Source organism: Pseudomonas syringae (assembly GCF_002157375.1).
GTDB classification, from domain to species: Bacteria; Pseudomonadota; Gammaproteobacteria; order Pseudomonadales; family Pseudomonadaceae; genus Aquipseudomonas; species Aquipseudomonas syringae_T.
In genome coordinates this window covers 57,672-115,342 of record NZ_MTSA01000001.1, presented here as the reverse complement: position 1 = coordinate 115,342, position 57,671 = coordinate 57,672, and the positions used below count along the sequence as shown (strand labels likewise).

At 58.5% G+C, this 57,671-nt stretch carries 41 protein-coding genes (2 of these 41 cut by a window edge); 26 read left to right on the top strand and 15 right to left on the bottom strand.

Annotation, left to right across the window (positions count from 1 at the left end; translation table 11 throughout):
• The 7 genes from BW686_RS00460 to BW686_RS00430 form a co-directional block, all read left to right on the top strand.
• Positions 1 to 729: the 3' portion of a sigma-54-dependent transcriptional regulator gene (locus BW686_RS00460; protein ID WP_084913719.1), read on the top strand. The gene continues 606 nt to the left of window position 1, outside the view; the window shows 729 of its 1,335 coding nt (coding positions 607-1,335); the start codon falls outside the window, past its left edge; the stop codon is at positions 727 to 729.
• 225 nt (positions 730 to 954) lie between these two features.
• On the top strand, positions 955 to 3,336 hold the full coding sequence (locus BW686_RS00455; protein WP_084913718.1) for a PAS domain-containing protein: 2,382 nt from the start codon (positions 955 to 957) through the stop codon (positions 3,334 to 3,336).
• A gap of 130 nt (positions 3,337 to 3,466) precedes the next feature.
• Positions 3,467 to 5,161, top strand: a complete 1,695-nt coding sequence (locus BW686_RS00450; protein ID WP_084913717.1) for a molecular chaperone HscC — start codon at positions 3,467 to 3,469, stop codon at positions 5,159 to 5,161.
• A complete protein-coding gene (locus BW686_RS00445; protein ID WP_084913716.1) occupies positions 5,158 to 6,717 on the top strand; it encodes a J domain-containing protein in 1,560 nt (519 codons plus the stop codon). Before BW686_RS00450 ends, BW686_RS00445 begins: the two co-directional genes overlap by 4 nt.
• Before the next feature lie 216 nt (positions 6,718 to 6,933).
• Positions 6,934 to 8,259: an MFS transporter gene (locus tag BW686_RS00440; RefSeq protein WP_084913715.1), complete on the top strand. Its 1,326-nt coding sequence runs from the start codon at positions 6,934 to 6,936 to the stop codon at positions 8,257 to 8,259.
• Between the two features lie 435 nt (positions 8,260 to 8,694).
• Positions 8,695 to 9,012, top strand: a complete 318-nt coding sequence (locus tag BW686_RS00435; protein WP_084913714.1) for a hypothetical protein — start codon at positions 8,695 to 8,697, stop codon at positions 9,010 to 9,012.
• A gap of 148 nt (positions 9,013 to 9,160) precedes the next feature.
• Complete coding sequence (locus tag BW686_RS00430; RefSeq protein ID WP_084913713.1) at positions 9,161 to 9,784, top strand: flavin reductase family protein; 624 nt, start codon at positions 9,161 to 9,163, stop codon at positions 9,782 to 9,784.
• On the opposite strand, the gene BW686_RS00425 is transcribed toward BW686_RS00430, so the two are convergent.
• Positions 9,785 to 10,024, bottom strand: a complete 240-nt coding sequence (locus BW686_RS00425; protein ID WP_084913712.1) for a hypothetical protein — start codon at positions 10,022 to 10,024, stop codon at positions 9,785 to 9,787.
• A 150-nt stretch (positions 10,025 to 10,174) separates the two neighbouring features.
• Here BW686_RS00425 and BW686_RS26735 point away from each other — a divergent pair, with 150 nt between their 5' ends.
• Positions 10,175 to 10,345: a hypothetical protein gene (locus BW686_RS26735; protein WP_179149125.1), complete on the top strand. Its 171-nt coding sequence runs from the start codon at positions 10,175 to 10,177 to the stop codon at positions 10,343 to 10,345.
• A 127-nt stretch (positions 10,346 to 10,472) separates the two neighbouring features.
• On the top strand, positions 10,473 to 11,969 hold the full coding sequence (locus tag BW686_RS00420; RefSeq protein WP_084913711.1) for an MDR family MFS transporter: 1,497 nt from the start codon (positions 10,473 to 10,475) through the stop codon (positions 11,967 to 11,969).
• Between the two features lie 14 nt (positions 11,970 to 11,983).
• Here BW686_RS00420 and BW686_RS00415 read toward each other — a convergent pair whose 3' ends face one another.
• Together BW686_RS00415 and BW686_RS00410 are read right to left on the bottom strand one after the other, a co-directional pair.
• Positions 11,984 to 13,117, bottom strand: a complete 1,134-nt coding sequence (locus BW686_RS00415; RefSeq protein WP_084913961.1) for a DUF3396 domain-containing protein — start codon at positions 13,115 to 13,117, stop codon at positions 11,984 to 11,986.
• 430 nt (positions 13,118 to 13,547) lie between these two features.
• Positions 13,548 to 14,195, bottom strand: a complete 648-nt coding sequence (locus BW686_RS00410) for a TetR family transcriptional regulator (RefSeq protein ID WP_084913710.1) — start codon at positions 14,193 to 14,195, stop codon at positions 13,548 to 13,550.
• A 255-nt stretch (positions 14,196 to 14,450) separates the two neighbouring features.
• Between BW686_RS00410 and BW686_RS00405 the strand changes: the two genes are divergently transcribed.
• The 3 genes from BW686_RS00405 to BW686_RS00395 are packed head-to-tail and all read left to right on the top strand — an operon-like array spanning position 14,451 to position 20,206.
• On the top strand, positions 14,451 to 15,611 hold the full coding sequence (locus tag BW686_RS00405) for an efflux RND transporter periplasmic adaptor subunit (RefSeq protein WP_084913709.1): 1,161 nt from the start codon (positions 14,451 to 14,453) through the stop codon (positions 15,609 to 15,611).
• Between the two features lie 3 nt (positions 15,612 to 15,614).
• Entirely contained in the window at positions 15,615 to 18,749 is a 3,135-nt protein-coding gene (locus BW686_RS00400) for an efflux RND transporter permease subunit (protein WP_084913708.1), read from the top strand.
• The gene (locus BW686_RS00395) at positions 18,746 to 20,206 is read left to right on the top strand and encodes an AdeC/AdeK/OprM family multidrug efflux complex outer membrane factor (protein ID WP_084913707.1); all 1,461 of its coding nucleotides are present in this window, start codon (positions 18,746 to 18,748) and stop codon (positions 20,204 to 20,206) included. The genes BW686_RS00400 and BW686_RS00395 overlap by 4 nt, the downstream gene beginning before the upstream one ends.
• 63 nt (positions 20,207 to 20,269) lie before the next feature.
• Here BW686_RS00395 and BW686_RS00390 read toward each other — a convergent pair whose 3' ends face one another.
• From BW686_RS00390 to pcaR, 5 genes are all read right to left on the bottom strand, one after another.
• Positions 20,270 to 21,571 carry an MFS family transporter gene (locus BW686_RS00390; protein WP_084913706.1) on the bottom strand — a complete coding sequence of 434 codons (1,302 nt, stop codon included), beginning with the start codon at positions 21,569 to 21,571 and terminating at the stop codon, positions 20,270 to 20,272.
• A 146-nt stretch (positions 21,572 to 21,717) separates the two neighbouring features.
• A complete protein-coding gene (gene pcaF, locus BW686_RS00385) occupies positions 21,718 to 22,917 on the bottom strand; it encodes a 3-oxoadipyl-CoA thiolase (protein ID WP_084913705.1) in 1,200 nt (399 codons plus the stop codon).
• Positions 22,917 to 23,699 carry a CoA-transferase subunit beta gene (locus BW686_RS00380; RefSeq protein WP_179149136.1) on the bottom strand — a complete coding sequence of 261 codons (783 nt, stop codon included), beginning with the start codon at positions 23,697 to 23,699 and terminating at the stop codon, positions 22,917 to 22,919. The genes pcaF and BW686_RS00380 overlap by 1 nt, the downstream gene beginning before the upstream one ends.
• Positions 23,696 to 24,553 carry a CoA transferase subunit A gene (locus tag BW686_RS00375; RefSeq protein ID WP_084913703.1) on the bottom strand — a complete coding sequence of 286 codons (858 nt, stop codon included), beginning with the start codon at positions 24,551 to 24,553 and terminating at the stop codon, positions 23,696 to 23,698. Before BW686_RS00375 ends, BW686_RS00380 begins: the two co-directional genes overlap by 4 nt.
• Before the next feature lie 159 nt (positions 24,554 to 24,712).
• Positions 24,713 to 25,555 (bottom strand): pca regulon transcriptional regulator PcaR, encoded by an 843-nt coding sequence (gene pcaR, locus BW686_RS00370; RefSeq protein ID WP_084913702.1) that lies wholly within the window; start codon positions 25,553 to 25,555, stop codon positions 24,713 to 24,715.
• Between the two features lie 841 nt (positions 25,556 to 26,396).
• On the opposite strand from pcaR, the gene BW686_RS00365 reads away from it, so the two are divergent.
• Positions 26,397 to 26,594: a hypothetical protein gene (locus BW686_RS00365; protein ID WP_002554967.1), complete on the top strand. Its 198-nt coding sequence runs from the start codon at positions 26,397 to 26,399 to the stop codon at positions 26,592 to 26,594.
• Positions 26,595 to 26,798: 204 nt separating this feature from the next.
• Positions 26,799 to 28,271, top strand: a complete 1,473-nt coding sequence (locus BW686_RS00360) for an inorganic phosphate transporter (RefSeq protein ID WP_084913701.1) — start codon at positions 26,799 to 26,801, stop codon at positions 28,269 to 28,271.
• A gap of 50 nt (positions 28,272 to 28,321) precedes the next feature.
• On the opposite strand, the gene BW686_RS00355 is transcribed toward BW686_RS00360, so the two are convergent.
• Together BW686_RS00355 and purU are read right to left on the bottom strand one after the other, a co-directional pair.
• On the bottom strand, positions 28,322 to 28,537 hold the full coding sequence (locus BW686_RS00355) for a hypothetical protein (RefSeq protein ID WP_084913700.1): 216 nt from the start codon (positions 28,535 to 28,537) through the stop codon (positions 28,322 to 28,324).
• Positions 28,538 to 28,612: 75 nt separating this feature from the next.
• Entirely contained in the window at positions 28,613 to 29,464 is an 852-nt protein-coding gene (gene purU, locus BW686_RS00350; protein WP_084913699.1) for a formyltetrahydrofolate deformylase, read from the bottom strand.
• Between the two features lie 358 nt (positions 29,465 to 29,822).
• Between purU and mvaT the strand changes: the two genes are divergently transcribed.
• On the top strand, positions 29,823 to 30,203 hold the full coding sequence (gene mvaT, locus BW686_RS00345) for a histone-like nucleoid-structuring protein MvaT (protein WP_002554971.1): 381 nt from the start codon (positions 29,823 to 29,825) through the stop codon (positions 30,201 to 30,203).
• Positions 30,204 to 30,272: 69 nt separating this feature from the next.
• Here the strand turns inward: mvaT and sbcB are convergent, their stop codons facing one another.
• A complete protein-coding gene (gene sbcB, locus BW686_RS00340) occupies positions 30,273 to 31,703 on the bottom strand; it encodes an exodeoxyribonuclease I (protein ID WP_084913698.1) in 1,431 nt (476 codons plus the stop codon).
• 222 nt (positions 31,704 to 31,925) lie between these two features.
• On the opposite strand from sbcB, the gene BW686_RS00330 reads away from it, so the two are divergent.
• From BW686_RS00330 to BW686_RS00305, 6 genes are read left to right on the top strand one after another with little or no spacing between them, the layout of a single operon-like run.
• The gene (locus BW686_RS00330; RefSeq protein ID WP_179149124.1) at positions 31,926 to 32,609 is read left to right on the top strand and encodes an RDD family protein; all 684 of its coding nucleotides are present in this window, start codon (positions 31,926 to 31,928) and stop codon (positions 32,607 to 32,609) included.
• On the top strand, positions 32,606 to 33,586 hold the full coding sequence (locus BW686_RS00325; RefSeq protein ID WP_084913696.1) for a stage II sporulation protein M: 981 nt from the start codon (positions 32,606 to 32,608) through the stop codon (positions 33,584 to 33,586). Before BW686_RS00330 ends, BW686_RS00325 begins: the two co-directional genes overlap by 4 nt.
• On the top strand, positions 33,573 to 35,162 hold the full coding sequence (locus BW686_RS00320) for a DUF4129 domain-containing protein (RefSeq protein WP_084913695.1): 1,590 nt from the start codon (positions 33,573 to 33,575) through the stop codon (positions 35,160 to 35,162). The genes BW686_RS00325 and BW686_RS00320 overlap by 14 nt, the downstream gene beginning before the upstream one ends.
• Complete coding sequence (locus BW686_RS00315) at positions 35,159 to 36,379, top strand: DUF4350 domain-containing protein (protein ID WP_084913694.1); 1,221 nt, start codon at positions 35,159 to 35,161, stop codon at positions 36,377 to 36,379. The genes BW686_RS00320 and BW686_RS00315 overlap by 4 nt, the downstream gene beginning before the upstream one ends.
• Complete coding sequence (locus BW686_RS00310) at positions 36,376 to 37,434, top strand: AAA family ATPase (protein ID WP_084913693.1); 1,059 nt, start codon at positions 36,376 to 36,378, stop codon at positions 37,432 to 37,434. Before BW686_RS00315 ends, BW686_RS00310 begins: the two co-directional genes overlap by 4 nt.
• Complete coding sequence (locus BW686_RS00305) at positions 37,431 to 38,774, top strand: DUF58 domain-containing protein (protein ID WP_084913692.1); 1,344 nt, start codon at positions 37,431 to 37,433, stop codon at positions 38,772 to 38,774. Before BW686_RS00310 ends, BW686_RS00305 begins: the two co-directional genes overlap by 4 nt.
• 27 nt (positions 38,775 to 38,801) lie before the next feature.
• Here BW686_RS00305 and BW686_RS00300 read toward each other — a convergent pair whose 3' ends face one another.
• Together BW686_RS00300 and BW686_RS00295 are read right to left on the bottom strand one after the other, a co-directional pair.
• Positions 38,802 to 39,161 (bottom strand): PilZ domain-containing protein, encoded by a 360-nt coding sequence (locus BW686_RS00300; protein ID WP_084913691.1) that lies wholly within the window; start codon positions 39,159 to 39,161, stop codon positions 38,802 to 38,804.
• Between the two features lie 182 nt (positions 39,162 to 39,343).
• Positions 39,344 to 39,739 carry a tetratricopeptide repeat protein gene (locus BW686_RS00295; protein ID WP_084913690.1) on the bottom strand — a complete coding sequence of 132 codons (396 nt, stop codon included), beginning with the start codon at positions 39,737 to 39,739 and terminating at the stop codon, positions 39,344 to 39,346.
• A gap of 176 nt (positions 39,740 to 39,915) precedes the next feature.
• Here BW686_RS00295 and pyk point away from each other — a divergent pair, with 176 nt between their 5' ends.
• Positions 39,916 to 41,367 (top strand): pyruvate kinase, encoded by a 1,452-nt coding sequence (pyk, locus tag BW686_RS00290; RefSeq protein ID WP_084913688.1) that lies wholly within the window; start codon positions 39,916 to 39,918, stop codon positions 41,365 to 41,367.
• 108 nt (positions 41,368 to 41,475) lie between these two features.
• On the opposite strand, the gene BW686_RS00285 is transcribed toward pyk, so the two are convergent.
• Positions 41,476 to 42,414: an iron-sulfur-binding ferredoxin reductase gene (locus BW686_RS00285; RefSeq protein WP_084913686.1), complete on the bottom strand. Its 939-nt coding sequence runs from the start codon at positions 42,412 to 42,414 to the stop codon at positions 41,476 to 41,478.
• Positions 42,415 to 42,592: 178 nt separating this feature from the next.
• Between BW686_RS00285 and BW686_RS00280 the strand changes: the two genes are divergently transcribed.
• Positions 42,593 to 44,116, top strand: a complete 1,524-nt coding sequence (locus BW686_RS00280; RefSeq protein ID WP_084913684.1) for a fumarate hydratase — start codon at positions 42,593 to 42,595, stop codon at positions 44,114 to 44,116.
• A 193-nt stretch (positions 44,117 to 44,309) separates the two neighbouring features.
• On the opposite strand, the gene BW686_RS00275 is transcribed toward BW686_RS00280, so the two are convergent.
• A complete protein-coding gene (locus tag BW686_RS00275; RefSeq protein ID WP_084913681.1) occupies positions 44,310 to 47,126 on the bottom strand; it encodes an RHS repeat domain-containing protein in 2,817 nt (938 codons plus the stop codon).
• A 261-nt stretch (positions 47,127 to 47,387) separates the two neighbouring features.
• Between BW686_RS00275 and BW686_RS00270 the strand changes: the two genes are divergently transcribed.
• The 3 genes in view from BW686_RS00270 to BW686_RS00260 are tightly spaced (at most 40 nt apart) and all read left to right on the top strand, a layout consistent with a single transcriptional unit that may run on beyond the window.
• Positions 47,388 to 50,354 (top strand): Tc toxin subunit A, encoded by a 2,967-nt coding sequence (locus tag BW686_RS00270; RefSeq protein ID WP_084913679.1) that lies wholly within the window; start codon positions 47,388 to 47,390, stop codon positions 50,352 to 50,354.
• Between the two features lie 40 nt (positions 50,355 to 50,394).
• Positions 50,395 to 55,242, top strand: coding sequence for a Tc toxin subunit A-related protein (locus BW686_RS00265; RefSeq protein ID WP_084913678.1), 4,848 nt, complete (start codon positions 50,395 to 50,397; stop codon positions 55,240 to 55,242).
• Positions 55,243 to 55,260: 18 nt separating this feature from the next.
• Positions 55,261 to 57,671 carry the 5' portion of a SpvB/TcaC N-terminal domain-containing protein gene (locus BW686_RS00260; protein WP_084913676.1) on the top strand. The gene runs 1,933 nt beyond the window's last position, so only the first 2,411 of its 4,344 coding nucleotides appear in the window; it begins with the start codon at positions 55,261 to 55,263; its stop codon lies beyond the right edge, outside the window.

The window sequence follows — 57,671 nt, the reverse complement described above, 5'->3', positions numbered from 1 at the left end:
GCCATTCCGGAACACCTGTTCGAAGCCGAGCTGTTCGGGCACGAAAGCGGCGCCTTCACCGGCGCACAGGGCAAGCGCATTGGCCGCCTCGAATACGCCGATGGCGGCACGGTGTTTCTCGATGAAATCGAAAGCATGCCGATGGCCCAGCAGGTCAAGCTGCTGCGCGTGCTGCAGGACAAACGACTCGAACGGCTGGGTTCGAATCAGAGCATCGAGGTCGACCTGCGGATCATCGCGGCCACCAAACCGGATCTACTTGAGGAAGCGCGTGCCGGACGCTTTCGTGAAGACCTGGCCTATCGCCTGAACGTCGCCGAACTGCGCCTGCCGCCGCTGCGTGACCGGCGTGAAGATATTCCGCAGCTGTTCAGCCACTTCACCCGAACCGCCGCCGAGCGTTTGGGGCGGGAGGCACCGGCCCTGGATGCCGAGCGACTCAGCCAATTGCTCAGTCACGACTGGCCGGGCAATGTACGCGAGCTGGCCAACGCCGCCGAGCGCCAGACGCTCGGCCTGGAGTTGAGCCCGCCGGAGTCCGCCGGTCAGTCGCCGGGGCAGTCCCTGGCGGCGCGTCAGGAAGCGTTTGAGGCGCAGTGCCTGCGTGCGTCGCTGGCCCGCCACAAGGGTGATATCAAGGCGGTGCTCCACGAATTGCAACTGCCGCGCCGTACGCTGAACGAGAAGATGCAACGGCATGCCTTGGTGCGGGAAATGTTTCTGGGCTGAAGACGTTGAATATTCCGGGAAGCATCTTCAGGCGGTAACCGAACATTTCACGTGGCACCGTGTCTGCATACTGTTCACAGCCGTATAAGGTCGTGATGGCTGGATAGATACGAGGCGTAATGACATCATACCCGCCTCTCTTATTCAGCTCACTTTGGCAGTACGAAAGATGGGGCATTTTCTACCGTGAACAATCCCCTCGACCTCCCACTGGGAGGCGGCGAAATGGGCCGGCTTATCCGAGAGACAGACTGGTCAGCGTCTGCACTGGGACCCAAGCAAGCGTGGCCTACTGCACTGCTGTCCGCGATGAACCTGATGCTCAGTTGCCCGGACAGCATGTACCTGCTTTGGGGGCCGGATTTTACCCTGTTCTTCAATGACGCCTACTGCCAGGTCCTGCCCGTCACGGCACAAGAAGCGCAAGGACAATCCATCGCCTCGGTCTGGGGCGATGCCTGGGAAGCGGTTCGACCGCTGGCCGAACAGGCACTTGCCGGGCACAGCTGCCGGTCGGACGACATCCGACGCGTCATTGTCCGCAACGGCGAGACCGAACAGACCTGGTGGTCGCTGTCCTACTCACCGCTCTACGGTGATACCGGCCAGATCGAGGGCGTGTTCTGCCGGGTCAACGAAACCACCTCGCAGGTGCTTGCCGAAGTCCGCCAGTCCGAGAACGAGGCGTTCACCAACCGGGTGCTGTCGAGCATCAATGACTGCATCAAGGTACTGGATCTCGATTCTCGCCTGACGTTCATGAGTGAAGGCGGTCAGCGCATCATGGAGGTCAGTGATTTCAACGCGATTGTTGGCTGCCCGTGGCCTGACTTCTGGAAGAACCAGGGTAACCTGGACGCCATTGCCGCGGTTGAAGCAGCACGGGCAGGTCAGAATGCCAACTTCATGGGCTCGGCGCAGACCCTGAAAGGCACCACCAAATGGTGGCATGTGCAGGTCAGCCCTATCTTCGGCAAGGACGGCAAACCAGAGAAAATCCTCTGCGTATCCCGCGACATGACGCAACTCAGAGACGCAGAAGAAGCGCTGCTGTCGCTCAACGAAACCCTTGAGCAGCGCGTGGTCGAGCGCACCCAGGATCGCGACCGGATCTGGCGGCTGTCCACTGACCTCATGCTGGTGGCGCAATTCGACGGGATTATCTCGGCAGTCAATCCGGCCTGGACTCAGGCGCTGGGCTGGTCCGAAGAACAATTGCTCGACAGTCAGTTCCTGGGGCTGGTGCATCCCGACGACGTGGCAAGCACCCTGGCTGCCATGAGCGGACTGGAAAACGGCCAGACCATCCCGCACTTCAAGAATCGCTATCGCCACAAGGACGGTTCATACCGGACCATCTCCTGGACGGCAGTGCCGGACAAGCAATTCATACACGCGGTCGGGCGCGATATCCAGGCCGAGGAAGAAGCCAACAAGGCATTGCAGCTGTCTCAAGAGGCGCTGCACCAGGCGCAGAAACTGGAGGCCATCGGGCAACTGACCGGCGGCGTCGCGCACGACTTCAACAACCTGTTGACGGTTATTCGTTCGTGCAGCGACCTGCTGAAGTCTCAAGGTCTTGATGAAACCCGCCGCGTGAAATACGTCGAGGCCATTTCCAGCACCGTCGACCGTGCCGCTCGCCTGACCGGCCAATTGCTCGCATTTGCAAGAAGGCAGGCCTTGCAGCCCGAAGTCTTCGATGTTTGCAAAAGCGTGGCGCGCATTGGCGAAATGATGGACACACTCACCGGCGCACGCATTCAGGTACACATCGACCTGCCCCCCGCCCCGTGCTTTATCTTCGCCGACGGCAGCCAGTTCGACACCGCGCTGGTCAACATGGTGGTCAACGCCCGTGACGCGATGTCAGGTTCAGGGCGACTGACCATCAAGGTTGAATGCGCGGCCTGCGACCCTGCCGATCTGGCCCCGACGCTCAGCGACGGCAATTACGTCACCGTGTCGCTGACCGACACCGGCGCCGGGATCGCCAAGGATAAACTGGGCCTGATCTTCGAGCCGTTCTACACCACCAAAAGCGTCGGCCAGGGCACAGGTCTGGGCCTGTCGCAGGTGTTCGGGTTCGCCAAACAATCGGGCGGCGAAGTGCTGGTCGAAAGCGAACTGGGCAGTGGCAGCCGCTTTACCTTGTGCCTGCCCAGCGCCCGGGATCACGAAGTCGTCGCCGAAGACGAACGTTGCGCGCTCGCCACAACGCCGGGGTTGTGCGTATTGATGGTCGAAGACAATCAGGACATCGGCACCTACACCCGCCCGATGCTCGAGCAACTGGGCTTTCAGGTCCTCTGGGTATCGAGTGCCCGAGAGGCGCTGCATGAGCTTTCCGGCAACCCCGAAAACTTTCATGTGGTGTTCTCGGACATCGCCATGCCGGGCATGAGCGGTCTGGAGCTGTACGCCGAAATCGAATCACGTTATCCGTGGATGCCGGTGGTCCTGACCACAGGCTACAGCACCGAATTCGCAACCATCGCGCAGGACGAAACCCACCGTTTCGATCTGTTGCAGAAACCCTATTCCAGGGAAGACCTCGCGGCGCTGCTGCACAAGGCTGTCAGTCGCAGCGGGGAACAAAAACTTTGAATACTCGTCTGAATGGCGCGATGCAATTCAGACGCGTCCGGCAGACCCGGCAGGAAAAGAGGGCGCAGAATGCGTTGACAGCGCCTTGATTCAGAATCACGCCAAACGTTGAGCAGGGAGCATTTTTCAAATGATTGTCGGAATTGACCTGGGCACCACCAATAGCCTCGTTGCGGTCTGGCGCGAGGGCAAAAGCCAGCTGGTCACCAATGCGCTGGGTGAGACACTCACCCCCAGCGTTGTCGGCCTGGACGACGATGGGCATATTCTGGTTGGCAAGGCCGCACGCGAGCGCCTGCAAACCCACCCGGACAAAACCGCAGCGCTGTTCAAGCGCCACATGGGCAGTGCGCAGCAGATTCGACTGGGTACGGCCACCTACCGTCCGGAAGAACTGTCCTCGCTGGTCCTCAAAAGCCTGAAAGCCGATGTCGAGCGTGAGTTTGGCGAGCCGGTTACCGAAGCCGTCATCAGTGTTCCCGCCTATTTCAGCGACGCTCAGCGCAAAGCCACGCGTATCGCCGGAGAACTGGCGGGCCTGAAAGTCGAAAAGCTCATCAACGAACCCACGGCGGCGGCGCTGGCCTACGGGCTGCACCAGAAGGAAGGCGAGACCTCGTTCTTGGTCTTCGACCTGGGCGGGGGCACGTTCGATATTTCGATTCTTGAACTGTTCGACGGCGTGATGGAAGTGCGGGCCAGTGCAGGCGACAATTTTCTGGGCGGTGAGGACTTCGACCAGTTGATGGTCGAACACTTTCAGACTCTGCACCGTGACGAAACGGATTTCCCGGCCACATCGCTGATCGCCCCGGCCCTGAAACGCGAAGCCGAGCGGGTTCGCAAAACGCTGGGGCAGGAAAGCAGCACCGACTTTGTGTTGCGCCACGCGGACCGGGAATGGCGCAAGACCATTACCCAGGAGCAGATGAGCGAGCTTTATACGCCGCTGCTCAACCGTCTTCGTGCGCCGGCCGAACGTGCGCTTCGGGACGCCAGGATACGCGTGGCCGATCTGGACGAGATTCTGCTGGTGGGCGGCACTACGCGCATGCCGCTGATCCGCAAGCTTGCCGCCAGCCTGTTCGGGCGCTTTCCTTCCATCGCCCTCAATCCCGATGAAACCGTGGCTCAAGGGGCTGCGGTGCAGGCTGCGCTCAAGCAGCGTGACGCCGCGCTCGAAGAAATCGTGCTCACCGATGTGTGCCCCTATACGCTGGGTATCGAGACGATTTCTCGTATTGGCAATCGCTACGAAAGCGGTCATTACCTGCCGATCATCGAGCGCAACAGCGTTGTGCCTGTCAGCCGGGTGAAAACGGTCTGTACCGTTCTGGATGATCAGGAGGAAGTGCTGGTCGGGATATTTCAGGGCGAAAGTCGCATGGTCAAGGACAACATCGCGCTGGGCGAACTGAACATTCCGATACCCAAGGCCAAAGCTGGCGAAGTCTCGCTCGACGTGCGCTTCACCTATGACAATAACGGCCTGCTGGAGGCCGACGTGATGACTCAGTTGACGGGAGAACGTCACAAGCTGGTCATTGAAAACAACCCGGGCGTGATGACACCGGAAGAAATACAGGAACGCCTCAAGGTGCTGGAAGCGCTCAAAGTGCATCCGCGCGAACAGCAGGCCAATACGCACCTGATTGCCCGGCTCGAACGGCTCTATCAGGAATGCCTGGGCAGTGACCGGGACCTCATCGATCGCTGGACTACCCAGTTCCAGCATGTTCTGGAGAGTCAGGACGAGCGACAGATCAACGAAATCCGCAAGCAGCTCAAGCAGGAAGTCGACAAGTTCGAGCAGGGCACACGATGAGGGACTGCTGGGCCGTACTCGAACTTGAGCAGGATGCCGACGAGCGCAGCATCAAACGGCAATACGCGCGGCTGTTGAAGGTCAATCGTCCCGACGAAGACCCGGTCGCCTTCCAGAACCTGCGTGACGCCTACGAGCGAGCGCTCGAAATGGCCCTGGCACGCACCGTTGAAGACGAGCCCGACGCCGACACAGCGCACACGCCGTCGATAACGCCCTCGCCTGCCCCGCTTCAGCCCGTGACCGTTGTCGAGGTTGAGCAGCCGCCTTCCGGCGTCGACTGGCTTGAACGCGTCCGGCAAACCACTGCGCAGAACCTGCCCGAGCAACATCAGATTGCAATGGAGCACGGGCAAGGCGATCGCTTTCAGCAACTGTTGCTGCTGGAATGCCTGAACGACTCGACGCGCCGTGTCGAATTGATCAACGCCGCCTTCGAGCACCTGCGCTGGCTGACGGTCTGGCAAAGCATCCACATCAACGGCTATCAACAGCAGGCACTGGCCGAAGCGATACTGCGCGCGGCGTTCGATGAGTTCGGCGCACTGATCGAGAGCGGTCAACATGCGCGTTTCATCGAAGAACTCAAGGCACTGGAACAGCAACCCTGGCTGACAGAACTGGAGCGTCGGGAGCATTTGCAGCGCCGGTGCATGGTGTTGCTGATTGCCAGCAACAACCTGACCTCTGACCTGTTCGAGCAGACCGGCGTCGTGTTTGGCTGGAGCAAGGAGCACGACGTCCACCCCGGTCCCGAAGACCTCTGGCAAACGCTTCAGGCCCGACGCGACGAAGTCGAATACGCCGAGCACCTGCAACGACTTCTTGATTCAAAACCCAAGACCGCCGAAGGCAAGGCTGCGCATTTGCTGTTCAAGCCGCCGCGGCTGGCTGCGCGTATCCGCACCGCAGTCAAGCACGATAATTCGGTGTGGAACGCCTGCGAGCATATCTGTGAGCAATTGACCGTCCACTACCCCGACGTTCTCAAGCGCTACCCCGAAGCAGACCTGAACGCCTGGAAACTCATGCGTGAACAGAGCGATTTCACGCCGCTCCTGTGGGTGTACATCGGCGCATTCCTACTGGAGTTGCTCGCGCCTCAGATGCCGCCTGAAGGTGTGGAATACAATCTGGGAACGCAGGTGATGATGGTGTTCCTGACACCGTTCTGGACAACAGTCGGCTTTTTTATCTTTCTCTGCGCGTGGCGTCCGCTGATGATTCTGGCGGAGCCTGCAGATGCATGGCTCAGCCAAAAGCTACTGCCCCGCGTATTGAACTGGCCGGGCGCTCAGGCACTGGTTTTGCGTCATGGCATTCCGTTTCTGTTCCTCGGCCTGTTCTATGCGCTCAGCGGTCCCAGGACGCTTCTGGCTTATCTGTTGCTGGCGGTGCTGTGGGTGTCTTTTTCACCTTATCGCTATCTGCACCAAACGGCACCGGCGCGCCGGAAGATTCGCCAGTTTTACGCCCGGCACACCCTCATGGTGATCATCGGCACAGTGAGCATCGTCATGGCCACGATATTGTTCGCGTCCACATTGGACGCTTGACCGTCCCTGTCAGCAATCGACCTGAGTACCCCGCCGCAACGTTCCTTATCGGCAATTTTCCGCTTACCCACACAGGGCGAGTAAGCGGATTCTTGCTCATCGAAATGCCCCAACCGCTCTAAAACAGGCGCTCCTGGTGTGGCACAGCTCCTGCTACAGGACTGGTCAGGGCATTACGCATGCCTTCTTCTAAAAATAATGAATTCAAGGAACACCATGGAAACTTCCAACCCCGCCTCCAACGGGTCGGCGGCTAGCACCGCAGGCCAGAAAACCACGTCCAGCCGTCTTAAATCGATCTTCAGTGGTTCGGTCGGCAACATGGTCGAGTGGTACGACTGGTACGTCTACGCCGCGTTCTCGCTGTATTTCGCCAAAGCATTCTTTCCCAAAGGCGACACCACCGCCCAGTTGCTCAATACCGCGGCAATTTTTGCTGTCGGCTTTTTGATGCGCCCTATCGGTGGCTGGCTGATGGGGCTCTATGCCGACTACAAGGGGCGCAAGGCCGCGTTGATGGCCTCGGTGCTGTTGATGTGCTTCGGCTCGCTGATCATTGCCCTGACGCCGGGCTATGAAAGTATCGGCGTCGGCGCCCCGATCCTGCTGGTGTTCGCTCGTTTGCTGCAAGGTTTGTCGGTCGGCGGTGAATACGGCACGTCCGCCACCTACCTCAGTGAGATGGCGACCAAGGAACGTCGCGGCTTCTTCTCCAGCTTTCAGTACGTCACGCTGATTTCCGGGCAGCTCATCGCACTGGGCGTGCTGATCGTGCTGCAACAGACACTCACGACCGAACAGCTCTATGCCTGGGGCTGGCGCATTCCGTTCGTCATCGGTGCCTTGTGCGCGGTGGTGGCGTTGTTCCTGCGTCGCGGCATGGAAGAAACCGAGTCGTTCACCCGCAAGAAAAAGGAAAAGCCCAAGGAAAGCCTGATGCGCACCTTGATGCGCCATCCCAAGGAACTGATGACAGTGGTCGGCCTGACGATGGGCGGTACGCTGGCGTTCTATACCTACACCACCTACATGCAGAAGTACCTGGTCAACACCGTCGGCATGAGCATCACCGACTCGACGTCGATATCCGCCGCAACGCTGTTTCTGTTCATGCTGCTGCAGCCGGTTATCGGTGCGTTGTCAGACAAAGTGGGGCGACGTCCGATCCTGATTGCGTTTGGCGTGCTGGGCACCCTGTGTACGGTGCCTATCCTGACAACGCTGCACACCATTCAAACCTGGTGGGGCGCGTTCTTCCTGATCATGGCGGCGCTGATCATCGTCAGCGGCTACACCTCGATCAATGCCGTGGTCAAAGCCGAGCTGTTTCCGACCGAGATCCGTGCATTGGGCGTCGGCCTGCCGTACGCCCTGACCGTGTCGATCTTCGGTGGCACTGCGGAATACATCGCACTGTGGTTCAAGAGCATCGGCATGGAAACCGGCTATTACTGGTACGTGACAGCCTGCATCGCCTGCTCGCTGCTGGTGTACGTTTTCATGAAAGACACCCGCAAGCATTCGCGGATCGAGACCGACTGACTCATCCAGCAAGCCGTACTCGCGAAAGCACAACCGGCTGGCGTGCCCACTCAGTTCACTGTGTTGGCACGCCGTCAGTGTTCACGCTTACCATCTGCCCCATCGATACAACCACTGCACAACAACGCCGAATACGAGCCAACACGTGCAACCAAGTGTTTCATCAAAGTGCGCTCTTTTAACGTTTAACCACGATAACGCGTTGAATAACTTGCACTTCCGCCTTGTCAAGAGCCTTTATTACAAGGTTTTTCAGAATACGCACCACGAAAGTGCGAAGCCAGCCACAAGGCCCGAAATCAGAGCGTTACAGGCAACTATCATTTTCAGCGATGATCGCTAGCAATCCTATTAACTTCTTAATAATTTGCTGGCGCGTAGCATTGCCTCCATACCGGGATGACAACTCACCCGACATTCATTGGAGACATCATCATGAAAACTACCACATTGATCTTCGGCCTGGCTTTCTCTGTTCTGGCTTCCAGCGCGTTTGCACTGCCATTCGCTAACGTCAGCAGTGACCTGTCTACTTCGACCATCGTTGCCGAAGGCGGCACCAAGCACACCAATGTCGGTTCGATTCGCGTATCGGCTGACGGCGCTGACCATGTAGGCGCTAACCGCCTGGCCGCTGATGGCGCAGACCGTGTAGGCGCCAATCGTCAGGCCGCTGACGGTGCCGACCATGTGGGTGCCAATCGTCTGGCTGCCGACGGTGCGGATCGCGTAGGCGCCAACCGCCTGGGCTGATTGATCAGGCTGCACCCCAAGCCCGGTTCATGCCGGGCTTCTTCGTGTCTGGCTGTCTGGCTCAGGCAGAAACACACGCTGCTCTGGCATCCTCTGCCAATGCGAAGCACTATGCTCACACCCATTGTCGAGCCATCAGGAATCAAGCATGTCAGACGCTATTCACTCCTACGAGCCATCCAAAGGTCACGGCCTGCCCCATGACCCGTTCAACGCGATTGTAGGTCCACGCCCGATTGGCTGGATTTCATCTCAGGATGCCAACGGCAAGCTGAATCTGGCGCCCTACAGCTTTTTCAACGCGTTCAACTACGTGCCACCCATCATTGGTTTCTGCAGTGTGAGTCGCAAGGACAGCCTCAACAATATCGAGCAGACCGGCGAGTTTGTCTGGAACCTGGCGACCCGGTCGCTGGCCGAGGCCATGAATCAGAGCTGCGCGCCGGTAGCGCCAGACGTCAGCGAGTTCGAGCTGGCGAACCTCACCCCGCTGGCGTCGCAGATCGTAGCGGTGCCACGCGTACTGGAAACGCCGGTGTCGTTCGAGTGCAAAGTCACGCAGATCATCCAGTTGCAGCGTGCAGACAAGGAACCGGTGCCCAGCTGGTTGATTCTCGGTGAAGTGGTGGCCGTGCATATCGACAAGTCCCTGCTGAAGGACGGTGTCTACGACACTGCAGCCGCGGAGCCGATTCTGCGCGGCGGTGGTCCTGCGGATTATTTCCAGCTCGGCCCGGAAGCGCTGTTCAAGATGTTCCGTCCGGGCGCCTGATCAGGCACCCGCCCACAACGGCTCACCCTCCGAGTCGATACCGGTCAGCCGCTCCAGTTCCTGAACAGCGGCCAGATCGGCATCGTCGGCAGTCTTGAACGTCTGATCGGGCAACAGCGCATGGAAACGCGGCGCACCGCCAGCGCCCAGCGCCTTGATGGCAATCGCCGCCCTGTAACCTTTGTCAGACGGCATCACTGCCGAAACCACTTCAAACCCTTCGTATTCCTTGCGTGCCATGTGTTCCCCGCTTGCCAGTCAATCAAAGCGCGAATTCTAACGCGTCCACGGCGTTGCAGGCTTTGATGATAGCCAACGCAAACCCCAACCTTGTCCTACACTCAAGTCAGCCCTTTCAAACTGCTCTGTAGCCGAGGTAAGGAGTGCGTCATGAAAGTAAGAACAAGAAAATGCATGGTGGTAATCGGTGCTTTTGCCGTGCTGGCTGTTTATGCAGCCGGTGCCTATCGTAACGAACTGTCGCGCCAGGCGCCTCAGGTCGCCAGTTGCACCTTCGGCCACTGCGTGCCGACCGATGCGACCTTTAGCGTACTGCGATGACGCTCGCAAAATGCCAATTGCGTTGCCATTCAGCAAAGGCAGCTATCGATTAGCAAGCTATCGGATTAGACTGGTCAGACCCTCCCGCCACGCTTGAGGCGGGCTAACACTGCCATCGGGTTTTGCCTTGACCAGTCTTACTCAAACGCCTCCGGCCATTCGCAGCATTCTGTTCGCGTTGATGATGGCGGTGCTGCTCAGCGCGCTCGATCAGACCATCGTTGCTGTCTCGATGCCGGCCATCTCCGCGCAATTTCATGACATCGACCTGCTGGCCTGGGTCATCTCTGCCTACATGGTTTCGTTGACCGTGGCCGTCCCCATATACGGCAAGCTGGGCGATCTTTACGGTCGACGCAAACTGATGCTGTTCGGACTGGGCGTGTTTACTCTCGCCTCGTTGTTTTGTGGCATGGCGCAAAGCATGGAACAACTGGTGCTGGCACGTATACTTCAAGGCATCGGTGCAGGCGGCATGGTTTCGGTCAGCCAGGCGATCATTGCTGACATCGTCCCGCCTCGTGAACGAGGCCGTTATCAGGGCTATTTCAGCAGCATGTACGCCTTGGCCAGCGTCGCAGGCCCGGTGTTGGGCGGCCTGATGACCGAATACCTGTCCTGGCGCTGGGTCTTTCTGATCAACCTGCCACTCGGGGCCGCCGCGCTGATTGTCGCTTACCGGACCCTCGTCGGCCTGCCCGTCCCGCAACGCAAGCCGATCATCGATTATCTGGGCACCGTGCTCATGATCATCGGCCTGACCGCACTGTTGTTGGGGATAACCGAAATTGGCCAGGGGCACGGTCTGGGCGACCGTCAGGTTCAACTGCTGCTGGGGACGGCCCTGTTGGCGCTGGCTGTTTTCGTGTGGTACGAGCGCCGCGCACCTGAACCGCTGTTGCCCATGCACCTGTTCGCCAATAAAAGCGCGGTGCTGTGCTGGTGTACGGTGTTTTTCACCAGCTTCCAGGCCATTTCCCTGATTGTGCTGATGCCGCTGCGTTATCAGACGGTCACCGGCGGCGGCGCCGACAGCGCCGCCCTGCACTTGCTTCCGCTGGCCATCGGCATGCCGATGGGGGCTTATTTCGCAGGACGCCGTACTGCTCAGAGCGGGCGTTACAAACCTCTGATCCTGGCCGGAGCGCTGCTGATGCCGCTCGCCATTCTGGGCATGGCCTTCACGCCTCCCCAGTCGCTGGTGATGATGAGTGTATTCATGGTCCTGACCGGCATCGCGACCGGCATGCAGTTCCCCACATCATTGGTCGGTACCCAGAACGCGGTTCAGCCTCGGGACATGGGCGTTGCCACCAGCACGACCAATCTGTTTCGCTCGCTGGGCGGTGCGGTCGGTGTGGCGCTGATGTCAGCGTTATTGCTGGCCATGTTGCAGCACACCGGCGTCGGTCAACCTGGCGCAGGAGCGCTGGGTGGCGAAGGCAGTTCCGGCAATGTGCTGCTCGACAGCCTGAATGCAGCCACCGGGCCGGCGCTGCAAACCCTGCGCGCCGATCTGGCATCGACCTTCAGAAACCTGCTGATCACCAGCGCAGCCATTTCGCTACTGGGCCTTGCTGCTGCGGTCGCCATGCCCAACACCTTGTTGCGGGGCCGGGACTAGATCGTCCTGGTGAATCAGGACGGCATTCCGGCCCAAAACCATTGGGTCTTCTTGCTCTTTACATGGGCAAACGAGGGCATGAGTTCGCCCTCGGTGAAATGCCGCCGCGAACCGAACTGCGCGCTGCTGAACCAGCAGCCTGAGCGCGGGCATGCCTGGCCGGCGTCTACCGGCGGCAAGGGTTTTTCATCGAATCTCGCATACCACTGCGCGGTGGTTTCTTCGGTAAAGCCGATACCGGGCGCCAGGTAAGGATGAAGGTTGCCGGTGTCCTGCAGGCGGATCGGTTTGATGATTCGATTGACCGTCACATACGCCTTCGGTGGCGGCAAACCTCGGCCACCCAACTCGGGCACCGCGCCTGCGCGAATGATCAGGCCATTGCGATAGCGATGGAAAACGATGTCGCTGTGCGCGCTCATGTCTCCGCGCAACTGGTCGCTGCCCCCCAACTGCCTGACGAACCCCTCGCCCAGCACGGTGTACCAACTGACGCCTTTGATACGATCCAGCAATCGCAGGCTTTCTATATGCGGGCCGGGATCGACCATCAGGCCAGGGTAATCCTGAGCCAGCCGGTATTCCCATGGCAGGTACTGATGACCATCGCAAGGCAGCACACAGGCCAGCCCGCCAAAACCGTGTTCGACCTGCACTTCGCTGCTCAGGTATCTGATCCAGGCCTCGTAATGCTTCAAACCGTCAGGCTCGCTCAGGTACGACAGTGGCAGCACCATTTTCAGACAGGAACGGTCGTTTTCCGCCTGCCCTTCGGACGTGTTCATCACGAACAGGCTGTACATCGCGACCTCGGCCTGGGTAGCGCTGGCAATTGACCAGGTGAACTGCTCTTGCGCAAGGCTCTCCACCACCTGACGTCGGGTCGAAGCAAAGCCCGACCCGCTCAAACGGCGCATGCGCTTGAACAATTGCCACTTGAGCTTCGTCTTGAATGTTTCGTAAAAGCGCGAAAAACAGGCGTCGACGCGTTGCTTCATCTCCGGCGTGTGACCATTCCGAAAATACAGCGTGGTGATCAACCCCAGTCGAATGACCGGCATCCCCTGCGCCGAATCCACACCTATGCGTTCAGACTGCTGCGCGAGCCGGGCCAGTAACCTCGTGGCATCAGTTGCGGCGTCCGACATCATCCGCCCTCCTTTCAACGCATGCCGGCCCGTTGCATAACCCGACCACATCCGGCAGATGCCCGCGCGCGCGCCAGCCACCGTCATATTCACCCGGATGAACAGCAACAGCACTGGCGTCCGGGCACACAGGCGCAAGATTTGGCAAAAGCATGCAACCTTCCTCTTCTCTGGTCTTTCAGGACGCGCAGAGTGAAGGGAGTTTTCCCACGGGGCAATACTCGAAAATTACTTTGGGAAATCAGCTACATGTATCAGGAAATGTCCTACCTGCTTCCTACAAATTTTTGTAAGTTCGCAGGTCAACCGGTTGTAAACGACGGGCACCGTCAGGACAAACGAATAACCCGTCGGTAAACCCGCCGTCTATCGAGCATGGAATGGAGGCAGGCTCTGTAAGACAATACGACACGCCATGAGCCCCCGTCTTTCAGACCGTCGCCGACGAGCGCCGCAAGGTCGGGCTGTAGCGAAGCATGTCCAGACAGACATCCACCAACTGCTCGGCCTCGGCAGGCAGCGAAAAGCTGTCTGGCACCAGCAACCACTGATAGATTATGCCGTTGACGTAGGAAAACAGCGCGACTGCCGCCCGGCCGGTGTCCAGACCCTGAGGAAGTTGTCCCTGGCGAACGGCATTGTTCAGCCCCAGGGTGATACGGTCATGGCACTGGACGGCATTGTCCTGGCGTTGACGACGAAAATCACACATCTCATCCGTAAACTCGCATTTGTGAAAAAGGATTTCATTGATGCGACGGGTTTTCGGGTCCAGTGCGAGCTCATGAAACAAGTGAATCAGCAGGTTTCTCATGCAACCCAGCGGGTCTTCTTCTTCCTCGCTCTGGCTGGCTTCTGCCATTTCGTCGAGCGGCTCCTGAAGACTGTCGAGCATGGCCTGAACCAGATCGGCCTTGTTGTTGAAGTGCCAATAGATAGCACCCCGCGTCACACCGGCAAGCGTCGCGATATCCGCCAGCGTGGTGCGAGCAACGCCTCGCTCGTAAAAAGCCTGCTCGGCCGCCTCCAGAATCTGGCTGCGGGTGACTTGGGCTTCCTCTTTGGTGCGACGAACCATGGCAATAAAACCTCAAAAAATTCACCTCAGGCACCTGTCCGGATGCGTGCCTGGAGACATAACCGGGCGGCATTTGTCTCGCCTTGTCCCGAATCGGCTATCGGCGTCCTGAAGAGTGGCCGAATGAGCGCTGCGGGTATTTACAAACAACCGCGAATGTAAGTATATTCCTTAGCCTGCTACTTATCTAGCCGAAATATTTTTTTACACTTCAACGTAACGTTGAGACAACAGGCTCCTGCCCCGAGGATCTTCATGCAATTCAAGCCAGCTGTTACCGTTCTGGTCACTGCCGTCGCCCTGGCAACACTGCTCAGCGGCTGTAGCAAGAAGGAACAGGCCGCCCCGCCTGCGCAAACCCCTCAGGTCGGCGTCGTTACCATCAAAGCACAGCCTTACACCCTGACCACCGAGCTTCCGGGCAGGACAACGGCGTTCCGTGTGGCCGAGGTTCGCCCTCAGGTCAACGGCATCATTCTCAAGCGTTTGTTTACCGAAGGCGGCGACGTCAAGGCCGGGCAGCAGCTGTATCAGATCGACCCCGACATCTACGAGGCCAACGCCAACAGCGCAAAGGCCACGTTGCAGTCCGCCAAGTCGATGTCTGATCGCTACAAGCAACTGGTCAGCGAGCAAGCGGTCAGTCGTCAGGAATACGACACCGCTCTGGCCTCGACCCAGGAAGCCCAGGCTGCGTTGCAAACAGCTCAGATCAACCTGCGCTACACCAAGGTGCTGGCGCCGATTTCCGGCCGTATCGGGCGCTCTGTCGTGACCGAAGGCGCACTGGTCAGCAGTGCCCAGACCGACGCAATGGCGACCATTCAGCAGCTCGACCCGATCTACGTGGACGTGGTGCAGTCATCCGCCGACATGCTCAAGCTGCGCAATGACATGGACAGCGGCAAGTTGCAGAAAGTGGGCGACAACGCTGCCAAGGTCAAACTGACGCTCGAAGACAACAGCACCTACGCACAGGAAGGCAGGCTGGAGTTCTCCGAAGTGTCGGTTGACCAGACCACCGGCTCCGTCACCCTGCGTGCCGTCTTCCCTAACCCGGAACACCGTCTGCTGCCAGGCATGTTCGTTCACGCGCAATTGCAGGCCGGCGTCAATTCGAAGGCCATCCTGGCACCGCAACAAGGTGTCACGCGCGACCTGAAAGGCACGCCGACCGCAATGGTGGTCAATCAGGACAACAAGGTTGAAGTGCGCACGCTGGTGGCCAACCGCACCGTGGGCAGCGACTGGCTGATAGAAGACGGCCTCAAAGAAGGTGATCGCGTCATCACCGAAGGCCTGCAATACGTCAAACCAGGTGCAGAAGTGAAAGTCGCCGAAGCGACCAACGTTAAAGGAGCTAACCCGGCGCCTGCCCCGGCCACTGATAAAGCCGCAGGCAGCAAAGGGGAGTAACCCATGTCGAAATTTTTTATTGATCGACCCATTTTTGCCTGGGTTATTGCCCTCGTGATCATGCTGGTCGGCGCGCTGTCTATTTCCAGCCTGCCGATCAACCAGTACCCGAGCATCGCACCGCCTGCCATCGGCATTCAGGTGACCTACCCGGGCGCCTCTGCACAGACCGTGCAGGACACCGTGGTGCAGGTCATCGAGCAGCAGCTCAACGGCATCGACAACCTGCGTTATGTGAGTTCGGAAAGTAACTCCGACGGCAGCATGACCATCACCGCGACCTTCAATCAGGGCACCAACCCGGATACGGCGCAGGTGCAGGTGCAGAACAAGCTCAACCTGGCCACGCCGCTGCTGCCGCAAGAAGTGCAGCAGCAGGGCATCCGCGTTACCAAGGCAGTGAAAAACTTCCTGATGGTGATCGGTCTGGTGTCGGAAGACGGCAGCATGGGCAAGGAAGACCTGGCCAACTACATCGTGTCGAACATGCAGGACCCGATTTCCCGGACCTCCGGTGTGGGTGACTTCCAGGTGTTCGGTTCCCAGTACGCCATGCGCATCTGGCTGGACCCGGCCAAGCTGAACAACTTCCAGCTGACCCCGGTGGACGTGAAAAATGCGATTACCGCACAGAACGTTCAGGTGTCGTCCGGTCAACTGGGCGGTTTGCCGTCGATCAGCGGTCAGCAACTGAACGCCACGATCATCGGTAAAACCCGTCTGCAGACGGCTGAACAGTTCGGCAACATCTTCCTCAAGGTCAACACCGACGGCTCGCAGGTTCGCCTGAAAGACGTCGCCACCGTTGGCCTAGGCGCAGAAAACTACAGCACCGACTCGCAGTTCGACGGCAAACCGGCTTCCGGTCTGGCGATCAAGCTGGCAACCGGTGCCAACGCACTGGACACCGCCAAGGCCATCCGTGCGACCGTTTCATCGCTGGAGCCGTTCTTTCCGCCCGGCATGAAAGTCGTGTACCCGTATGACACGACGCCGGTCGTCAGCGAATCGATCAACGGTGTGGTTCACACCCTGATCGAAGCCATCGTGCTGGTGTTCCTGGTGATGTACCTGTTCCTGCAGAACTTCCGCGCCACCGTCATTACCACCATGACCGTTCCGGTGGTATTGCTGGGCACATTCGGCATCCTCGCGGCCTTCGGTTTCACCATCAACACCCTGACCATGTTCGGCATGGTGCTGGCCATCGGCTTGCTGGTGGACGATGCGATTGTGGTGGTGGAAAACGTCGAGCGGGTCATGGAGGAAGAAAAGCTCTCCCCGCGCGATGCCACGATCAAATCCATGACGCAGATCCAGGGTGCATTGGTAGGTATCGCACTGGTGCTGTCGGCGGTTCTGCTGCCAATGGCATTCTTCGGCGGCTCCACCGGTGTGATCTACAAACAGTTCTCGATCACCATCGTCTCGGCAATGGCCCTGTCGGTGGTCGTGGCGCTGATCTTCACCCCGGCGCTGTGCGCCACCATGCTCAAGCCCATCGACGAGAAAACGCATGGCCAGCCCAAGCGTGGGTTCTTCGGCTGGTTCAACCGCACCTTCGACCGCAGCGTTCTGAGCTACGAACGCGGCGTCGGCAACATGCTCAAGCACAAGTGGCCAGCCTACCTGGGTTACGTTCTGATCTGCGCCGGCATGGTTTTCATGTTCATGCGTATTCCCGCAGCGTTCCTTCCGGAAGAAGACCAGGGCGTTATCTTCGCCCAGATCCAGACCCCGGCAGGCTCTTCGACCGAGCGTACGCAGGAAGTCATCGACCAGATGCGCGAGTACCTGCTCACCAAGGAAAGCGGTGCAGTCAAGTCGGTGTTCTCGGTAAACGGCTTCAACTTCGCGGGTCGTGGTCAAAGTTCGGCCATCGCGTTCGTGATGCTCAAGCCGTGGGAAGAACGTACTGCGGAAAACAGCGTTTTCGAACTGGCCAAACGGGCTCAGGGTTACTTCTTCAGCCTGCGCGATGCGATGGTGTTCGCCATCGTGCCGCCGTCGGTACTGGAACTGGGTAACGCGACAGGCTTCGACGTCTATCTGCAAGACCAGGGCGGCGTCGGCCATACCAAGCTGATGGAGGCACGTAACCAGTTCCTCGGCATGGCTGCGCAAAGCAAGATCCTGGCAGGCGTGCGCCCGAACGGGCTGAACGACGAGCCGCAATACCAGTTGATCATTGATGACGAACGCGCCAGCGCGCTCGGTATCACCCTGTCGGACATCAACAACACACTGTCCATCGCGTTGGGTGGCAGCTACGTCAATGACTTCATCGACCGTGGCCGTGTGAAGAAGGTGTACATCCAGGGTGACGCAGGTGCCCGTATGACGCCTGAAGACCTGAAAAAATGGTACGTGCGCAACAGCTCGGGCGAAATGGTGCCGTTCTCGTCCTTTGCCAGTGGCAAGTGGTCTTACGGGTCGCCAAAACTGTCACGCTACAACGGCGTGGCGGCAGAGGAAATTCTCGGTACGCCAGCCCCTGGCTACAGCAGCGGCGATGCAATGGCTGAAGTAGAGGCCCTGGCCAAGAAGCTGCCGCAAGGTATCGGCATCTCCTGGACAGGTCTGTCCTACGAGGAACGTCTGTCCGGTTCCCAGGCCCCTGCCCTGTACGCGCTGTCGTTGCTGGTCGTGTTCCTGTGTCTGGCGGCGCTGTATGAAAGCTGGTCGATCCCGATCGCCGTCATCCTCGTGGTCCCGTTGGGCGTTATCGGTGCGCTGATGGCGACCAGCCTGCGCGGCTTGTCCAACGATGTGTTCTTCCAGGTCGGGCTGCTGGTGACGGTGGGTCTGGCGGCGAAGAACGCCATTCTGATCGTCGAGTTCGCCAAAGAACTTCATGAACAGGGCAAGAGCCTCACCGACGCAGCAATCGAAGCTTGCCGCATGCGCTTGCGTCCGATCATCATGACGTCGATGGCGTTCATCCTCGGCGTCGTGCCGCTGGCGATTTCCTCGGGCGCAGGTTCGGGCAGTCAGCATTCGATCGGTACTGGCGTAATTGGCGGTATGATCACGGCAGTTATTCTGGCGATCTTCTGGGTGCCCCTGTTCTTTGTATCGATCTCGGGGCTGTTCAAAAGCAAGCAGAAACATATTTCACACGATGAGGCTGGCCAATGAGCAAGTCATTGATCTCTCTTGCAGTTACCGCGTTCATTCTCGGCGGCTGCTCTTTGATCCCCGATTACAAACAGCCGGAAGCTCCGGTCGCCGCACAGTATCCGCAAGGTCCGGCGTACTCGCCGGCCGAGGGGGCCAAAATGGCCGCCGCAGAGCAAGGCTGGCGCCACTTCTTCAACGACCCGGCCTTGCAACAGCTGATTCAGACCGCGTTGCTCAATAACCGTGACCTTCGGGTCGCGGCGCTGAACATCGACGCCTACCGCGCCCAGTACCGTATCCAGCGTTCGGACTTGTTCCCCGCGGTATCGGCCACTGGCAGCGGCAGTCGCCAACGCGTGCCTGCCGACCAGTCGCAGACTGGCCAATCCGCCATCACCAGCAGCTATTCCGCGACACTGGGCGTCAGCGCCTATGAGCTGGACCTGTTTGGTCGAGTACGCAGCCTCAGCGAACAGGCACTGGAAAACTACTTCGCCACTGAAGAAGCGCGCCGCAGCACCCAGATCAGTCTGGTGGCCAGCGTCGCCAATGCCTACATGACCTGGCAGGCTGACAAGGAACTGCTCAAACTGACGCAGGACACCCTTAAAACCTACGAAGAAAGCTTCCGCCTGACGTCGCGCAGCAATGAAGTCGGTGTTTCTTCGGCCCTGGACCTGAGCCAGTCGCGTACCGCTGTCGAAAGCGCCCGCGCCAAACTGGCCCAGTACCAGCGTCTGGTTGCCCAGGACCAGAACAGCCTGGTGCTGCTGCTGGGCACCAGCCTGCCTGACAACCTGCCGGCCAGCCATTTGCTGGACTCCGACATGCTGACCGAAATGCCGGCCGGCTTGCCGTCGGACCTGCTGCAGCGTCGCCCTGACATTCTGCAGGCCGAGTACACGCTCAAGGCGGCCAACGCCAATATCGGCGCAGCACGTGCAGCGTTCTTCCCGAGCATTAGCCTGACGGCCAGTGCCGGGACTAGCAGTTCTGAACTGTCTGGCCTGTTCAAGGCGGGTTCCGGAGCCTGGTTGTTCCAGCCGAGCATCAACATCCCGATCTTCAACGCCGGCAACCTGCGCGCCAGCCTGGATTACTCGAAAATCCAGAAAGAAATCAGCGTCGCCAACTACGAGAAGGCCATTCAGACCGCCTTCCAGGAAGTGTCCGACGGCCTGGCTTCACGCAAGACCTACGACGAGCAGCTCCAGGCGCAACGTGACTTTGTCACGGCCAACCAGGACTACTACCGTCTGGCCGAGCGTCGCTACCGCATTGGCATCGACAGCAACCTGACCTTCCTCGACGCCCAGCGCTCGTTGTTCAGCGCGCAACAAACGCTGATCACCGATCGCCTGTCGCAGCTGACCAGCGAGGTCAACCTGTACAAGGCCCTCGGCGGCGGCTGGTATGAAAGAACCGGGCAGACCGAAACCATCTCCAAAGAGAAGCCTTCGGTTCAATTGTTCTGATTGCAGCGCACAAAAAAACCCACCTGATCAGGTGGGTTTTTTTATGGCTGAACACCTCGGCGATCAGTGATCCTGATGCAGATATTTCGGCTCTTTTGGCAGCCGCAGGCTGAACAGGAAAGCGACCGCCATCATGGCCGTCACGTACCAGTAGAAGCTGTTTTCCATCCCGGCGCTCTTGAGCTTCAAGGCCACCCACTCCGCCGAGCCACCGAACATCGCGTTGGCCACCGCATACGCCAGCCCCACGCCCAGCGCACGCACCTGAGGCGGAAACATCTCGGCTTTGACCAGCCCGCTGATCGAGGTGTAGAAGCTGACAATCGCCAACGCCAGCGTAATCAGTGCGAACGCAATAAACGGATTGGTCGTGGTTTTCAGGGTCATCAGAATCGGCACCGTACACAACGTGCCCAGTGCGCCGAACAACAACATCGAATTACGCCGACCGATACGGTCCGCCAGCATGCCGAAGAACGGCTGCATGCACATGTACAGAAACAGCGCGCCCGTCATGATGTAGCTGGCCGTTTTGGCTTCCATGCCACCGGTATTGACCAGGTACTTTTGCATGTAAGTGGTGAAGGTGTAGAAAATCAACGAGCCACCGGCGGTATAGCCCAGTACCGTGATAAACGCAGCGGCGTGGTTCTTGAAGAGCGCAACGATACTGCCCGCATCCTTGTCCTGGCGCGTTTCGGCGGTGGTGGTTTCATTGAGTGTGCGACGCAGCAACAGGGCGATGACAGCGGCTGCCGCACCGATCACGAACGGGATACGCCAGCCGTAGGCGCGTAACTCTTCGGTGCTGAGAAACTGCTGCAGAATCACCACCGTCAGCACCGCCAGCAACTGGCCGCCGATCAACGTCACGTATTGAAACGACGCATAGAAACCACGCTGCCCACGCAATGCCACTTCACTCATGTAAGTTGCCGTGGTGCCGTATTCTCCCCCCACCGACAGCCCTTGAAGCAGGCGCGCCATCAGCAACAACGCAGGCGCCCAGGCGCCAATGGATGCATACGTGGGCAGACACGCGATGATCAAAGAACCCGCGCACATCATGGTGACCGAAATCAGCATCGAGTTCTTGCGGCCATGTTTGTCGGCCACGCGGCCAAACAGCCAGCCACCAATCGGACGCATCAGAAAGCCGGCCGCAAATACACCCGCGGTGTTGAGCAACTGAACAGTCGGATCATCGGAAGGAAAGAAGGCGGGCGCGAAATAGATGGCGCAGAACGCATAGATATAAAAGTCGAACCATTCGACCAGATTCCCTGAAGACGCACCGACAATCGCGAAGATTCTTTTGCTTCGCTCCTCGCCGGTGTAATGCGGTGCTTTTGATGTTGTCGTCATTATTTTCCCCCAAGCAAAACGTCCATAAGAAACAAGCTGTAACATCCTCTTCGACCAAGCACAACAACCCGGTTCATCAGCATGCCTTTTCGTGGAGGCAAACAGATGAACCGGGTTGCTGAACAACAGGGTTGATGCAGAAGGTTTTAACGTTCTATGGCCAGTGCCAGCCCCTGCCCTACACCGACGCACATGGTTGCCAGACCTCGGCGTCCGCCGGTTTTTTCCAGATGGTGCAACGCGGTCAATACCAGCCGTGCGCCACTCATGCCCAGCGGGTGCCCGAGGGCAATCGCGCCGCCATTGGGGTTGACCTGCGGAGCATCGTCCGCCAAGCCGAGTTCGCGCAAGACCGCCAGGCCTTGGCTGGCAAACGCCTCGTTGAGTTCGATCACGTCGAAGTCGGCAACGGCCAGGCCTAAACGCTCGACCAGTTTGCGCACTGCCGGCACCGGACCGATGCCCATCACCCGAGGTTCGACGGCGGCACTGGCCATGCCCAGCACGCGGGCGCGAGGGGTCAGACCGTGCTTTTTGACCGCCTCGGCGGAAGCCAGAATCAGTGCAGCGGCACCGTCGTTGACGCCGGATGCATTGCCAGCAGTGACGGTCTGATCCGAACCATTGACCGGCTTGAGTTTGCTCAGGGTTTCCAGGCTGGTATCGCCACGCGGATGCTCATCCTTGTCGACAACCGTTTCGCCTTTTTTGTGCGCGACCCGCACCGGCACGATTTCTTCCTCGAAAAAGCCCGCAGCCTGAGCAACGGCAGTGCGTTGCTGGCTGCGCAGGGCGAAAGCGTCCTGATCGGCTCGAGAAATATTGAAATCCGTCGCGACGTTGTCGCCCGTCTCCGGCATGGAATCCACACCGTATAAAGCCTTCATGGCCGGATTGATGAAGCGCCAGCCAATGGTGGTGTCTTCGAGTTTCATGTTGCGCGAAAACGCAGCGTCGGCTTTGCCCATCACGAACGGCGCGCGAGACATTGACTCCACGCCACCAGCAATCGCCAGCTCCATCTCTCCCGAAGCGATGGCCCGGAACGCGGTGCCGATGGCATCCATGCCCGATGCGCAAAGGCGATTGAGCGTGACGCCCGGAACGCTTTTCGGCAGCCCGGCGAGCAAGGCCGCCATGCGCGCCACGTTACGGTTGTCCTCACCGGCCTGATTGGCGCAGCCGAGAAACACTTCATCAACCTCTTCCCAGTTGACGGCGGGGTTGCGCTCCATCAGTGCCTTGATCGGTATGGCAGCCAGATCGTCGGCACGGACCGTGGACAAACCGCCGCCGAAACGGCCAATCGGGGTACGAATCGCATCGCAGATAAAGACGTCACGCATCACGCTTCTCCTGCAACCTGGCCATGAGCAGCGGCAGTACGGGCTTCCAGATCCCGCAGCGCTGTCAGCTCGACGTCCGTGGGTTCTTCAGACACCACCACATTCTCCGCAAAACGGATTTCCCACCCCGTGGCAGCGATGACCTGTTCGCGGGTAACGCCTGGGTGCAGTGTGGTCACGATGAACTCGTGAGTGCCCTCCTCCGGTTCCATGATGCACAGGTCCGTGATGATCCCCACAGGCCCCGCGCCCGGCAGCCCGAGACGCTTGCGCGAATCGCCGCCTTCGCCATGACCGACCGAAGTGATGAAATCGAGCTTGTTGACGAATGAGCGCGCCGACTGTTTGAGAATGATCAACACCGACTTCGCCGAGCCCGCAATTTCCGGCGCGCCTCCGGCACCGGGCAGGCGGACTTTCGGGTGGTGATAATCGCCTACGACGGTGGTGTTGATATTGCCGAAGCGATCCACTTGCGCAGCGCCCAGAAAACCGACATCGACCCGACCGCCTTGCAGCCAGTAGCGGAAAATCTCGCTGGTGGAAACGACGGTGTCCGCGGTTTCCGCCAGTTCACCGTCGCCAATCGACAGCGGCAACACGGTGGGCTTGGCGCCAATCGGGCCGGATTCGTAGATCAGCACCACGTCGGGCGAAGACGTGAGCCGTGCAAGGTTCGCCGCCTTGGAAGGCAGGCCGATGCCGACAAAGCAGACCGAGCCGTTACGCAAACGGCGAGCGGCCGCCACGGTCATCATTTCACTGGTGGAGTACGTCATTATTTGGCCTCCGAAGCGCGAGCCAGCTTGCTCTGGAATTCGCTGAAATCTGCTGTGCCGTGGATGTATTCGTCGATCCACGCCGTGAAGGTATCGCGGTCGCGGGCAATCGGGTCCCAGGCTTGATAGAACGGGTTGTCCCGCTCGTAGTAGCCATGCGCGTAGGACGGGTGCGCACCGCCGGGCACCAGGCAAACCGCGCTCAGCGCCCAGGTCGGCAGTACGCAGGAGTTCATCGGTGCCTTGAGGTCTTCGACGATCTCTTCCACGGTCACGATGCAGCGCTTGGCAGCCAATGCAGCTTCTTTCTGAGCACCGAGAATGCCCCACAGCAGCACATTGCCTTTGCGGTCGGCCTTCTGCGCGTGAATCACGGTCACGTCCGGGCGTACCGAAGGCACCGCAGCCAGCACTTCCCCGGTGAACGGGCAAGTGACGGTCTTGATCAGCGGGTTGACCTTGGGCAGGTCAGAACCGGCATACGCGCGCAGTACCGCGAAAGGCAAGCCCGACGCACCGGCCACGTAAGCATTGGCGAGGTCAGCGTGGCTGTGTTCTTCGATTTCCATCGCACGCGGCCATTGCTTTTCGACGGCATCGCGCAAACGGTGCAGCGAGCCAACACCAGGGTTGCCGCCCCACGAGAAAATCAGACGTTTCGCACAACCGGCACCGATCAACTGGTCGTAGATCAGGTCAGGGGTCATGCGCACCAGGGTCAGGTCTTTTTTGCCCTGACGGATGATTTCATGGCCAGCGGCCGTGGGAATCAGATGGGTGAAGCCCTCAAGCGCAACGGTGTCGCCATCGTTGACCAGTTGCTTCACCGCGTCGCGTAAAGAAAGAATGTCTGCCATGAGGTGCTCCGAACCCGACTTCACGTTCATTGATCAGCGCGAACAACCTGCGCCGGAATGAAAATGAGGTTAAGCCTGAGCCACTTGGCAAACAATCCGATAATCGACTAACCGTTCGGTAACCGAACAAATTCACTTGCGAGGGCACACCTCAGGGCATCAGGTAAACAGCTGGGTACTCAGGTCGCGACTGGCGTCGAGCATGATCGGCAGAAAACGCTGCTCCAGCTCGCTACGCGCTACGCGCCCGGCACTGGTGCTGACATTCAGCGCCGCCAGAACCTGACCCGACGCATCATAAACCGGTACGGCAATCGAACGCAGCCCTTGCTCAAGTTCCTGATCGACAATGCACCAGCCTTGTTGACGAACCAGTTGCAGGCATTCAAGCAACGCTTCGGGCGTACGAATGGTCCGGCTGGTCTTGGGCTGCAGATCGACGTGGTCCAGGTACTCCTGCAACGACACGTCATCCAGCGCCGCCAACAGGATTCGCCCCATGGACGTGCAATAAGCCGGCAGACGACCACCGACGGAAAGGTCCACCGAGATCAGACGCTGAGTGGTTGCCGAGCGGGCTATATAAAGAATGTCATCGCCTTCCAGCGTCGCCATGTTGCACGCCTCGTGCAGTTGATCGCTCATGCGGTCCAGATAAGGCTGCGAAGACGTGGCCAGGGGCGTCGATGACAGATAGGCATGACCCAGGGTCAACACCTTGGGCAGCAACGAATACGTGCGCCCGTCGGTGGTCGCGTAACCCAGCTTGATCAGGGTGTGCAGACAACGGCGCACCGCCGCCCGGGGGATCTCTGTCCGGTGGCTGATCTGCGCGATGGTCAGGTGCCGTTTGCGCTCCTGAAAGGCATGAATGACCGCCAGCCCACGCGCCAACGAGGTCATGAAGTCAGGGTCACCGGTCAGGGCCTGAATACGCTTGGCAGGTGAAGCCACGATGGGCGGTGCCAATGAGGCAAAAGAATTACGCAGTTCATCGTTCATGGTCGCACCCTCTGTAACACTCGTTCAGGCCTTGTAACACGCAGGATTCAGAACATTTCAAGCCGTGACGCGCACGCCGGTCCGTGCGATTATCGAACAGGTGGCCGATAATCGCAATTGACCCGATGCACATATGCTTATACCTTTACCGCTGCCATGAAGTGACTTCTTGGAAATTACTGGTCAGGTACCCACTGAGAAGTCATAGGCAGCGGCCTTGCTCAACCAGCAAGGCCGTTTTCATTGGAAAACGAACCCACCCGCTCGACACCCCTTTTGTCAGTCCCTTTTCCCGCACGCGCAAAAAACCCTCTGTCATCTCAGGTATGAAACTCTGTGAATTCCATCACACGTGTCTTGTCATAACGGGCTGAACATTACTTTATAAAAGTTCTTTCATATAAACGGCCCACTAAAACTTCAGAACAGTCGTACAAAAAAAACAGACATGTGAACTCATTCAAGGTCTGCTGTTGACGTAACAGGGCTTCTTGGAGATAGTGTCTCTCAGTGAGTCGGCACTCCCTTCGCACTTTTGGATCCGTGCATGAACTGTCTGCCTCGACTCTCTTGTCGAAGCGCCTTCAGGTTGCACCTCCAGCAAGATCGCCGAAACGTCAGTCAAACACCGGCACCGGCGCTTGAAATCAAAACCTCTGTCGCTACGACAACTGTTTTTCTGGTGCGCGTAGCCGCAAGCAATTGCAAGATGCCCGACGCCCTTCGGTTCGACATCCGCGCAGGCTTTTGCCTGTTCTGGTTCAACGAGCAGACGGTAGCGGACATACATGCCATGTTTTGCGTTATCACCAGACCTCATTTGACTTGAACAGGTAATACAGTGACTAAAGATGAACTGCGCGCGGAACTTGAGCGCCAGGAGCAACGTTACAAGGATGTCTACGGCGGCGAAATCACCACCTACGCCGCGCAACCGGAACCGGAGCGCAAGCCGTGGCGCAAACGAGCCAGCTTGCTGGATCAGGCGTTCAAGCAAGAACTGCAAAAAATGGAAGAAGGTCTGAAAGAAGAGCCATGACACAACGGGCCTAATGCCCCGACCTGTTCATCGCAGCTTTCCTGCATCCGCAAACCTACGCACAACGGCCTCATTGAGCATTCAACGGGGCGGCGCTCATGCGTCTTTTTTTTGGCTTGAAGCGACACCGCGTAGTGATGACAAGTCGTGCTGTATTTTTTCTGTCATAATCTCGCCCCCTTCAGACCCGGTCAGAAAACCTACATGATCGATTTATTCAGCGGGCTTGATGCCTGGGTGCTTGTGAGCCTGTTGCTCGCCCTGGCTTTCGTCCTCACCTTCGAGTTCATCAACGGCTTTCATGACACCGCCAACGCGGTGGCGACAGTCATTTATACCAAAGCCATGCCGCCTCATCTGGCGGTGTTCTTCTCGGGTATATTCAACTTTCTCGGCGTATTGCTGGGCGGTGTTGGCGTTGCGTACGCCATTGTCCATCTGCTGCCGGTCGAACTGCTGATCAACGTCAACACCGGACACGGCCTGGCCATGGTGTTCTCGTTGCTGGCCGCGGCCATTACCTGGAACCTCGGCACCTGGTACTTCGGCATCCCGGCTTCCAGTTCCCACACCCTCATCGGCTCGATACTCGGCGTGGGCCTGGCCAACGCCCTGATCAATGACATCCCGCTGGCCGATGGCGTCAACTGGCAGAAAGCGATCGATATCGGTGCTTCGCTGGTGTTCTCGCCACTGGCCGGTTTCATCGTGGCCGGCCTGGTGTTGCTCGGGCTGAAATGGTGGCGCCCACTGTCGAAAATGCACAAGACGCCCGATCAGCGCCGCAAGCTCGATGACAAGAAGCACCCCCCTTTCTGGAATCGTCTGGTGCTGGTGATTTCCGCAATGGCGGTCAGCTTCGTACACGGCTCCAATGACGGCCAGAAAGGCATTGGCCTGATCATGCTGGTGTTGATCGGCATCGTGCCAAGCCAGTTCGTCCTGGACCTCACCAGCACGACCTATCAAATCGAACGAACCCGCGATGCCACACAGCATCTCAGCCAGTTCTATCAACGCAACAGCAGCATGCTGGGCGAATACCTGGCGATGGGCAAGGCTGAAAAAGGCGACTTGCCGTCCAGCTCCGCCTGTAACCCGAAGCAGACCGAACCGACCATCGACGCCCTGCTCGACCGCCTGAAAGGTGTATCGGACTACCATTCGCTCGCGCCTGAAAGCCGCATCGAAGTACGTCGCTATCTGTTGTGCCTGGACGACACCGCACGCAAGGTCGGCAAGCTTCCAGACCTGGCTGCCCGCGAAAAATCCGACCTGGAAAAACTGCGCAAAGACCTGACCGCCACGACGGAGTACGCGCCGTTCTGGGTGATTCTGGCCGTTGCACTGGCGCTGGGCATTGGCACCATGGTTGGCTGGAAACGTGTGGTCCTGACCATCGGCGAGAAGATCGGCAAGCAAGGCATGACCTACGCACAAGGCATGTCGGCGCAAATCACCACCGCCTGTGCCATCGGCCTCGCCAACGTGTTCAGCCTGCCGGTGTCCACAACCCACATTCTCTCGTCAGGCGTGGCCGGTACGATGGTTGCCAACAAGAGCGGCCTGCAAGGCGGAACGGTTCGCACCATCCTGCTCGCCTGGGTGCTGACCCTGCCAGCGACCGTCGCCCTGTCTGCTGCGCTGTTCTGGCTGGCGTCCAAAGCGCTGTCCTGATCAACGTCCTTGGGGCGATGCCTAACCGGCATCGCCCCAAGGGGTTTGCATCACCTGCGTTGTTTTTGCGCCGCGATAACCGCCTCATCAAGTACCTGCGTACTCCCTCCCCCGGCTGCGTTCTGCAGTTCAAGCCACAACTGGGCAGCACCGTCAAAGTCGGCACCGTCTTCCGGCGTCAGGGCAGCGGGGTCATATCGGCTGAGGCAGCCTTCGCCAAGCGTGGCTGGGGCGGTGGACGTGGCTTTATCGAGCGGATCTGTCATCGGCTGTCACCTTGAGCATTGCACCCTTGCCGACATTGCGTCGGGAGCGCGACCGGCGCGCCCCCGAACAATAGATCAACTGAAGACGACTGTCTTGTTGTCGTGTACCAGAACACGGTCTTCCAGGTGGGCACGCAGACCGCGAGCCAATACCATCTTTTCCACGTCACGACCGAAACGCACCATGTTTTCGATGCTGTCACGGTGACTGACGCGCACCACATCCTGTTCGATGATCGGGCCGGCATCAAGCTCTTCGGTGACATAGTGGCAGGTCGCGCCAATCAGTTTGACGCCGCGCAACGACGCCTGGTGGTAAGGCTTGGCACCGACAAACGAAGGCAGGAAACTGTGGTGGATATTGATCACCTGGTGGGCGTACTCACGGCACAGTTGCGGCGGCAGGATTTGCATGTAACGCGCCAGGACGACAACATCCGCCTGATGATGCCCGACCAGACGCGACACTTCGGCAAAGGCCGGTTCCTTGTCTTTAGGGTCTACCGGTACATGGTAATAAGGAATGTCATGCCACTCGACCATGCTGCGCAGGTCCTGATGGTTTGAAATGACACAGGCGATATCGCAGTCGAGTTCATCACTGTGCCAGCGGTGCAGCAGGTCCGCCAGGCAGTGGGATTCACGGCTGGCCATGAGTACGACGCGCTTCTTCTGTGCCGAATCGGTGATGCGCCAGTCCATCGAGAACGCTTCGGCGATGGGCGTGAAGGCCTCACGAAACCCGTCCAGATCAAAAGGCAGGGTATCGGCACGGATTTCATGACGCATGAAAAACCAGCCGCTGAGAGTGTCAGAGTGATGACTCGCTTCAGTGATCCAGCCGTTATGGGACGCCAGAAAGTTACTGACTTTGGCAACGATGCCTACACGGTCCGGGCAAGCAATCACCAGACGAAAAGTGCGCATTGGGGGAAACTCCAGAACTTCGCAAAGCCGCCATTCTAGCGGCTGCGCAGCAAAACTGCAGTATCTCTGTTGACCCGATTCGCCTGTCGGAAAGGACGCCGCCCAGGCAAAAGATTGCACCTTGCCAGTATCGGCTTTCCGAGGACCCGGCGCTAAACAAGACCTATATTAAGCAGGGCTTTATAGCCGCGTTCTTTTGAAGGAAGCCGGGCGCCCACCTAGTTCAGACGTCTGTAGGACGCGTGTATATTGCTAAATAATTCAAATAAAACTTTTATTTAATGTTTACTTGCTCATTTACAGTGACTATTATTGCCGCACTGTGTCCCTGCCACCCTTCACAACATAAGGTCTCCTCATGTCCCTGATCAACGAATACCGCGCCACCGAAGAAGCCATCAAAGAACTGCAAGCCCGTTTGAAGAACCTGTCGCAAGACGACAAACTGCAAACCGAGCTGGAATTCGAAGGCAAACTGCGCACGCTGATGGGCGAATATCAGAAATCGCTGCGTGACATCATTGCTCTGCTGGATCCGGACGCCAAGGTCAACAAAGCCCCCCGTGGCGGCGCTGTTAAACCTGCCGGCACCAAACGCGCTCGCAAGGTCAAGCAATACAAGAACCCGCACAACGGCGAAGTCATCGAAACCAAAGGTGGCAACCACAAAACGCTGAAAGAGTGGAAAGCCAAGTGGGGCAGTGACGACGTTGAAAGCTGGGCCACTCTGTTGGGCTAAGCTTCATACGGTCGTGATTGACGGCCATTGAAAAACGCCAGCTTGCTGGCGTTTTTTATTGTCCGCTATTTATACCCCCAGACGTTTACTCAGCTGCTGGGCGTAATCCTGCCATTGCCGCAATACCTCCAGCTGCGGCGGGGTGGCACTAAGCGACACGTCAATCAGCGCTTTCGTAAAATCCTGTAGGGTATTGGGCGCGCCCCATTCAGGGCTGCTCAGCCGCTGCTGACAGAACGTCAGCCAGCGCTGTTGCTCTTCGGCGCTCAAGGTGCCTGGAAAGTTACGAGCCCGGTACCTGAATAACAACTCTGGCAAGCGAGCATCATCGAACGGCCACCCGTCACGGGCCAGTTGTTCAGGCTCGGCGTGTCGAACTTGCTCGCACAGTCGCCGGTCACGATCACCGATAAATCCATCATATAACTGTTGTTCGGGATCTTCACTTGCCACGAAGTCATCCTTGCCGTAGAGGACCTGTAATTTATCCTGCCAAACTTCTCGGCTGTCACTCAACTGCGCAGCACGTGCCTGATAAGCTGCCATATCCAATTGCAGACGTTGCTGATCCTCGTGACGCAGCACGCCCAATGGCGCGACCACTGGACAACGATTTATATGCAGCAATTTCAGCGGCACTGGCAATTCGCCTTCTTGCAACGCGTCATGCCGCGTATATAAGCGTTGCTTTAGCGTTTCAGCGTCGTACTTTAACAACGGCGAATGATCCAGGTGCAGGTCGCAGACAATCAGCGCGTTGCGATTATGGGGATGCCATGCCAGCGGAAGCACGACGCCCAGGTAGTTACGCGCGGCCGAAAAACGTCCCGAAATATGCACCAGTGGCTGCATGAGATGGACCTGGTCCTGGACTTTCTGTTTAGTACGCAATGCAAACAGATAGTCATAAAGCCTGGGCTGCTTCTCGCGAATCAGGCGAGCCAATGCGATAGTTGCACGGACATCGGATAACGCATCGTGCGCCTGCCCATGATCAATACCATTGGCGGCCGTCAATCGCTCCAGCTTGAGCGTGACCCGACCATCCTGTTCCGGCCAGACAATGCCGTCAGGGCGCAATGCGTAGGCTGCGCGCACCACATCGATCAGGTCCCAGCGAGTGTTGCCGCCCTGCCATTCGCGCGCATAGGGGTCGAAAAAGTTGCGGTAGAAACTGTATCGCGTGACTTCATCGTCGAAACGCAATGTGTTGTAACCCGCGCCGCACGTGCCGGGCGCAGAGAGTTCGGCATGCACGCGGGTCATGAAATCGGCCTCGCACAAGCCTTTTTCGGCCAAGGTGGCCGGCGTGATGCCGGTGATCACACAGGCGGCGGGATGAGGCAGAATGTCATCACCGGGCTGGCAGTACAGATTGACCGGAGGCGCAATTTCATTGAGCTCGGCATCGGTGCGGATACCGGCCATCTGCAACGCACGATCATTGCGCGGGTTGATACCGGTGGTTTCGTAGTCATACCAGAAAATGCTGGAAGTCACGGGCTGATCCTGAGCAAAAGACCCTCGAAGTGTAGGGCGTCAAGGCCGTCGTTGGCTAATGGGCTGGTATCCGGCGCACAGGGAAATGTTTTCTTACAGCCGGCGTCTTGAATGGTCGGTTGCTTAGCTCCGCTGCGGTAGCTAGCATCAGTTCTGGTTTTCAGGGGCACCCTCCCGACAATGTCATCCCTTCCCGCTGTGCCAAGGAATGCAAAGCTGCCCATGCAACTGGACACCCGTATCGACATCGAGACCCCGGAAGGCATCGACATGGTTCTCCGCCCTGCCGGTCTGGTTTCCCGCGCCTTGGCGTTCAGCATCGACCTCGCTATACGCGCAGCGCTCATCGGCGTGCTCTATATGTTCCTGCAAGTGTTCGACAAACTCGGCATCGGCTTGGGCGCCATCGTGTTTTTTCTGGTGAACTGGTGGTACATGGTGCTGTTTGAAGTGCTTGGCCAAGGGCGTACACCGGGAAAGCGCGCCCTCGGCCTGCGAGTGGTACACGACGATGGCACCCCCATAGACTGGTCTTCCTCGCTGATACGCAATCTGCTGCGCTTCGTCGACATGCTCCCGATCGGCTACGGGCTCGGCGCGATCACGTGCCTGAACCATCCGTTGTTCAAACGCCTGGGAGATCTCGCCGCCGGCACACTGGTGATCTACAGCGACCGACCCACAGCCCGCCCCACCCTGCCGGAAGCAGAACCGGTCATTGTGCCGTTCCCCCTGCGCCTGGATGAACAGCGTGCAGTGCTCAGCCTGGCAGAGCGGCAAAGCGAACTCTCCAGCGCACGCACCCAGGAACTGGCGCTGATTCTGGCCGAACCACTGCGCATTCCTGCCGACAAGGCCGTCGTCCACATGAACGGCATTGCTCGCAGCCTGCTGGGGTCGAAATGAAGCAGAGCCTGTTCGAAACATGCCATGAAGAGGAATGGCAGCGCTTTGCCCGGCACCTTGACGCGCTGGAGCACGGCAAAGCCGATGCGGACGCCAGCGGGACATTCCCGAGCGACTATCGACGTATTTGCCACCAGTTGGCGCTGGCTCAGGAGCGTGGCTACAGCAGTCATCTGATCGATCCCTTGCATCAGTTGGCCATGCGTGGCCACCAGCAGCTTTACCGTCACCGCAGCGCTGCCGGTGCCCGACTGCTGGGTTTCATTGTGGGAGGGTTTCCGCGTCTGGTGCGGTCCGAATGGCGATTCGTGCTGGTCGCCAGCGGGCTGTTGTTCGGCAGCCTGATCATCATGGGGCTGCTGGTGTACGGTTTTCCGCAACTGGTCTACAGCGTCGTCAGCCCGGAACAGCTCACTGAGATGCAGAGCATGTACGACCCGTCGGCCAGCCGGATCGGGCAATCCATCGAGCGGGAATCCGACGCGGACTGGATGATGTTCGGTTACTACATCATGAATAACATCGGGATCGCCTTCCAGACCTACGCCAGCGGTTTGCTGTTCGGGCTGGGCAGCCTGTTTTTCCTGCTGTTCAACGGGTTGATGATCGGCGCCGTGGGTGGCCATCTGACCGATATCGGTTACGGCCAGACATTCTGGTCGTTCGTCGTGGGTCATGGCGCCTTCGAACTCACCGCCATCGCACTGGCCGGAGCGGCAGGTCTGAAACTGGGGTGGGCCTTGCTGGTACCCGGAAACGTCACCCGCAGCACGGCGCTGCGCGTCGCAGCAAAAATCAGCGTGCAATTGATTGGCGGGGTGGTCCTGTTTCTGCTGATCGCTGCGTTTGTCGAAGCCTATTGGTCATCGATGACCTGGCCCGGACCGCTCATCAAATATCTGGTGGGCGCCGCCCTATGGGCACTGGTGGCCGCGTACCTGCCCCTGGCCGGACGTACCGCTCATGCGCCTGACTGAATCGAACGTCGCCATACGCCCTCGTTCGCCGTGGGAAGCCATCGACCTGGGCGTCTTGCTCGCAGGCCGGCATCGCAGGTTGCTGATGAGCAGTTGGGCAATCATCACACTGCCTTTTTTCGGCCTGCTCAGCGTACTGCTCTGGGACTACCCTACGGCGGTCATCTTCCTTTTCTGGTGGCTCAAGCCTGCCTTCGAACGCTTGCCGCTGCTGATACTGTCGCAGTCACTGTTCGGGGCCACGCCGACCTTGAGGCAAGCCCTCAAGGCCTGGCCAGCCACTCTGAAAGACCAGTTATTGCCCAGCCTGCTGTGGCGACGCCTCAGCCTGAGCCGCAGTTTTCAACTGCCTGTGCAGCAACTGGAACACCTGGCAGGTAACGAACGCGCCATGCGAATCGGCCTGCTCAGCCAGAAAGACCTGCGCGCGGCACGGTTGCTCACCATCGTCGGCGCGCACCTGGAATACGCCCTGTGGATAGGATTGCTGATCCTGCTCTACGCCCTGATTCCACAACAGATCGAGATCGACTGGCACTGGGTGAACCTGCTGGAAATAGAAAACCAGTGGCTCTGGATCGACCACCTGACCAACCTTTTTTATGCCTTGGCGTTGGTGTTCTGGGAACCCATTTATGTTGCGTGCGGTTTCACCCTGTACCTCAATCGCCGGACAGTCCTTGAAGCCTGGGATATCGAACTGGTTTTCAGGCGACTGCGTCAGCGCCTGATCGGCAGTGCTTACGTAGTGTTGATCGGTGTCGGACTGGTGCTCTCGACAGCCCCCGCCCCGGCGCTGGCCGACCCACAAAGCTACAGCTGCCCGCTGCCTGAAACTACCGCAGCAGAACCCATCGCGACCGGGACCGGTCCCGACACGCCGCGCCTGACCCGCCAGCCACTGAACAGCGAAGCCGCCAGGCGCGAAATACACAGCATTCTGGAACAGCCCCCGTTCAAGAACATCCGCACTGAGACCGGCTGGCGCTTTCCTGAAAAGGAAAAAAAACAGGCAACGGTCAGGGACAAGCATGACGAGGGCTGGTTGCGCACCTGGCTCAATCGACTTCTGCAGGCGGCAAGCAAACTGGCCAGCCTGATCGAAGTGCTGCTATGGGGCGTGGTCATCGGTCTGGCAGGCCTGTTGATCTGGCACTACCGGGATTGGCTGAAAACCTTTGCGCGCCGGGAAACCTCCCCGACGAAAAAAGCCAGCCCCGCTCCCGAACAGCTTTTCGGCCTGCAGGTCAGTGCTGAAAGCCTGCCCGATGATGTCGCCGGCCGGGCCGAGCAGCTCTGGAACAGCCAGCCTCGCGAGGCACTGGGTTTGCTATACCGCGCCTTGCTCAGCCGCCTGTTGAGCGATTACCGACTGCCACTGAAAAGTGCCGACACCGAAGGCCAGGTACTGGCGCGTATCACGCTGCTCAACCAGCCTCTGCTGACTGAATTCAGCCATGACCTGACCGTACACTGGCAAAACCTGGCCTACGGTCACCGCTTGCCACCGGACCATGCCCGGCAGCAACTCTGCGATGGCTGGCGTAGCCTGTTCAACACGGCGCTGAAAAAATGAGCCGCTTTTACGGAATACTGATCGCGGTAGTGACCCTGTTGCTGCTCACCGGCACGGGGCTTTACCTGATCGGCAGTCATCTGGAGCGCTACGAGGAAACGGTGGATCAAGGGCCATCGCCTCAAGCGAAAGCCAACCCCTGGCTGGCCGCCGAGCACTTTCTGCGTGATCGTTCTCTCACCGTGAACACCACTGACACCCTGGCCCGGCTTCCCGACCCGAGCCAGGGCACTCAGACCCTGCTGTTGCTTGACGAACGCACGGGCATGACGCCCGCGCAAACCGAGCAACTGCTGAACTGGACCGAAGCGGGCGGGCATCTGCTGTTCGTGGCCGAACAACTCTGGGACGAACAAAAAGGTCGCAGTGGCGACCTGCTATTGGACAGGCTGAAGGTTCATCAATACCTCAGCAAGGTCATCAATGAACAGGAGCAACAGCTGAACGACCCGCAGCCCATGCCGCCCATTCCGATGATCAGGCCTGCGCCTCATCGTAAAAAGATGCCCTGGCCCGAGCTGACCCGCCTTTATCTGGAAAACGAAAGCGAGCCGGCCTACATGAGCTTCGACCCGGCGTTTCACCTCGAGGACCCTGAAGATCAGGCGCAGTCCTGGGCCAACAGCGCCGAGGCCACCCATATGCTGCAAATCCACCGTGGAAAAGGGCTGATCACTGTAGTGACTGACGCCAACCTGTGGAAAACCCGCTCGATCGGCAATTATGACAATGCCTGGCTGCTCTGGTACCTGACCCAGGACAGCGAGGTGACGATGATTTGGCAGACAAGGCACGACAACTTGCCGGCCCTGCTGCTGCGCCACTTCCCCGAGGCGCTGCTGGCCCTGGCGTTGCTGATCGGCTTTGGCCTCTGGCACGTCGGTCTGCGCACGGGGCCGATGCGCCGCCCTCCGTCGTTGGCACGACGCCAGTTGACCGAACACCTGCGAGCCAGCGCTGGCTTCCTGCTCAGACGCACAGGACAGCAAACCCTGATAAAAGGGCTGCAACAAGACATCCTGCGCCGCGCCCGTCGGCTGCACCCCGGTTTCGAACGACTGGTTGTGGCCGAGCAATGGCAGGTGCTGTCGCGCCTGACCCGGCAGCCCACCAGCGCCATCAGCGATGCCCTGCGCCCGCGTCCGGCGCAACGCCTCTCACACAGCGAATTCACCCGTCAGGTGGCCCACCTGCAAACCCTCAGGAATGCCTTATGAGCGATCCAACGCCCGAACTGTCCGGCAGCGCCCAGCCTTTGCTTGAAACCCCTGTCGAGCCGACCAGCCCGGCCAGCGCCGCCAGCACTCAGTTACAGCAGCGGCAACGCGCCAGCCAGCTCGCCCAGGCCCTGCGCAACGAACTGCAAAAGGCCGTGATCGGGCAGAACGCCGTGATCGAAGACGTGCTGACTGCGCTGATCGGCAGCGGGCATGTGCTGCTTGAAGGCGTGCCTGGGCTGGGCAAGACGTTGCTGGTTCGAGCGCTCGCCAGTTGCATTGGCTGCGAGTTCGCCCGCATCCAGTTCACCCCGGACCTGATGCCCAGTGATGTCACCGGCCATGCCGTGTATGACATGCAGACCGAGCAGTTCAAGCTGCGCAAGGGGCCGCTGTTCACCCACTTGCTGCTGGCTGACGAGATCAATCGGGCGCCGGCCAAGACTCAGGCGGCGCTGCTTGAGGCCATGCAGGAACGGCAAGTCACTCTGGAAGGCCGCGCCCTGCCCATACCGCAGCCGTTCATGGTGCTGGCGACTCAGAATCCCATCGAACAGGAAGGCACTTATCCATTGCCTGAAGCCGAACTGGATCGCTTCATGCTGAAACTGCGCATGGATTATCCCGAGGCGCAGGAAGAGCTGGACATGGTGCGTCAGGTAACTCGCTCGACCCGCGCCGACATGCTGGATGTGCGACCGCTCAGGGTCATCATGCAGGCACGTGAGGTTCAGGCGCTGCAACGCATTGCCAGCGAACTGCCCATCGATGAACACGTGCTGGACTATGCGGTGCGCCTGGCTCGCAGTACGCGCACCTGGCCCGGCCTGAGCCAGGGCGCGGGGCCGCGAGCCTCGATTGCGCTGGTGCGTGGCGGTCGCGCCCGGGCATTGCTGCGCGGTGGCGAGTTTGTCACTCCGGACGATATAAAAGGCTGCGCACTGGCGGTGTTGCGACACAGGGTCAAACTGTCGCCGGAACTGGACATCGAAGGCCTGTCGGTGGATCAGGTGCTCAGGCAGATCCTCGATCAGGTACCGGCACCTCGCCTGTGAAGCAGTTACTCAAGCCCTCTGTTCCGATGCTTCGCTGGCTCGGCGGACTGACGTGCATTGCGTTGCTGCTGGGCACGCTAGACGCGCTCGGCGTGGGCTATCCGGAACAGATCGACAGCCTGTATTGGGGTGCGATGCTGGCCTTGGCGGGGCTGGGCCTGCTGGACGCCATCTTGCTGCTCCGGCTTGCGTCGCCGCGCGTTCAGCGTCAGCTCCCGGGCAGCCTCGCGCTGGATCGCTGGAACGAAGCCAGACTCATCGTGAGTCACGACGGCGCCAAGCCGGTCACGCTGCAGATATTCGACCACGTACCACAGGGTCTGGAGCACGAAAATCTACCGCAATCGATCACCCTGCCGCCCCATAGCGAGGGCCAGACAGGCTATCGCCTGCGCCCGTCGAGTCGGGGCCATTTCACGTTTGATCAGTGCGAAATCAGCCTGCCTGGCCCTTTGCGACTGTGGACGACACGGCGCTATCTGGCCGTGCCCGGCACGACCCGTGTCTACCCGGATTTCGCGCGTCTGTACGGTGGGCAGTTGCTGGCAGTGGATAACTGGCTGAGCCAATTGGGTGTGCGTCAACTTCAACGTCGCGGGCTGGGCATGGAATTCAATCAGCTGCGTGAGTTTCGTGAAGGCGACAGCCTGCGGCAGATCGACTGGAAAGCCACCGCTCGCCAGCGAACCCCCATCGCCAGGGAGTATCAGGACGAGCGGGATCAGCAGATCGTTTTCATGCTCGATTGCGGGCGCCGAATGCGCAGCCAGGATGGCGAGTTGTCGCATTTCGATCATGCGCTCAATGCCTGCCTGCTGCTGAGCTACGTCGCGCTGCGTCAGGGTGATTCTGTAGGCATTTCGACGTTTGCCGGTGAACAGAACCGCTACCTGCCTCCGGTCAAGGGGCCAAGCCAGCTCAATCTGCTGCTCAATACCGTCTATGACTTGCAAACCACCCGACGACCGGCCGATTACGGCGGCGCCGTGCGCGAGGTCATGGTTCGTCAGAAAAGAAGGTCGCTGGTGGTAGTGGTGACCAATCTTCGGGATGAGGATGACGAAGAACTGCTGGCGGCCGTAAAACAGCTCGGCAAACAGCACCGTGTACTGATTGCCAGCCTCAGGGAGGAAGTACTCGACAGCCTGCGCCAGTCACCCGTGCAAACCTACGAACAGGCGCTGGACTACTGCGGGACCATGAATTTTCTGAATGCACGTGCGTCCCTGCACGACCGTTTGAGTGCGCAGGGCGTAGCCATCATGGATGCGCGGCCAAGAGAGCTGGGGCCGCAACTGGTCACCCGTTATCTGGGCTGGAAGAAGGCAGGAACGCTGTGAACATGGCCTGCCTGAGGACCGACAGGTTCAGGCCGACGCTTCGTAAAAGGGGTAAAAGCAGAAATACCGTTGCAACAGCTTGATGAACTCCAGGTATTCCGTCGAGACTTCAGGTAACTCGAAACCGGAGTCGAAGCTGCCCGGGGTTTCGTCTTCGCGGCACCAGAGGCAGGTGGCGCTCACTTCTATCGGCTCCCCGATATCACCGCCCGGCAATTTCAGGCACAAATCGAAGGTGGCCCCGACCAGCAAAGGCAGCTCGCTGATCAGCATCAGCCCCTCTTCTGACACATTTCCCAGGCACCCCATCAGCTTGCCCGTGTGACGATTGAAGACCTGCAGGTAATCCTGCAACTGGTGTCTTTCGATTCTTCGTTCTTTATGCATGGCAGGCTGCCTTGTGAGGCCATTGTTACAGTCATGAACACAGACTGAGGGCTTCATCTGCACAACACCTACGGGACCTTTTGAAGCAGATCCCGGCAGCTCATCCGCTCCGTGAGGTCAGACTAGCTCAGAATTTTTCAAATTCCACCCGAACACGGCAGCTTCCATCCAAATGGATGTAACTACTTTGATACGGGTGCGTTGCGGGCAGGTACAGGTATGGGCCTGGCGGGCTGCGCATTGGGGTAATGCCCCAGTTGCGCCAAGGTGTCGAGTCTGGCCCGCGCACGGTACGCATATTCGCTTTGAGGGTACTGGGTCATCAGGAACTGGTAAGTCTGCGCCGCATCGACGTACAGCTTTTGCCGCTCCAGGCACTGGCCCCGCAGCATCGACACTTCCGGCTGAACATAGCGCCGCGAACGGCTCTGCCGCTCCACCTTGGAAAGGTCGAGCATCACCCGGTCACAATCGCCCTCCTGATAGGCACGGTAGGCATGATCCAGGTTGGAGTTCATTGCCCAGCGAGTGCAACCGCCAAGCGCAACCAGTAATACAACAATCGTTACAATACGCATGGAAGTCTCCTGTTCTCTGCCCTGTATCGGCCTGACAGCCTGTTTCTTCAACTGAATCGAACGCCGGTCGTCTACTGAATGCCCTCCCCGACCGTCATATCTCAGTGCAAAGGAACAATGACTAAAGACCCAGACAGGAGTAGCCTCTCGCTGCGCTTCAATTAAGGAGTTTGTGCATGACCGTTCGCCGCACCAAAATCGTCGCCACACTTGGCCCCGCCAGTAACTCGCCGGAAGTCATCGAACAACTGATCCTCTCGGGTCTCGACGTTGCTCGTCTGAACTTCTCTCATGGCACTCCGGATGAGCACAAGGCCCGCGCCCAGCTGATCCGTGACATTGCCACCAAGCACGGGCGCTTTGTCGCTCTGCTGGGCGACCTGCAGGGTCCGAAGATCCGTATCGCAAAGTTCACCGACAAGCGAATCGAGCTGAAGGTCGGTGACAAGTTCACCTTCTCTACAGCTCACCCGCTGACCAGTGGCAACCAGCAGATCGTGGGTATCGATTACCCGGATCTGGTCAAGGATTGCGGCGTAGGCGACGAGCTGTTGCTCGACGACGGTCGCGTGGTCATGCGCGTCGACACCCAGACTGCGAACGAGCTGCACTGTACGGTGCTGATCGGCGGTCCGCTGTCCGATCACAAAGGCATCAACCGTCGCGGCGGTGGCCTGACGGCTCCGGCCTTGACCGAGAAAGACAAGCAGGACATCAAGCTGGCTGCCGAAATGGACCTGGATTACCTGGCCGTTTCCTTCCCGCGCGATGCTGCCGACATGGAATACGCTCGCCAGTTGCGTGACGAGTCTGGCGGTACCGCCTGGCTGGTCGCCAAGATCGAACGCGCTGAAGCGGTCGCCAACGATGAAGTGCTTGATGCCCTCATCCGCGCCAGTGACGCCGTCATGGTTGCCCGTGGTGACCTGGGCGTCGAGATTGGCGACGCCGAACTGGTCGGTGTTCAGAAACGCATCATTCTGCACGCACGTCGCCACAACAAGGCGGTGATCGTTGCCACGCAAATGATGGAGTCGATGATCTCCAGCCCCATGCCGACCCGTGCCGAAGTGTCCGACGTGGCCAACGCCGTGCTCGACTACACCGACGCCGTCATGCTCTCGGCGGAAAGTGCTGCAGGCTCTTACCCGATCGAAGCCGTTCAGGCCATGGCGCGTATCTGCGTCGGCGCTGAAAAGCACCCGACCGGCAAAACGTCCAGCCACCGCATCGGTCACTCGTTCACACGTTGCGACGAAAGTATCGCGCTGGCCGCCATGTACACCGCCAACCACTTCCCTGGTGTGAAGGCAATCATTGCACTGACCGAAAGCGGCTACACCCCGCTGATCATGTCGCGCATTCGCTCCTCGGTGCCGATCTACGCGTTCTCTCCGCACCGTGGCACTCAGGCGCGCGCGGCGATGTTCCGCGGTGTCTACACCGTGCCGTTCGACCCGGCAAACCTGCCGCCAGGCCAGGTCAGCCAAGCCGCAGTCGACGAACTGCTCAAGCGTGGCCTGGTCGAGCAAGGTGACTGGGTCATCCTGACCAAGGGCGACAGCTACCACACCATCGGCGGCACCAACGGCATGAAAATCCTGCACGTTGGCGACCCATTGGTCTGATAGCACAGGTCTTACCGCTCGGCGCTGCAAGCAAAGGCCCCGTCTCGCAAGAGTCGGGGCCTTTTTATCAACGGCCAATTATCGTGCCGACGCTTTGCGTCCCAGCTTTCACTCCCGCGCCACAAACACATCCGCCAGCAATTGATTGCGCGGCAGCCCTGCCAGATACAACCGCTTGGCAAACATCTCCACGCTGTCCGTACTGCCGCACACCAGCGCCATCGCATGCCGCGACAGCAGGCGAAGCTCTGCCAGAGCGGTCTGTAACGTCTGCGCGGTGATCAACTGAACCTGCACCTGTGGATAATGCTCCGCCAACGCCTGCAACTCATTCGCCAGATAATGCTCCTCGCTGTCGCGGGCCAGGTGAATCAGGCGGATGCTGCCCTGATGTTCCTGACGCAGGGCTTCGCGCAAGACGCCCCATAAAGGCCCGAGACCGGTGCCGGCCGCCAACAGCAGCAAGGGTTGGTCCTGCCAGTCGGGGTCATAGCGCAGCGCCCCGCCGCGCAACTCACCCAGCCTCACCTCGTCACCCACCTGCAACTGTCTGGCAACATCCCGGAATGCGCCCGGCTGACCGCAATCGATATGAAACTCCAGAAACGGATCCTCGCCCGGAAGACTGGCCAGCGAGTAAGGTCGCGCCACACCGCTGTCAGTCCACAGCACTTGATGTTGCCCGGCGCTGTAACGCAGAGGGCGCAAGGGCTCCAGACGCAAGCGCAGCACGGCCGGGCAAAGCCAGTCGCAGCCCGTGACCTTCGCGGGCAGGCCGTCTCGTTGCGGGTCAAACACTTCGACTGTCAGGTCCTCGACCACACGACACTGGCAGGCAAGCCTCCAGCCCTGCTGGCGCTTTTCAGCCGGCAAGGCGTTGGGCAACGCGTCTTCAGGCTCGCCTTTGACGCAACGCACCAGGCACGCATGGCAACTGCCGGCGCGGCAACTGTAGGGAACCGGAACACCGGCATGGTTGAGGTCATCAAGCAGATTGCTGGCCGACGCGACCGACCAGCTACGCTCTCCAACATGCAATTGAGGCATTCAGACGCCCTGTGCAGAAAATAACGGCGATTGTACAGACTGGTCTGCAGGGCGGGTTATACTGCCGCGCCTTTTTGCGCCCGCTACGGCTAACCTTGCAGCTCTGGTTCAAGCCGCAGTTCCAGACTGCTGCCGATAGCGTCATTAATGTTCCCGTCCTTACAGAGGAGCGCGCCGCATGACCGTGATCAAGCAAGACGACCTGATTCAGAGCGTTGCAGACGCCCTGCAGTTCATTTCCTATTACCACCCCGTGGATTTCATCCAGGCCATGCACGAGGCGTATCTGCGTGAAGAGTCGCCTGCCGCCCGCGACTCCATCGCCCAGATCCTGATCAACTCGCGCATGTGCGCAACCGGTCATCGCCCGATCTGTCAGGACACCGGCATCGTCACCGTTTTCGTGCGCGTCGGCATGGACGTTCGCTGGGACGGCGCCACCATGGGCCTGGACGACATGATCAACGAAGGCGTGCGTCGCGCCTATAACCTGCCTGAAAACGTACTGCGCGCGTCGATCCTCGCCGACCCGGCAGGCGCTCGCAAGAACACCAAGGACAACACCCCCGCCGTCATCCACTACTCCATCGTCCCGGGCAACACCGTGGAAGTGGACGTTGCGGCGAAAGGCGGCGGTTCGGAAAACAAATCGAAGATGGCGATGCTCAACCCGTCCGACTCGATCGTTGACTGGGTACTGAAAACCGTGCCGACCATGGGCGCAGGCTGGTGCCCACCGGGCATGCTCGGCATTGGTATCGGCGGCACGGCCGAAAAGGCTGCCGTCATGGCCAAGGAAGTGTTGATGGAGTCCATCGACATTCATGAGCTGAAAGCCCGCGGTCCGCAGAACCGTATCGAAGAGATGCGCCTGGAGCTGTTCGAGAAGGTCAACCAGTTGGGCATCGGCGCGCAGGGCCTTGGTGGCCTGACCACCGTACTCGACGTGAAGATCATGGATTACCCGACCCACGCCGCCTCGCTGCCGGTGTGCATGATCCCCAACTGCGCCGCCACCCGTCACGCCCACTTCGTGCTCGACGGCACGGGTCCTGCGTCGCTGGAAGCACCCTCGCTGGACGCCTACCCGGAAATCGTCTGGGAAGCCGGCCCGTCAGCCCGTCGCGTCAACCTCGACACCCTGACACCGGAAGAAGTACAAAGCTGGAAACCGGGCGAAACCGTGCTGCTCAACGGCAAGATGCTCACTGGCCGCGACGCTGCGCACAAGCGCATGGTCGAAATGCTCAACAAGGGCGAAACCCTGCCGGTGGACCTCAAGGGTCGCTTCATCTACTACGTCGGCCCGGTTGATCCGGTTCGCGAAGAAGTCGTCGGCCCGGCCGGCCCGACCACCGCCACGCGGATGGACAAATTCACTCGCCAGATCCTCGATCAGACCGGCTTGCTGGGCATGATCGGCAAATCCGAACGCGGCCCGACCGCCATTGACGCAATCCGCGACCACAAGGCCGTGTACCTGATGGCCGTCGGCGGCGCTGCGTACCTGGTGGCCCAGGCGATCAAGAAATCCAGAGTCGTGGCCTTCGCCGAACTGGGCATGGAAGCGATCTACGAGTTCGAGGTCAAGGACATGCCGGTCACCGTTGCGGTGGACAGCACCGGTGAATCCGTCCACATCACCGGCCCGCAAATCTGGCAGAAGAAGATCAGCGACAGTCTGGCGGTGGAAGTGCAGTAAGAAACCCTGAAACCCGCCTCATTGAGGCGGGTTTTATCGTTCCATTCGACGTCAGGTTTGCGCAAAGGTACTCCTGCCAACCCTCACACAACTGAGCACATTGGCAAATCAGCGACAGCCTGGCTATTGGAACATCCGTGATGCCGACAGCCTCGACACACGCCAAGCCTTCCGTGCCCCTCAACGTGACGGGCTACGTAACGTAATTCAATGCCTTCATTCTTGAAATGATTCGATCTTGCCCGAGAAAAAGTCCTAAAAATATAACAGTGTCTGCATTATTACGTAGCAGCTTGTCCCTGACCCCCGGATGGTTCAAACGATGAATACTGATATCCTGAACGCTCTTCGTGTCGAAAATTTCCATCACCTTGGCAGCCGTCAGCTTTTTCTCTTTAATCATACTGTCAATATTTAAAAATATTTCTTGATCACGGTAACCCTGTGTGACGCGACTTGCCGACTCTATCATTCCCTGTAAAGACTCGAGGACGCCCTCCGTAGAAAGCTGCTCAACACCCTCATCCCTGGTGAAATTCGCGTTCATATAAACATAATCACGCGAACGATCAGGCGTCGTATGGGATATTTCATGACCCACTACCAACGCAGTGCCTAGCGTATGAAATTCCAACACCTCACGCCCCAAAAAAACTTTTTTGTGAGGATCCTCTTTGTGAGTAAGACCATGCCGATCGGGGTTCCTACCAAAGACCGCAAATTGGTTAAATCCGGAACCCGTCGAATAGCGCTGCACCGCGTCGCTCAGCCTACTGTATTGGCTGGCCATTTCAGGCAGGCGAGCCAATGATGTTTCCCCCATGACGTTCCATACGATGGCTTGTTGCGTGTCGGTCAAAACCCCTCCATTGAAAACTGCGTGACTTTCTTTATAGGCAATGTCGACAACGTCCAAGGCATGACCCAGCTTATCCACCGGTGGCTTTTTCAACTGCTTTATACTTTCCCTGCCTCGAGCAACAATGGTCAGCCCCAGCGCGCGGACATTCTGTTCGTAGTCATCGTTGAAGCCTTGATAAGATCGGTATTGCAACCCGTTATTATCTTTATTTCTTAATGGATTATTCCCCACCATCCGGTAAAGATTCAATCCGTCCACAGCCCCCGCAGGGTCCGGATTGATCCACCTTTGCAGCCACGGTGCGTAATACCTGAACCCGTAATAATACAGCCCGCTGGCATCACGCTCTTTGCCCGAATAACGCACGGTCTTGTACTTCGCTTCAACCGCACTGCGCGCTGCCCAACAGGCCGTACCGCCAAACGGATAATAGCGTTCATGACTGATCAGCGCGCCTTGCTGATCCAGTTCCAGGGTGCTCGACCCCAGATGATCGCTCAGGCTGTAACGTACCTGGTCATTCGCAATAGCGCCTGGTTTACCGGCATCCCAATGCAATACACGAACGCTGTTGCGCCCTGCCTGAGCGGAGATGACATGAAGGGTCTCGTCGCCCGCTGTGGTACGGATTTCCAGACCCGGCAGGTAGCGCACTTCGTGGGTCAGCGTGCGACCCGAGGCCTGAGACGTGCTGATCTTGCGGCAGCGCTGGCCTTGGCCATCGTAGCTATAACACTCGTCGTCATTTGGCCCATCCGCACGACGAACAAACGTGATCTGCTGTAACTGGTTGCGCACGTCCCAGCGTAAAGGCTGGCCGCGTACCAGATTCAGCAGATTACCGCTGGCGTCGAAGCTCTCCGGCAAGCCTGTATTGAACTCGTCCTCCGGAAGGCTGCGATTGCTGTTCGGGGCCACCCGCATATGGCGGGTGAATGACTGCGCGCCATCGTGGCAAAGGGTGACCAGGTTACCGCCCGCATCGTAATAATAACTTTGCTCGTAGTGGGCGAGCCTGTTCGGGTCAAGTGGCAAGGGTTGCAGATCAGGTAAGGCAGGGCCGTGACCGGTATTGTTCCTGACCTCGCGGCCAGTGGCTTTGATCAGTTGATACAGGGTGTCATAGGCATAGCCATTAATGGGCGCAGTGCTTTGATTATTGCAATGCGTTATGGCCTGCGCCCTGTCTTCAATCTTCACCACATTACCGACCGGGTCATAGGTGTAGTGCAAGCGCTGCAGAACCCGCCCGCTCGTTAACGTGGTGCCGAGTTCAACGAGCCGATCATCCTGAAGATCATAGTGATAAACACTTGTCGCACCATTGCCAGCGGTTTCCTGCACAACGTGACCGGAGGCGCTGTAGTCAATGGCACTGACCAACGTTTGCAGCTGTGCAGCACCGGCCAGCGTCAGCTCGACCGTTTTCAACTGACCGCCCACCGTCTGGCCAAATACCTGCACGTTGTTGGCGGCATCGGTCTGCCGGGTTGTTTCGCCAAGTGCGTTGAATGCGGTCCGGGTTGTGGATGCTTCCGTTTCCAGCAGGGCATCCCGATCACGTTCTGCAAGGGGCCAGTCCGGTGCGTCGTGCGCCTGCAAGAACTGTCGACATTCGGTCAGCGCTGCACCGAGCACGCCGTAGTCCGGCAGAAAACGAGCGCCCGCCGTGTCGTCGTGGCGAATCAGCTGATTACACTGGTTACGCTCAGCCGCGGCGGGTCCGCCATAAGAAAAGCGCTCGGCAGTTCGGCCTGATTCGTTGATCGACGAGGGACGCAGCAGCGCGTCGTACTCAATGCGCCGCTGCGTACCTCGTCCGTCGTGGCTTTCAAGCAAATGCCCTGCCTGACCGTTCAGGCTCAATTGCCACCCCGCGTCAACGCTTTCGCTCAACAACACAGCTCCAGACAGGCTGACTGTTTGTTTCAGGTTCACAGGTGCGTGCGCATCGTGTTTCAGACGGCTGAAGAACCGTGGATCCCGGCTTGCGATTGGCCGTCCTGCCATGTCGAAATACTGCTGCGTCACTCGAGCTTCAATGCGTTGCCCGTCAAAGGCGCGATAGAACTGCACGCTGCGTACAGGCAACCCACGTGAGTCGCTGACCGCCAGGCTCGGTGTATCGAGGTGCATGATCGAGTTCATTGCCTTCATCCTTGAAAACCCCTATCACTCCGCATCCTTCAACGATAACAGCAAGCGAACCCATGCGCCGTGCTCGATAAAGCATGAATAGGCATAACCCGTCAGCGGCCAATAGCCAATACAACACCCTTAAGCGTTGCGCACTAACATGTTGTTTCAACACGCAATCCTGCACGCTGTCGGTCAGGACTGGCATTTCTGTCAGGTAGACGTATCGAGCATCATAAACAACGCTGGTGTCATGACCACGGAGGGCCGGACATGACCGAGCAACCCTTTTCCCTGTTACGCAATCTGGCTAAATCGGCGACAGAAACGCCTGAACACACCCGCGATAAGATGTCGTTCATTGACGCGATGGCCGAGCTGAAAATACATTCAGTGTTCGACATCGCAAGGCGCTCCAAAACAGCTTTTGTTCGAGAACTCTCGCACCTCTGCGACGCCGATGGTGCGCTCGCTTATGAAAACGCTCGCTGTTACGCCATACAAATCGTGCGCCTGTATCGCAATCAACTGCTCTCTTCAGGTCGCCCTCCACAACTGACACGGCGTACGGGGGTACGGTCGCTGGTGGACATTGGCCCCAGCTTTCCCAACTTGTTTAATGAAAACTGGGACCTGTTTTGTAAGGTCGGCGCCATCGAGGCCAAGGACTCGCCCGTTGCCTACCTGGCCTCTCTTTATCGTTTTGCTCTGGAACAACTGGAGAACAGTCCGACCGAGGAAAAACGTATTCACCTCGACGAACGACGGCCCGATTTGAAAGACCTGTTGATCAGCCAAGAAAGCACCTTCACCCCTATACCTACGCTGCACATCGTCAATGAAGTATTGGGCAAAGCCATCAAGGCGTACGTGAACACCGTGCCGGCGGACAAGGACAAGACCCTTTATCAACTGGTGGCCGAGAAACACTATCCGTTTCAGTTTCCTTACAACTTTCATTTCCAACAGATCAGCCTTGGACTCGCGGGGAAAAAGCCCATGCTGGGTGAGCTGAGTTATCACGTCAGCCCTGAAGTTCCCGCCACCTCAATGCTGACCACCGCGTATGGAAAGGTGAATCAATCGAGTGCCGTCGCGCAAATGATGATGAGCGGGCTCAGCCCGGAACAACAGTCAATCGTGCTTGAGCCGGCGCTGATAACCCCCGCAAGCGACGACACGCCCCCCCTGTTGATCAGCCAGTTTTTCAAGAAAAAGTACAACGTCGATTACCTGGATGACGCCCGCAACCCGCTGAATATGCTGAGTGTCTTCATGGCGAAGACGGAACTCGACAGCGATGGCGTCGAAACCCTTTTGGCAATAGGCAGCCATACACCCTATGCCTCACCCAATATCCGGTCGGCTGGGCAAACGGCCGATGAAGACTCGCCAGACGAGGAAAGCCTGAAAGCAACGGAGGCTCGATTCGGCGCTGGGTACATCAACGGACCTACCGCTCAGGCGGCGATGGGCCTGAGTAAGGATGCGCAAGGTATCAGCCGGCTGACCAACACGAGCGTTGACCGTTTTGACCGCCTGCAACGCATGATTCGTTTACAACGCTGGATGAACATGCCTTTTACCGAGCTTGACACGCTGGTCATGGCGGTCATTCGTTCGGAGGGTGATGCCAACCCTCAGAGGGTGCTGACGGTCAACACACTGCGCGCACTGGGAACCTACCGGTATCTGAACAAGCGGCACACCCTCGCGCTTGATGAGTTTGCAGCCTTTATCCACTTCATGGCCGGAGAGGCAAACGATAGCCGCTTGCCGCTGTTCGACCGGGTATTCAACAACCCCGCATTATTCGATACGCCGCTGGTTCTGAGCGGAGCACTTCTCTACCTGGACAACCCCGGCAGCCAACACATCAAGGCGCGCGCCCAGTTGAGCGTCGCCCTGCGGTTATCCAGTACTCATGACGGTTTGAGACTGCTGGGCATTGATACTCGCGAACTGATCGGCAACACGCCCAGCCAACTCTTACTGAACATGAGCATGGTCTCTTCGCTGTATCGACAAGCACGAATTGCTTCGATGCTCGGTCTGACGGCAAAGGACAGCCGGGCATTGATCGACTTGCTGGGCGGTGAGGCTTATCGAAAAAAAGTGATCACCGGCCAACTCAGAGTGACTTCAGAAGATGTGGAGACCCACGCCGAACCGGACATACTCGATATCCTGATGCAACTGGACTGGGCAGCCACCTGGCTCAAAGAATCCGATCAGGACGTTGCCACACTGCGGCGTCAGTCAGGCGTGGATATCAACGAAACAGATGTCGAGCAGGAACTGATTACCGAGCTTGAGCCATTAAACAACGATGCGCGCCAGGCTGTACTGACCGAACAGCAACTGGCAACCCTGAACCTGCCAGGCCTTGACGACGAAAGTACAGCCATTGATTGGTGGTCTGTCCTTGCCGTGCTGATCGACCCACAAGGGCTGGTCGAGGCTCAGCCGCTGACCGAAGAACCCGCTGTCAGTATTCGTAACGTCATTCGCAATCAGCTTTCCTCCATTGCAATCGGGGAGCCACTGGCCACAGAGGTCGGCGCCAAGCTTGAAGCATTCGTAATAGAGGGCTACCTGAGTCAACACCGTTTGATGGAAGGCCTGTTGCAAACGATTGCCGGTCTGCCGCTGGATCGTTGCGAACCGGTCATGCGCTGGTCAGGCACTAGCGCAGACAGGTTTCTCGGTGCGCTCATGGCCGGCAATGACATGACGGATACGCTGATGAAACTGATGCGCCATGCGGAAGTCAGCCAGCAGCTCGCCCTGAGTGCTCAGGCACTACGCACGTTTTTGATCAACCCACACTGGCTGCATGCCGACTTTACCGGCCCACTGCCCCTTTCACTGATCAGCCTGTTTGTACTGGAGCGCTATCGCGACTGGCGCGACCGCTGCGGGCAGGCGGAAAACAAGCTGCTCGATTACTTCAAGCAGGCGAACGACGCCAGCCGTGATCCGACGCAATGCGCAGACTTGCTGGCGTCGCTCACACAGTGGACCTCGTCTGAAATACAAGCGGCCAATGTATTACTTCTGTCCTCAGGTCGCATCGCATCGTCCATGCACCAGGTGGACTGGTTGAGCCGGATGCAAAGCACCAGCGAACTCACCGGTCTTTCGGCTGCCCAGCTCCTGTCGGCAACCCACCTTACGACGGACAGCACTGCCTCAAGCTGGAAAGCCATAGGCGAAGCTGTCATCGCAGGCCACCGTTAAGCCGCACGCTACAAATGCTCAATGCCAAGGAGGCCTGATCATGTCCGATACCCTTGAAAGCCAGTTGAACGAATCCTTTCGCGATGCACTGGTGGCTTACTATCTGGGCGAAGTGGTGCCCAACGACCCCATGCTCAAACGTATGGGTCTGGACCAACGCTTGAAGACGGCGAACGACTTGTACGAGTTCTTTCTGCTCGACAACCAGGTCGGCAATGAAGTCCAGACCAGTCATGTTGCGTCGGCGATCAGCAGTCTGCAGCAACTCATCAATGGCACGTTACTGGGCATGGAACCCGGGTACGAAACGCTGCGGCCTACCGAAGCGCGCTTTATGGAGTGGCGTGAGCGCAGCAGCCAATACCCGATCTGGGCGGCCAATATGCAACTGGCGCTGTATCCGGAAGTTTACATCTCACCGGCCTTGCGCCTTAAAAAGTCCGGTTATTTCGCCCAGCTGGAAAACGATATCAATCAGAACAGAATCAACATCGACACCACGCAGGAAGCGGTCAAAGCCTACCTGGCCAGTTTTGAAGAAGTCGCCAACCTGACTATTATCAACGGCTATATCGACAGCGACCGGTTTGCCGAGGGCAACTATTATTTTATTGGCAAATCCAGGGCCGAAAACATTTACTACTGGCGCACGGTGGACATGAATGAGCGCGCCTATAAAGAAGGCACTGAAGGGGCAAAGTTTGATCATCCAACGCCTGGCGCATGGTCGGACTGGAAGCGGGCCGACATCGGCATCAATGCCAATACCGTGGAAAGAACCCTTCGCCCGGTGTACTTCAACAATCGATTGTTCGTCACCTGGGTGGACTTGATTCCTGTGACAGAAACAATAGAGATCACCTTGCCGGCCAGTACTATTGTGCCGGGTGCGGATGGCAGTATCCCGGTCAACCCGCCGTCATCGACGATGCCCGTGACGGTAAGAACACCCAATGTACGGCTGGTGTTCAATATTTCCTATAAAAAATATGACGATTCCTGGAGCGCACCACACATCTACATGGATGTGACGACCCTTGGGGTGTTTGAACGTGCGGGTAAGGCTGTCCATCTTGAACGCGACTTGAATACCATCGCCGTCTTCGATGTCTCGGCATCACCCGAGTCCCTGTTCATCGCCATGTATGCCGGGGAGCAACTGGTGAACGGTGATACTGACGGTTCGACGTCCACCTATGCTTTTCTGCACACGGCGTTTATCGACAAAAACTTCAACACCACACCCGCCTTTCCGACGGCGAACTACGTTGAGGCTATTTCCGACAAAGCCGACCAGGGTCTGGAGCAGCCTCGCGTGCGCAAGACCTGCTGGGCGTTTGCGTTGAAGAACAAGGACAATTTTCAGTTTATGTGGAGTTTGTATATCAGACTGAAACCCTCCCTGACAACGTCCCCCAACAAGGGCGATGCATGGTGGGACTACCGAGACAATCAGAAAACGATAGCCGAGATGACTGGTATCTATGCACCCCGCCTGGACCTTGCAAGCTCCACAATAACGTTAAGTACTGCACTGCATCAGGATACCCTCATCAAGGGCATGACTAAAACAACACTCGTATTGATTGAGCCAGAAAACCAGTGGACATTCGAGTTCATCACGACGCCCAACGACCTCAACATTGATGGCCGTTTTGTATTACAGAACGGATCACGCCTAACAATCGCATCACTCATACGACACAGTTACACCCTGTCGGTGGACATATATAGCACGGTGGAAAATCCTCCCTCCAGTACAGATATCCTTCTCACCCCAGAAAACCGACTTTACCTTATAGATCATACCACCTGGATTAGCCTTGAATCCGGCACACTTAGGGCGGAGGCTTTCGACCTGATGTCGTTGGCGGCCACCGACCCGGAGGTCGCGTCTCAGGCACTCATAAAAATGCTATACGGCGACATGTTAGAACACCGGAATCCCTCTGTACGTGTAGAGCCTCAATACACTGAGACGTTTCTTTTTGCTCAATGGTTTAATTACCCCAACAACATGAATAATCCCCACACCCGTAGCCTCATAGAGATTGAAAGAACCCCTCACACCGATCACCTCACGGCGCCCAGTCGCTATGAAACAACCTTTACGTTTGACAAGTCGACATTACTGCCTGACTTCCCACTCACCTCCTTCATCAGCGGATCAAAAAAGTTTTATATCAACCACGGCTTCAGCGTAAACACCGTGGCCCCCGATGCCTGGGTCGGCAACGCCCTTAAATCCACTGAAATAGAACTGGAGTGGGCAAACGTCGGCGGAAGTGATCCCGTCGCGCCCAAAATCAACAAGCGCACCCACGCCATTCTGGGTATCGCTGAATACATCGACTTCTCCGACTCAAACATCCAGTTCAGCGACAACTCGACCACCGACCATCGCGACCCCATCCGCATGAATACGCTGTTCGCCCGCGAGCTGATCAACAAGGCCAACATCGCGCTCGAAGCCCTTTTGTCCTGGGATACCCAGCAGTTACAGGAACCGCCCATCGATGATGACGGCATCACTGATCTGATGGATTTCGGAGGGGCCAATGGTTTGTACTTCTGGGAGCTGTTTCTGCACTTGCCGTTCATGATTTCTCACCGTCTCAATCTGGAGCAGCGCTTCACCGATGCAGAATTCTGGCTGGGGTTCATCTTCGACCCAGGTCGCAAAGAGACAGACAAAGCACCCGCCTACTGGAACGTTCGACCACTGGTTGAAATCTCCGACCCCGACCACTTTTTGCGCTCACCCATTGACCCGGATGGCATCGCCGCCAGCGATCCGGTCCGCTATCAGAAAGCCGTGTATTTCCACTACATCAAGAACCTGATCGACCGAGGCGACATGGCCTATCGGCAATTGACGCCCGACAGTCTTGGCGAGGCCAAGCTCTGGTACGTGCGCATCCTGGATATGCTGGGACCGCGTCCGGACATCAAGCTGACCAGCCAGTGGACACCTGTTGCTCTGCACGCGCTTGCGACGTCGACCGGCAAGGAACTGCGTGCATTCGAAGCGCAACTGATCAAGCAGGAACAGCAAGTACGCGCCAGCGCCGCCGCCAACAATGGCAAAGCGACTATTCATTTCAACCAACCGCCATTACGCCTGAGCACTTTCGGCAGCGACCCGACCCTGAACGAGGAAGACAACGATCACTTCATCATTCCGATGAATGCGGAGCTGGTCAAATACTGGGACATGCTTGAGACGCGTCTGCACAACCTGCGCCACAACCTGACCCTCGACGGCAAGCCATTGTCATTGCCACTGTTTGCAGCGCCACTGGACCCGCGGGCGTTGCTCGCCGCTTATGCCAATGGCGCAACCGAAGGCGGTGCCGGTAGCCTGCTGGCTCAGGAGACACCGCATTATCGCTACCCGGTCGTATTCGCCCGAGCCAGTGCAGCCGTGGAGACGCTGACCCAGTTCGGGTCCACCCTGCTATCGATCATCGAGCGTAAGGAACAGGGGCAACTGGCGGAGCTGCAACAGCAGCAAGTCTGGGAATTCGCCCAATATGCAATCGACCTGCAACTTGAAGCACAAAAAGTCGAAGTTCAAGCCCGTAAGGCGCTGGAGGCCAGCAAAGCCGTCGTTGATGCACGCGCCGATTTTTATGCGCAACTGGCTGCAGAGAATGTCAGCGCAGGCGAAATCGCAGCCGCCGCAGCACACCTCGCAGCACGGATCTCGGAAGGTGTCGCCTACACATCCAGCGCCTTAGCTTCGGCGTTGAAAGTAATGCCCAACCATGCCGGTTTTCATGCCGGGGCAACGGGCGGCATGGCCGTTGGCGCGGCGGCCGGGGGGGCGGTAGGCGGTTTTCGTCTGGAGGGCGTGCCGGAAACGGTCGCCGTTGCGGCCCATGCCTCTGCCACGTTATCTGCGTCTGTCGGCGATGCTCTGGAACGCTCGGAAATATTCCGTCGCCGACTTCAGGAGTGGGAAAACGCGCGCGATCAGGCGCGGCTTGAATCCGAGCAGATCACCTTGCAACTGGCCGTCCATGACGCCCAGACGCGCATGACCGCATTACAACTGCGCCAGGCTCAAGAGGCAAAAAAGCAGGCCGAGGCCGCCTACGCCTTTCTAAACAAACGCTTCACCAACAGTCAGCTTTATCAATGGCTCAATGGGCAGTTTTCGACCTTTTACTACCAGGCGTACGACGCAACATTTTCATTGTGCCTGGCCGCGCAAGCCTGCTGGCAGTATGAAATTGCCGATTACGCGACGAGCTTCATTCAGCCCGCGGCCTGGAAAGATGCCTGGCGCGGCCTGGCCGCAGGCGAAGCCCTGAAACTGAACCTGCTGCGCATGGAGGCTGCCTACATGACCCGCAATGACCGCAGGATGGAGATCGTCAAGACCGTTTCGGTGCGGCAACTGCCCGAAGCCGGCGCAGGTGAGACCGGCATCAATCACGGCTGGGACGCCGTGGTCGAACGTCTGGCGCAGGACGGGGTGGCCGAGTTCGAAATCACCAGAGCCATGCTCGACGAAGATTACCCCGACCACTACCTGCGGCGTATCAAACGTATCAGCGTTTCGTTGCCGGTGACGGTCGGGCCGTATCAAGACCTTCGTGCCACCCTGACCCAGTCATACAGTGCAGTGCAGATGGACGCCCGGAAAGACGGGCCGCTCAAGGAAAACATGCGCGCCAGCCAGGAGATCGCATTGTCCACTGGCGTGGACGACGACGGCCTGTTTGTTTTCAACTTCGACGATGAGCGCTACCTGCCGTTCGAGGGAACGGGCGCGATTTCCCGCTGGGCGCTGACCTTTTCAAGACCGGCGTCACAACGGGAGATCATCGATTCAATCACCGACATCATCGTGCATATGCGCTATACGGCGAAGCGTCGATAATTGCCAGGAGGCCGAGTCATGGAAGACCACACATCTTCGCAGCAACAACCGTCGGAGACCTTGCAGCCGGCCGTTGCCACTCCGTCGCTGCCCAAAGGTGGCGGTGCAATTCAAAGCATCGGCAAAGGCTGGGGCGCGGTCGGCAGCAGCGGTGCAGCGTCATTGGAGATCGCCCTGCCTGTCAGCCCCGGACGAGGCTACGCGCCCGCGTTGTCGCTCGGCTACCAAAGCACCTCGGGTAACGGCCTGTTCGGACTGGGCTGGAACCTGAGTCACGGGCACGTCGCGCGCCTTTCCAGCAAGGGCGTGCCTGTCTATAACGATGACGACGTCATGCTTGGACCGAGTGGCGAGACCTGGTTACCAGAGCGTGACGACAAAGGCGCGCTCGTGACAACCCAGGTCAGCAGCTATAACGGCCAGGACCTGAACGCGACCTATCAGGTGTTGCGCTACTTCGCCCGAGTCGAAGGGGCGTTTGATCGCATCGAGCATTGGTTTATCGACCCGGTCGATCCCGGCTTCTGGTTGATTCACGGCGCTGACGGCAGCCTTCACCTCTACGGCAAACGTGCATCATCGCGCATCGCGGACCCCACAGACATGAACCGCGTGGCTGAATGGCTGCTGGAAGAAAGCATGAATGCGGTCGGCGAACACATCCTGTACGAATACAAGCCCGAAGACGGACAGGGCCTGCCTGACGACCCTCCAAGAGACTTCAGCGCTCAGCGCTACCTGAGCCGCGTTCGTTACGGCAACGCGGAAGCGCACCTCATGCTTTACCTGTGGGATGAGGGGTTGCTGAACACGCTGCATTGGCATTTCGACCTGCTGTTCGACTACGGCGAACGCGTTACCAGCGCCGAACCGCCCCCCGGTTATGGCGAGCAATTCATCTGGCCCGTGCGCAGCGATCCACACTCAAGCTTCGCCTACGGCTTCGAGCTGGGTAATGTGCGCCTGTGTCGGCAGGTGTTGATGTTTCATCACTTTCCAAAAGAACTCGGCGACTCGCCGTTGCTGACCCAGCGGCTGTTGCTGGAGTATCAACAGACAGCACTCAACTACAGCCTGCTGAGCGCGGCGCACTCCGAGGCATGGGATGGCACCGACTGGAGGCAAGTCGATCAACAACCGCCGATGCAATTTCAATACACCGATTTCAGTCACCTGGCGCCTGTCTACACACCGCTGGAGTTTCCGGCAGGCCTGAACGACGGTCAGCACTATCAGATGGTAGACCTCTACGGCGACGGACTGCCTGGCGTGCTGTATCAGAGTGACAACGCCTGGCTCTACCGGGAGCCGATCCGTGATACCTCCGGCAGTGCAGACGATGTTGCCTATGGACCTTATCAGGCATTGCCACACATTCCGGTGGCAGATTCGGCCACACCGGTACGCCAGGCGCTCACCGACCTGACTGGCGATGGGCGGCTTGACTGGGTGATCGCACAGCCGGGGATGGCCGGTTTCTTTACCCTCAACCCGGACAGAAGCTGGTCGAGGTACGCCACGTTTTCGGCCTTCCCCACCGAGTTCTTCCACCCGCTAGGCCAGATGGCGGATCTGATTGGCGACGGGCTGTCCGATCTTGCATTGATCGGACCGCGCAGTGTTCGTCTTTACGCCAATCGACGAAACGACGGTTTCGCCAGCGCAGTGAATGTGCCTCATGACGAGGACCGTCTGCCATTACTCAGCGACAGCCCGACCGAGCTGGTGGCGTTCAGCGATATATTGGGCTCGGGGCAACAGCACCTGATTCGTATCCGGTACAACGAAATCCGCGTCTGGCCGAACCTGGGGCGCGGTCGATTCGGCAAGGGCCGGTTGTTTGCCAGCCTGCCCTTCACCTACGAAACATTCGATGCAAGCCGCGTGCGACTGGCTGATCTGGATGGCTCAGGTGCCAGCGACCTGCTGTACCTGCAGCCGGATTGCTTTCAGGTCTTCATGAATGAAGGCGGTAATGGTCTGGCACCAGGCTTCGACCAGCCCTGGCCCGAGGGCGTTCGTTATGACCGGTTCTGTCAGTTCAGTGCGGCGGACCTGACAGGGCTGGGTGTGTCCAGCCTGGTGCTGACGGTGCCACACATGACCCCTCGTCACTGGAGCTTTTACTACGCCGCCGACCGGGCCGGCAGTGTCTACAAGCCTTACCTGTTGAAAGCCACGGACAACAACATGGGAGCAGCCGGAGAAGTCAGGTATCGCAGTTCGGCCCAGGAATGGCTGGATGAAAAACACGAGCTGCGCGCAGCGGGCAAGGCCGCGGTGTCGGAGTTGCCCTTCCCTGTCCATGTGGTGGTCAGGCAAACCGTGCAGGACAAGATCACCGGTAATACGCTGACCCAATTGTTCAGGTACAGACAGGGATTCTATGACCCGCACGAACGCAAGTTTCGCGGTTTTGGACTGCTCCT

Excerpts from the sequence above, each read along its gene's own strand:
- BW686_RS00455 (WP_084913718.1), top strand. The coding sequence starts at position 955 with ATGGGCCGGCTTATCCGAGAGACAGACTGGTCAGCGTCTGCACTGGGA.
- BW686_RS00450 (WP_084913717.1), top strand. The coding sequence starts at position 3,467 with ATGATTGTCGGAATTGACCTGGGCACCACCAATAGCCTCGTTGCGGTC.
- BW686_RS00445 (WP_084913716.1), top strand. The coding sequence starts at position 5,158 with ATGAGGGACTGCTGGGCCGTACTCGAACTTGAGCAGGATGCCGACGAG.
- BW686_RS00440 (WP_084913715.1), top strand. The coding sequence starts at position 6,934 with ATGGAAACTTCCAACCCCGCCTCCAACGGGTCGGCGGCTAGCACCGCA.
- BW686_RS00435 (WP_084913714.1), top strand. The coding sequence starts at position 8,695 with ATGAAAACTACCACATTGATCTTCGGCCTGGCTTTCTCTGTTCTGGCT.
- BW686_RS00430 (WP_084913713.1), top strand. The coding sequence starts at position 9,161 with ATGTCAGACGCTATTCACTCCTACGAGCCATCCAAAGGTCACGGCCTG.
- BW686_RS00425 (WP_084913712.1), bottom strand. The coding sequence starts at position 10,024 with ATGGCACGCAAGGAATACGAAGGGTTTGAAGTGGTTTCGGCAGTGATG.
- BW686_RS26735 (WP_179149125.1), top strand. The coding sequence starts at position 10,175 with ATGAAAGTAAGAACAAGAAAATGCATGGTGGTAATCGGTGCTTTTGCC.
- BW686_RS00415 (WP_084913961.1), bottom strand. The coding sequence starts at position 13,117 with ATGTCGGACGCCGCAACTGATGCCACGAGGTTACTGGCCCGGCTCGCG.
- BW686_RS00410 (WP_084913710.1), bottom strand. The coding sequence starts at position 14,195 with ATGGTTCGTCGCACCAAAGAGGAAGCCCAAGTCACCCGCAGCCAGATT.
- BW686_RS00405 (WP_084913709.1), top strand. The coding sequence starts at position 14,451 with ATGCAATTCAAGCCAGCTGTTACCGTTCTGGTCACTGCCGTCGCCCTG.
- BW686_RS00400 (WP_084913708.1), top strand. The coding sequence starts at position 15,615 with ATGTCGAAATTTTTTATTGATCGACCCATTTTTGCCTGGGTTATTGCC.
- BW686_RS00395 (WP_084913707.1), top strand. The coding sequence starts at position 18,746 with ATGAGCAAGTCATTGATCTCTCTTGCAGTTACCGCGTTCATTCTCGGC.
- BW686_RS00390 (WP_084913706.1), bottom strand. The coding sequence starts at position 21,571 with ATGACGACAACATCAAAAGCACCGCATTACACCGGCGAGGAGCGAAGC.
- pcaF (WP_084913705.1), bottom strand. The coding sequence starts at position 22,917 with ATGCGTGACGTCTTTATCTGCGATGCGATTCGTACCCCGATTGGCCGT.
- BW686_RS00375 (WP_084913703.1), bottom strand. The coding sequence starts at position 24,553 with ATGGCAGACATTCTTTCTTTACGCGACGCGGTGAAGCAACTGGTCAAC.
- pcaR (WP_084913702.1), bottom strand. The coding sequence starts at position 25,555 with ATGAACGATGAACTGCGTAATTCTTTTGCCTCATTGGCACCGCCCATC.
- BW686_RS00360 (WP_084913701.1), top strand. The coding sequence starts at position 26,799 with ATGATCGATTTATTCAGCGGGCTTGATGCCTGGGTGCTTGTGAGCCTG.
- BW686_RS00355 (WP_084913700.1), bottom strand. The coding sequence starts at position 28,537 with ATGACAGATCCGCTCGATAAAGCCACGTCCACCGCCCCAGCCACGCTT.
- purU (WP_084913699.1), bottom strand. The coding sequence starts at position 29,464 with ATGCGCACTTTTCGTCTGGTGATTGCTTGCCCGGACCGTGTAGGCATC.
- mvaT (WP_002554971.1), top strand. The coding sequence starts at position 29,823 with ATGTCCCTGATCAACGAATACCGCGCCACCGAAGAAGCCATCAAAGAA.
- BW686_RS00330 (WP_179149124.1), top strand. The coding sequence starts at position 31,926 with ATGCAACTGGACACCCGTATCGACATCGAGACCCCGGAAGGCATCGAC.
- BW686_RS00325 (WP_084913696.1), top strand. The coding sequence starts at position 32,606 with ATGAAGCAGAGCCTGTTCGAAACATGCCATGAAGAGGAATGGCAGCGC.
- BW686_RS00320 (WP_084913695.1), top strand. The coding sequence starts at position 33,573 with ATGCGCCTGACTGAATCGAACGTCGCCATACGCCCTCGTTCGCCGTGG.
- BW686_RS00315 (WP_084913694.1), top strand. The coding sequence starts at position 35,159 with ATGAGCCGCTTTTACGGAATACTGATCGCGGTAGTGACCCTGTTGCTG.
- BW686_RS00310 (WP_084913693.1), top strand. The coding sequence starts at position 36,376 with ATGAGCGATCCAACGCCCGAACTGTCCGGCAGCGCCCAGCCTTTGCTT.
- BW686_RS00300 (WP_084913691.1), bottom strand. The coding sequence starts at position 39,161 with ATGCATAAAGAACGAAGAATCGAAAGACACCAGTTGCAGGATTACCTG.
- BW686_RS00295 (WP_084913690.1), bottom strand. The coding sequence starts at position 39,739 with ATGCGTATTGTAACGATTGTTGTATTACTGGTTGCGCTTGGCGGTTGC.
- pyk (WP_084913688.1), top strand. The coding sequence starts at position 39,916 with ATGACCGTTCGCCGCACCAAAATCGTCGCCACACTTGGCCCCGCCAGT.
- BW686_RS00285 (WP_084913686.1), bottom strand. The coding sequence starts at position 42,414 with ATGCCTCAATTGCATGTTGGAGAGCGTAGCTGGTCGGTCGCGTCGGCC.
- BW686_RS00280 (WP_084913684.1), top strand. The coding sequence starts at position 42,593 with ATGACCGTGATCAAGCAAGACGACCTGATTCAGAGCGTTGCAGACGCC.
- BW686_RS00275 (WP_084913681.1), bottom strand. The coding sequence starts at position 47,126 with ATGAACTCGATCATGCACCTCGATACACCGAGCCTGGCGGTCAGCGAC.
- BW686_RS00270 (WP_084913679.1), top strand. The coding sequence starts at position 47,388 with ATGACCGAGCAACCCTTTTCCCTGTTACGCAATCTGGCTAAATCGGCG.
- BW686_RS00265 (WP_084913678.1), top strand. The coding sequence starts at position 50,395 with ATGTCCGATACCCTTGAAAGCCAGTTGAACGAATCCTTTCGCGATGCA.